Origin of the sequence: Streptomyces sp. NPDC088097, from assembly GCF_044741845.1 — a bacterium.
Classification (GTDB): Bacteria; Actinomycetota; Actinomycetes; order Streptomycetales; family Streptomycetaceae; genus Streptomyces.
The window spans coordinates 781,892-837,498 of the sequence record NZ_JBIUTJ010000003.1 but is presented as its reverse complement, the minus strand read 5'-3'; the positions used below and the strand labels follow the sequence as shown (position 1 = coordinate 837,498).

General features: G+C 72.7%; 52 protein-coding genes and 2 pseudogenes (2 of these 54 running past the window's edge). 14 read left to right on the top strand and 40 right to left on the bottom strand.

Annotation, left to right across the window (positions count from 1 at the left end):
- The 5 genes from ACIOD1_RS13940 to ACIOD1_RS13920 form a co-directional block, all read right to left on the bottom strand.
- Nucleotides 1-129: the 5' portion of a hypothetical protein gene (locus ACIOD1_RS13940; RefSeq protein WP_365625096.1), read on the bottom strand. It extends 30 nt beyond the left edge of the window; 129 of the gene's 159 nt are visible here — the first part of the coding sequence; its start codon is at nt 127-129; its stop codon lies off the left edge, out of view.
- A gap of 32 nt (nt 130-161) precedes the next feature.
- The gene (locus ACIOD1_RS13935) at nt 162-1,124 is read right to left on the bottom strand and encodes a cytochrome c oxidase assembly protein (RefSeq protein ID WP_365625093.1); all 963 of its coding nucleotides are present in this window, start codon (nt 1,122-1,124) and stop codon (nt 162-164) included.
- A gap of 104 nt (nt 1,125-1,228) precedes the next feature.
- Complete coding sequence (locus ACIOD1_RS13930; protein WP_365625090.1) at nt 1,229-2,254, bottom strand: 6-phosphofructokinase; 1,026 nt, start codon at nt 2,252-2,254, stop codon at nt 1,229-1,231.
- 211 nt (nt 2,255-2,465) lie between these two features.
- The gene (locus tag ACIOD1_RS13925) at nt 2,466-3,194 is read right to left on the bottom strand and encodes a glutamine amidotransferase (RefSeq protein ID WP_365625087.1); all 729 of its coding nucleotides are present in this window, start codon (nt 3,192-3,194) and stop codon (nt 2,466-2,468) included.
- 20 nt (nt 3,195-3,214) lie between these two features.
- On the bottom strand, nt 3,215-4,453 hold the full coding sequence (locus ACIOD1_RS13920; RefSeq protein WP_365625085.1) for a MurT ligase domain-containing protein: 1,239 nt from the start codon (nt 4,451-4,453) through the stop codon (nt 3,215-3,217).
- A gap of 122 nt (nt 4,454-4,575) precedes the next feature.
- Here ACIOD1_RS13920 and def point away from each other — a divergent pair, with 122 nt between their 5' ends.
- Nucleotides 4,576-5,142, top strand: a complete 567-nt coding sequence (gene def / locus ACIOD1_RS13915) for a peptide deformylase (RefSeq protein ID WP_365625082.1) — start codon at nt 4,576-4,578, stop codon at nt 5,140-5,142.
- Between the two features lie 22 nt (nt 5,143-5,164).
- Here def and ACIOD1_RS13910 read toward each other — a convergent pair whose 3' ends face one another.
- Nucleotides 5,165-5,809 (bottom strand): TetR family transcriptional regulator, encoded by a 645-nt coding sequence (locus ACIOD1_RS13910; protein WP_365625079.1) that lies wholly within the window; start codon nt 5,807-5,809, stop codon nt 5,165-5,167.
- Nucleotides 5,810-6,003: 194 nt separating this feature from the next.
- On the opposite strand from ACIOD1_RS13910, the gene ACIOD1_RS13905 reads away from it, so the two are divergent.
- A complete protein-coding gene (locus ACIOD1_RS13905) occupies nt 6,004-7,233 on the top strand; it encodes an acyl-CoA dehydrogenase family protein (RefSeq protein ID WP_365625076.1) in 1,230 nt (409 codons plus the stop codon).
- A 31-nt stretch (nt 7,234-7,264) separates the two neighbouring features.
- Here ACIOD1_RS13905 and ACIOD1_RS13900 read toward each other — a convergent pair whose 3' ends face one another.
- On the bottom strand, nt 7,265-7,687 hold the full coding sequence (locus ACIOD1_RS13900) for an SRPBCC family protein (protein WP_401902286.1): 423 nt from the start codon (nt 7,685-7,687) through the stop codon (nt 7,265-7,267).
- 155 nt (nt 7,688-7,842) lie between these two features.
- On the opposite strand from ACIOD1_RS13900, the gene ACIOD1_RS13895 reads away from it, so the two are divergent.
- Nucleotides 7,843-8,028: a DUF5999 family protein gene (locus ACIOD1_RS13895; RefSeq protein ID WP_365625070.1), complete on the top strand. Its 186-nt coding sequence runs from the start codon at nt 7,843-7,845 to the stop codon at nt 8,026-8,028.
- Nucleotides 8,029-8,183: 155 nt separating this feature from the next.
- On the opposite strand, the gene ACIOD1_RS13890 is transcribed toward ACIOD1_RS13895, so the two are convergent.
- Together ACIOD1_RS13890 and ACIOD1_RS13885 are read right to left on the bottom strand one after the other, a co-directional pair.
- A complete protein-coding gene (locus ACIOD1_RS13890; RefSeq protein ID WP_401902285.1) occupies nt 8,184-10,208 on the bottom strand; it encodes an ATP-binding protein in 2,025 nt (674 codons plus the stop codon).
- A 150-nt stretch (nt 10,209-10,358) separates the two neighbouring features.
- A complete protein-coding gene (locus ACIOD1_RS13885; RefSeq protein ID WP_401902283.1) occupies nt 10,359-11,324 on the bottom strand; it encodes a fibronectin type III domain-containing protein in 966 nt (321 codons plus the stop codon).
- 274 nt (nt 11,325-11,598) lie between these two features.
- On the opposite strand from ACIOD1_RS13885, the pseudogene ACIOD1_RS13880 reads away from it, so the two are divergent.
- The 3 genes and pseudogenes from ACIOD1_RS13880 to ACIOD1_RS13870 all read left to right on the top strand — a co-directional run.
- Nucleotides 11,599-12,321, top strand: a pseudogene (locus ACIOD1_RS13880) (ABC transporter substrate-binding protein); the annotation flags it as partial.
- Nucleotides 12,321-12,607, top strand: a pseudogene (locus tag ACIOD1_RS13875) (ATP-binding cassette domain-containing protein); the annotation flags it as partial. The pseudogenes ACIOD1_RS13880 and ACIOD1_RS13875, both read left to right, overlap by 1 nt.
- A 129-nt stretch (nt 12,608-12,736) precedes the next feature.
- On the top strand, nt 12,737-14,308 hold the full coding sequence (locus ACIOD1_RS13870) for a hypothetical protein (RefSeq protein WP_365625061.1): 1,572 nt from the start codon (nt 12,737-12,739) through the stop codon (nt 14,306-14,308).
- 40 nt (nt 14,309-14,348) lie between these two features.
- On the opposite strand, the gene ACIOD1_RS13865 is transcribed toward ACIOD1_RS13870, so the two are convergent.
- The 3 genes from ACIOD1_RS13865 to ACIOD1_RS13855 form a co-directional block, all read right to left on the bottom strand.
- Nucleotides 14,349-14,960, bottom strand: a complete 612-nt coding sequence (locus ACIOD1_RS13865) for a cytochrome b/b6 domain-containing protein (protein WP_365625059.1) — start codon at nt 14,958-14,960, stop codon at nt 14,349-14,351.
- Complete coding sequence (locus ACIOD1_RS13860) at nt 14,944-15,690, bottom strand: molybdopterin-dependent oxidoreductase (RefSeq protein ID WP_365625056.1); 747 nt, start codon at nt 15,688-15,690, stop codon at nt 14,944-14,946. Before ACIOD1_RS13860 ends, ACIOD1_RS13865 begins: the two co-directional genes overlap by 17 nt.
- Before the next feature lie 104 nt (nt 15,691-15,794).
- Nucleotides 15,795-16,757 carry an ion transporter gene (locus tag ACIOD1_RS13855; protein ID WP_365625053.1) on the bottom strand — a complete coding sequence of 321 codons (963 nt, stop codon included), beginning with the start codon at nt 16,755-16,757 and terminating at the stop codon, nt 15,795-15,797.
- Between the two features lie 311 nt (nt 16,758-17,068).
- Between ACIOD1_RS13855 and ACIOD1_RS13850 the strand changes: the two genes are divergently transcribed.
- Entirely contained in the window at nt 17,069-18,298 is a 1,230-nt protein-coding gene (locus ACIOD1_RS13850) for a sensor histidine kinase (RefSeq protein WP_401902280.1), read from the top strand.
- Nucleotides 18,295-18,972 (top strand): response regulator, encoded by a 678-nt coding sequence (locus tag ACIOD1_RS13845; protein ID WP_401902277.1) that lies wholly within the window; start codon nt 18,295-18,297, stop codon nt 18,970-18,972. The genes ACIOD1_RS13850 and ACIOD1_RS13845 overlap by 4 nt, the downstream gene beginning before the upstream one ends.
- On the opposite strand, the gene ACIOD1_RS13840 is transcribed toward ACIOD1_RS13845, so the two are convergent.
- Both ACIOD1_RS13840 and ACIOD1_RS13835 read right to left on the bottom strand, forming a co-directional pair.
- Nucleotides 18,939-19,556: a DinB family protein gene (locus ACIOD1_RS13840; RefSeq protein WP_365625044.1), complete on the bottom strand. Its 618-nt coding sequence runs from the start codon at nt 19,554-19,556 to the stop codon at nt 18,939-18,941. The genes ACIOD1_RS13845 and ACIOD1_RS13840 overlap by 34 nt on opposite strands.
- 178 nt (nt 19,557-19,734) lie before the next feature.
- On the bottom strand, nt 19,735-20,142 hold the full coding sequence (locus tag ACIOD1_RS13835) for a DUF5997 family protein (RefSeq protein WP_365625041.1): 408 nt from the start codon (nt 20,140-20,142) through the stop codon (nt 19,735-19,737).
- Nucleotides 20,143-20,200: 58 nt separating this feature from the next.
- Between ACIOD1_RS13835 and ACIOD1_RS13830 the strand changes: the two genes are divergently transcribed.
- Nucleotides 20,201-20,992, top strand: coding sequence for a LysR family substrate-binding domain-containing protein (locus ACIOD1_RS13830; protein WP_401902273.1), 792 nt, complete (start codon nt 20,201-20,203; stop codon nt 20,990-20,992).
- A gap of 73 nt (nt 20,993-21,065) precedes the next feature.
- Here ACIOD1_RS13830 and ACIOD1_RS13825 read toward each other — a convergent pair whose 3' ends face one another.
- The gene (locus tag ACIOD1_RS13825) at nt 21,066-21,677 is read right to left on the bottom strand and encodes a hypothetical protein (RefSeq protein WP_365625035.1); all 612 of its coding nucleotides are present in this window, start codon (nt 21,675-21,677) and stop codon (nt 21,066-21,068) included.
- Nucleotides 21,678-21,890: 213 nt separating this feature from the next.
- Here ACIOD1_RS13825 and ACIOD1_RS13820 point away from each other — a divergent pair, with 213 nt between their 5' ends.
- Entirely contained in the window at nt 21,891-23,291 is a 1,401-nt protein-coding gene (locus tag ACIOD1_RS13820) for an NADP-dependent succinic semialdehyde dehydrogenase (RefSeq protein ID WP_401902271.1), read from the top strand.
- A 12-nt stretch (nt 23,292-23,303) separates the two neighbouring features.
- On the opposite strand, the gene ACIOD1_RS13815 is transcribed toward ACIOD1_RS13820, so the two are convergent.
- Nucleotides 23,304-23,897, bottom strand: a complete 594-nt coding sequence (locus ACIOD1_RS13815) for a TetR family transcriptional regulator C-terminal domain-containing protein (RefSeq protein ID WP_365625029.1) — start codon at nt 23,895-23,897, stop codon at nt 23,304-23,306.
- Nucleotides 23,898-23,994: 97 nt separating this feature from the next.
- On the bottom strand, nt 23,995-25,992 hold the full coding sequence (locus tag ACIOD1_RS13810) for a discoidin domain-containing protein (protein WP_401902355.1): 1,998 nt from the start codon (nt 25,990-25,992) through the stop codon (nt 23,995-23,997).
- Nucleotides 25,993-26,327: 335 nt separating this feature from the next.
- Between ACIOD1_RS13810 and ACIOD1_RS13805 the strand changes: the two genes are divergently transcribed.
- Entirely contained in the window at nt 26,328-27,599 is a 1,272-nt protein-coding gene (locus tag ACIOD1_RS13805; RefSeq protein WP_401902269.1) for an MFS transporter, read from the top strand.
- Here ACIOD1_RS13805 and ACIOD1_RS13800 read toward each other — a convergent pair.
- From ACIOD1_RS13800 to ACIOD1_RS13720, 17 genes are all read right to left on the bottom strand, one after another.
- Nucleotides 27,575-28,030 (bottom strand): GNAT family N-acetyltransferase, encoded by a 456-nt coding sequence (locus ACIOD1_RS13800; protein ID WP_365625020.1) that lies wholly within the window; start codon nt 28,028-28,030, stop codon nt 27,575-27,577. The genes ACIOD1_RS13805 and ACIOD1_RS13800 overlap by 25 nt on opposite strands.
- Before the next feature lie 163 nt (nt 28,031-28,193).
- Nucleotides 28,194-29,183 (bottom strand): hydrogenase expression/formation protein HypE, encoded by a 990-nt coding sequence (gene hypE / locus ACIOD1_RS13795; protein ID WP_401902353.1) that lies wholly within the window; start codon nt 29,181-29,183, stop codon nt 28,194-28,196.
- Between the two features lie 79 nt (nt 29,184-29,262).
- The gene (gene hypD, locus ACIOD1_RS13790) at nt 29,263-30,399 is read right to left on the bottom strand and encodes a hydrogenase formation protein HypD (RefSeq protein ID WP_365625014.1); all 1,137 of its coding nucleotides are present in this window, start codon (nt 30,397-30,399) and stop codon (nt 29,263-29,265) included.
- Entirely contained in the window at nt 30,396-30,737 is a 342-nt protein-coding gene (locus tag ACIOD1_RS13785; protein WP_365625011.1) for a HypC/HybG/HupF family hydrogenase formation chaperone, read from the bottom strand. The genes hypD and ACIOD1_RS13785 overlap by 4 nt, the downstream gene beginning before the upstream one ends.
- On the bottom strand, nt 30,706-33,096 hold the full coding sequence (gene hypF, locus ACIOD1_RS13780; RefSeq protein WP_401902265.1) for a carbamoyltransferase HypF: 2,391 nt from the start codon (nt 33,094-33,096) through the stop codon (nt 30,706-30,708). Before hypF ends, ACIOD1_RS13785 begins: the two co-directional genes overlap by 32 nt.
- Nucleotides 33,096-33,932 (bottom strand): hydrogenase nickel incorporation protein HypB, encoded by an 837-nt coding sequence (gene hypB, locus ACIOD1_RS13775; RefSeq protein WP_365625005.1) that lies wholly within the window; start codon nt 33,930-33,932, stop codon nt 33,096-33,098. Before hypB ends, hypF begins: the two co-directional genes overlap by 1 nt.
- Nucleotides 33,933-33,936: 4 nt before the next feature.
- Nucleotides 33,937-34,329 (bottom strand): hydrogenase maturation nickel metallochaperone HypA, encoded by a 393-nt coding sequence (locus ACIOD1_RS13770; protein WP_365625002.1) that lies wholly within the window; start codon nt 34,327-34,329, stop codon nt 33,937-33,939.
- Between the two features lie 146 nt (nt 34,330-34,475).
- Nucleotides 34,476-34,580, bottom strand: coding sequence for a DUF6893 family small protein (locus ACIOD1_RS13765; protein ID WP_401902262.1), 105 nt, complete (start codon nt 34,578-34,580; stop codon nt 34,476-34,478).
- Nucleotides 34,577-35,110 carry a hydrogenase maturation protease gene (locus ACIOD1_RS13760; protein ID WP_365624999.1) on the bottom strand — a complete coding sequence of 178 codons (534 nt, stop codon included), beginning with the start codon at nt 35,108-35,110 and terminating at the stop codon, nt 34,577-34,579. The genes ACIOD1_RS13765 and ACIOD1_RS13760 overlap by 4 nt, the downstream gene beginning before the upstream one ends.
- Nucleotides 35,107-36,579: a hypothetical protein gene (locus tag ACIOD1_RS13755; protein ID WP_365624996.1), complete on the bottom strand. Its 1,473-nt coding sequence runs from the start codon at nt 36,577-36,579 to the stop codon at nt 35,107-35,109. The genes ACIOD1_RS13760 and ACIOD1_RS13755 overlap by 4 nt, the downstream gene beginning before the upstream one ends.
- Nucleotides 36,576-37,310: a DUF6084 family protein gene (locus tag ACIOD1_RS13750; RefSeq protein WP_365624993.1), complete on the bottom strand. Its 735-nt coding sequence runs from the start codon at nt 37,308-37,310 to the stop codon at nt 36,576-36,578. The genes ACIOD1_RS13755 and ACIOD1_RS13750 overlap by 4 nt, the downstream gene beginning before the upstream one ends.
- Nucleotides 37,307-37,999: a DUF5947 family protein gene (locus ACIOD1_RS13745; RefSeq protein WP_401902260.1), complete on the bottom strand. Its 693-nt coding sequence runs from the start codon at nt 37,997-37,999 to the stop codon at nt 37,307-37,309. The genes ACIOD1_RS13750 and ACIOD1_RS13745 overlap by 4 nt, the downstream gene beginning before the upstream one ends.
- Nucleotides 37,996-38,532 carry a hypothetical protein gene (locus ACIOD1_RS13740; RefSeq protein ID WP_365624987.1) on the bottom strand — a complete coding sequence of 179 codons (537 nt, stop codon included), beginning with the start codon at nt 38,530-38,532 and terminating at the stop codon, nt 37,996-37,998. The genes ACIOD1_RS13745 and ACIOD1_RS13740 overlap by 4 nt, the downstream gene beginning before the upstream one ends.
- Nucleotides 38,529-40,313: a nickel-dependent hydrogenase large subunit gene (locus tag ACIOD1_RS13735; RefSeq protein WP_365624985.1), complete on the bottom strand. Its 1,785-nt coding sequence runs from the start codon at nt 40,311-40,313 to the stop codon at nt 38,529-38,531. Before ACIOD1_RS13735 ends, ACIOD1_RS13740 begins: the two co-directional genes overlap by 4 nt.
- A gap of 90 nt (nt 40,314-40,403) precedes the next feature.
- Nucleotides 40,404-41,465, bottom strand: coding sequence for a hydrogenase expression protein HypE (locus tag ACIOD1_RS13730; protein WP_365624982.1), 1,062 nt, complete (start codon nt 41,463-41,465; stop codon nt 40,404-40,406).
- Between the two features lie 102 nt (nt 41,466-41,567).
- Complete coding sequence (locus ACIOD1_RS13725; protein ID WP_401902257.1) at nt 41,568-43,325, bottom strand: enoyl-CoA hydratase-related protein; 1,758 nt, start codon at nt 43,323-43,325, stop codon at nt 41,568-41,570.
- 621 nt (nt 43,326-43,946) lie between these two features.
- Entirely contained in the window at nt 43,947-44,183 is a 237-nt protein-coding gene (locus ACIOD1_RS13720; protein ID WP_365624976.1) for a chaplin, read from the bottom strand.
- Nucleotides 44,184-44,298: 115 nt separating this feature from the next.
- On the opposite strand from ACIOD1_RS13720, the gene ACIOD1_RS13715 reads away from it, so the two are divergent.
- Complete coding sequence (locus ACIOD1_RS13715) at nt 44,299-45,483, top strand: Gfo/Idh/MocA family oxidoreductase (RefSeq protein ID WP_365624973.1); 1,185 nt, start codon at nt 44,299-44,301, stop codon at nt 45,481-45,483.
- Nucleotides 45,484-45,574: 91 nt separating this feature from the next.
- On the opposite strand, the gene ACIOD1_RS13710 is transcribed toward ACIOD1_RS13715, so the two are convergent.
- The 6 genes from ACIOD1_RS13710 to ACIOD1_RS13685 all read right to left on the bottom strand — a co-directional run bounded on the left by ACIOD1_RS13710 (nt 45,575) and on the right by ACIOD1_RS13685 (nt 53,410).
- Nucleotides 45,575-46,207, bottom strand: a complete 633-nt coding sequence (locus tag ACIOD1_RS13710; protein WP_401902255.1) for a class I SAM-dependent methyltransferase — start codon at nt 46,205-46,207, stop codon at nt 45,575-45,577.
- Nucleotides 46,208-46,235: 28 nt separating this feature from the next.
- A complete protein-coding gene (locus tag ACIOD1_RS13705) occupies nt 46,236-47,597 on the bottom strand; it encodes a DUF2252 domain-containing protein (protein WP_401902253.1) in 1,362 nt (453 codons plus the stop codon).
- 76 nt (nt 47,598-47,673) lie between these two features.
- Entirely contained in the window at nt 47,674-48,843 is a 1,170-nt protein-coding gene (gene argJ, locus ACIOD1_RS13700; protein ID WP_365624964.1) for a bifunctional glutamate N-acetyltransferase/amino-acid acetyltransferase ArgJ, read from the bottom strand.
- A 127-nt stretch (nt 48,844-48,970) separates the two neighbouring features.
- Nucleotides 48,971-50,608: an ABC transporter substrate-binding protein gene (locus ACIOD1_RS13695; RefSeq protein WP_401902251.1), complete on the bottom strand. Its 1,638-nt coding sequence runs from the start codon at nt 50,606-50,608 to the stop codon at nt 48,971-48,973.
- A 70-nt stretch (nt 50,609-50,678) separates the two neighbouring features.
- On the bottom strand, nt 50,679-52,328 hold the full coding sequence (locus tag ACIOD1_RS13690) for an ABC transporter substrate-binding protein (protein ID WP_365624958.1): 1,650 nt from the start codon (nt 52,326-52,328) through the stop codon (nt 50,679-50,681).
- Entirely contained in the window at nt 52,328-53,410 is a 1,083-nt protein-coding gene (locus ACIOD1_RS13685; RefSeq protein ID WP_401902249.1) for a GNAT family N-acetyltransferase, read from the bottom strand. Before ACIOD1_RS13685 ends, ACIOD1_RS13690 begins: the two co-directional genes overlap by 1 nt.
- A 148-nt stretch (nt 53,411-53,558) precedes the next feature.
- Between ACIOD1_RS13685 and ACIOD1_RS13680 the strand changes: the two genes are divergently transcribed.
- Nucleotides 53,559-55,280: a thiamine pyrophosphate-binding protein gene (locus ACIOD1_RS13680; RefSeq protein ID WP_401902247.1), complete on the top strand. Its 1,722-nt coding sequence runs from the start codon at nt 53,559-53,561 to the stop codon at nt 55,278-55,280.
- 10 nt (nt 55,281-55,290) lie between these two features.
- Nucleotides 55,291-55,607, top strand: partial view of an asparagine synthase-related protein gene (locus tag ACIOD1_RS13675; protein ID WP_401902245.1) — the 5' end (the start) only. The gene runs 1,207 nt beyond the window's last position; the window shows 317 of its 1,524 coding nt (coding positions 1-317); its start codon is at nt 55,291-55,293; the stop codon falls past the right edge of the window.

Genomic DNA, 55,607 nt, shown 5'->3' with positions numbered 1-55,607 from the left:
GGTCAGCAGCCCCAGCACCACCCAGCCGAACCACAGCCAGCCGTTGCTGCCGAGTGCCACGGAGTACGTGGAAACGGCCACCAGAGCGGCGAAGGTCGTGACGGCCATCGCCTTAACGGATCCGGTCATGCCCCATGGTGGCGCGCGAGGCGGGCCCCGCGCTACTGGCCGCGCCCTTGGAGGGAGGCGAGATACGCGTTGTACGCCGCCAGCTCCTGGTCGCCGTTGCGGTCCTCGGCCCGGTCCGAGCGCTTCGCCGCCCGCTGTTCGGAGTGGTACCACTGGTAGACCAGCGCGATCAGCACCAGCACCGAGGGGATCTCGCTGAAGGCCCAGGCGATGCCGCCGCCCCACTGCTGGTCGAGCAGCGGATCGATGCCGAGGGAGGCCGGCGGGTTCTGGTACGTCTTGATCATCGGCTGGGTCGCCATCATCAGCGCGATGCCGAAGAAGGCGTGGAAGGGCATGCCGGCGAACAGCTCCAGCATCCGCATCACGTACCCCGGCCGGTGCGGGCCCGGGTCGACGCCCATGATCGGCCAGAAGAAGATCACGCCGACGGCGAGGAAGTGGAGCATCATCGCGATGTGCCCGGTCCGGCTCTCCATCAGGAAGTCGAAGATCGGGGTGAAGTACAGCCCGTAGAGGCTGGCGATGAACATCGGGATGGTGAAGGCCGGGTGCGTGATGATCCGCATGTACCGGCTGTGCAGCAGCATCAGGAGCAGCTCGCGCGGTCCCTTGGTGCCGCGGGCCGCCGGTGGCAGCGCGCGCAGGGCCAGCGTCATCGGCGCCCCGAGCAGCAACAGGATCGGGGTGATCATGCTGATCACCATGTGCTGGACCATGTGCACGCTGAACATGACCATGCCGTAGTCGTTCAGCTTGGTGCACATCACCAGGATCACCGTCAGCACGCCGAGGGTGAAGGCGACGGTGCGGCCGGGGGACCAGGAGTCCCCGCGTCGTCGCAGCCGCAGCACGCCCCAGCCGTACAGGGCGAGCGCCAGCAGCGAACCGAAGAGGAAGACCCCGTCGAAGGAGAACTCCAACCCGCGCCCGAGGGTGAACGGCGGCAGGTCCATGTCCATGTTCATGTCCATGCCGTGACCGCTGTGATCCATCTGTTCACTCCCTTGACTGTGGCGCCCCACCACAGTAGTGCCGCCCCCGGGCGCTCTCGCGTCCGGGGGCGGCCCCCAGAAGGGGGGAAACATCACAGAAGGGATCAGAGGACGGTCTGCGCCTCGGCGTAGCGCTCGGCGGGCACCGTCTTGAGCGTGGAGGTGGCCTCTTCCAGCGGGACCATCACGATGTCCGTCCCGCGCAGGGCGGTCAGCATGCCGAACTCGCCCCGGTGCGCCGCCTCGACCGCGTGCCAGCCGAACCGGGTGGCGAGCACCCGGTCGTACGCGGTGGGTGTGCCGCCGCGCTGGACGTGGCCCAGGATCACCGGGCGCGACTCCTTGCCGAGCCGCGCCTCCAGCTCGACGGCGAGCCGGTTGCCGATGCCGGCGAACCGCTCGTGGCCGTACATGTCCGTGCCGCCCTGCTCGAAGGCCATCGAGCCCTCGGCCGGCTTGGCGCCCTCGGCGACCACGACGATCGCGAACCGCTTGCCCGCGGCGAAGCGCTCGCCGACGATCGCGGTCAGCTCGTCGATGTCGAACGGCCGCTCCGGCACCACGATCGCGTGCGCGCCCGCCGCCATGCCCGAGTGCAGGGCGATCCAACCGGTGTGGCGGCCCATGACCTCCACGACCATCACGCGCTGGTGGGACTCGGCGGTGGTCTTCAGCCGGTCCAGGGCCTCGGTGGCCACGCCCACGGCCGTGTCGAAGCCGAAGGTCACGTCGGTGGAGGCGATGTCGTTGTCGATGGTCTTCGGCACGCCCACGATCGGCAGCCCGCCCTGCGACAGCAGGTTGGCGGCCTTCAGGGTCCCCTCGCCACCGATCGGGATGATCGCGTCCAGACCGAGGTCGGCGACGTGCCCGCGGGCCCGCTCCACGCCGTCGCGCAGGTGCGCGGGCTGGACGCGGGAGGATCCGAGAATGGTGCCGCCGAGGGCCAGGATGCCGCTGACGGCGTCCAGGTCGAGCTTGCGGTAGTCGCACTCCAGGAGGCCGCGCCAGCCGTCGTGGAAACCGATCACCTCGTCGCCGTGGTCGACCACCGCACGGTGCACGACCGAACGGATGACGGCATTGAGGCCGGGGCAGTCGCCTCCGGAAGTGAGCACACCAATGCGCATGGCAGGAAGAACCTTTGCAACGTGGGCCGACGACCGGACCACGTCGTCCGGTTGGAACTGACCGTCAGCCTACAAGCGGATCCCCACTGGACTGAACCATCCTCCACATGCTGGTCTGATCAATCGTATGAACGGACGTCGGCCCGGACCCCGTGGTGGGGGGTCCGGGCCGACGTCGTGCGGTCGGGTGCGGCGCGGGCGCCGGTGTCCGCTAGGCGGGCTGCGTGGCCGCCGCGATGCGCTCGTTGCGCAGCGCCTCGTACCAGCGGTCGTCTATGGCCGGCAGCGCGTTCACGTCGAGAGCCAGCTTCAGCAGCAGGTCCGCGATCAACGGGTTGCGGGCCATCACGGGGCCGTGCATGTACGTACCGAAGACGGTGTCCTGGTACGCGCCCTCGGTGCCGTCGCCCGTGCCGTTGCCGCGGCCCAGACGGGTGCGGGCGAAGGGCTTGGCGCGCGGCCCCAGGTGCGTGACGCCCTGGTGGTTCTCGAAGCCCGTCAGCGGGGGCAGGTTCAGGCGGGGGTCGATGTCGCCGAGGACGTCGCCGACGCACCGCTCGCCCTCACCGCGCAGGGTGACGACGTCCAGCAGGCCCAGCCCCTCCTGGCGCTGGCCCATGTCGTTGACGAACTCGTTGCCGAGGATCTGGTACCCGGCGCACACCGAGAAGACGATCGCCCCGTTCGACACCGCGCGCTGCAGGCCGCCGTCGCGCACCAGCCGCTCGGCGGCCAGCCGCTGCGGACGGTCCTCGCCGCCGCCGATCAGGTAGATGTCGCCCGAGGTCGGGATGGGCTGGTCGCTGCGCACGTCCACGCGCTGCACGTCCAGGCCGCGCTGGCGCGCCCGGCGTTCCACCACGAGGGCGTTTCCCTGGTCTCCGTAGGTGCTCAGCAGGTCGGGGTAGACCCACACCAGACGCAGGCTGTTGTCGCTCATGCTCTTGTGTCCTCTGGGTACTAGTTGCCGACGCGGCGGCGCACGTCCTGGAAGGCGGTGTAGTTGGCGATCAGCTCGATCTGCCCGGGCGGCGCCAGCTGCACGGCCTCGTCGAGGGTCTCGCAGACCCGGAAGTCCAGTCCGGCCACTTCCAGGCGGACCGCCAGGTCCAGCTTGCGGTCGCCGATCACGAAGATCGGGTGACCGGCCAGACGCGGGTAGTCCACGTCCCACAGCCAGGAGGTGTCCGTGCCGTCCGCGCCGCGCGCGTTCACCGAAAGGATCACCGGCGAGGGGGGCGGGTCGATCAGGGAAAACGTTTCGAGCCAGCCCGCCGGGTTCTTCGCGAGCAGCAGCCGGACCTCGCGGCCCATGAAGTTGATCACGTCGTAGCGGCCCGCGACGGCCTGCACCTGGTACATGCGCTCCAGCGCCACCTGAGGCGGGACGCCGAACACGGCGGCCACGGCGGCCGAGGCGGCGGCGTTGGACTTGTTCGCGCGGCCGGGCAGCTGGAGGTGGATCGGCCAGGCGCTGCCGTGCGGGTCGAGCACGTGGTCGCCGGAGAGCACCCAACTCGGGGTGGGGCGGCGGAAACCGCACTCGCCGCAGAACCAGTCGTCGCCCGGACGCTGCATGACGCCACCGCAGGAGGGGCACGACCAGGCGTCGTCCTTCCACTCCTGGCCGGCGGCCACCCACACCACGTTCTGCGAGGAGGAGGCCGACCAGACGATCAGCGGGTCGTCGCAGTTGGCGACGATGACGGCCTTGGAGCCCTGGAGCCCCTCGCGCCACTTCTCCGCGAGCATGCGGGTCTCGGCGGCGCGGTCCAGCTGGTCGCGCGAGAGGTTCAGCAGGGCGATCACCTTGGGGGTGACGTCCCGGGCCACTCCGGCCAGGTACTTCTCGTCGACCTCGATGACGCCGTACTTCGCGTCCGAGCCGCCGGCGAGGGCCGAGGTGATGCCGGCCGGCATGTTCGCGCCCAGCGCGTTCGAGACGACCGGACCGCTGGCCCCGAGGGCCTCAGCGATCAGTCGGGTCGTCGTGGTCTTGCCGTTCGTCGCGGAGACGAGGACGACATCGAGATGCTGCGCCAGCGCGCCGAGGAGATCGGGGTCGAGTCTGAGTGCGACCTTGCCACCGATCACCGATCCGCTTCCGCGTCCCGCGGCCCGCGACACCGCCGCCGCGGCCTTGCCCGCCGTCACGGCCAGCTTGGCCCGCGGCGAAAGCGGCTCCGTGTTGCCTGCCATCGTCCCTTGTCCTCCTTGCGTCGGTCGGCCCCAGCCTATCCAGTACCGGCCGCGGCCTTGACCGCGGCGCCCCCGGGCGCCGCGGATCTCCTCATATATTCGCCCGTCGTACGCTTACCGCCATGCGACAGCGCCCCATCCCCGGTACCACCGGACTCGTCCGCACCATGAGCCTCCTGGGTGATCCGGTGCTCCACTCCGTTTGTGCGGAGGTCACGGCCTTCGGACCCGAACTCGACCGGCTCGTCGAGGACATGTTCGCGACCATGTACGCCGCCCAGGGCGTCGGCCTGGCGGCGAACCAGATCGGGGTCGGGCAGCGGGTCTTCGTCTACGACTGCCCCGACGACGAGGACGTCCGTCATGTGGGACACGTCGTCAACCCCCGCCTGGTGGCGGCGGACGGCGACGAGTTCCGCGGTCCCGAGGGCTGCCTGTCCCTGCCGGGGTTGGAGGCGGGCACCGTGCGCTTCGACCGGGCGGTCGTGGAGGGGGTGACCTCGGACGGGTCCCCGGTGCGGATCGAGGGGACCGGCTTCTTCGCCCGGTGCCTCCAGCACGAGTGCGACCACCTCGACGGCACCGTCTACGCGGACCGGGTCACCGGCCTGCGGGCCCGCAGGCTGCGCCGGGCCGTCCGCAAGGCTCCGTGGAGCAAGCCCGGCGACGGGGCGGCTCCGCGCGGCTGAACGGCCCCGGCCGGGGCCCGGGTCAGAAGCCCGGGCCGTCCGCGCGGTTGCCCGCGGTGGCCAGTCGGCCCCAGAGCAGGTCGGTGAGACCGGCCACCAGCTCGGCGCGGTCGCAGGGCCGCTCGCCGAGCCACCAGTCCCCGGCGGCGTGCATCATGCCGACGATGCCGTGGCCCCAGATCCGGGCCAGGCGGTCGCCGTCGGGCCCGAGGTCCACGCGTTCGCCGACCACCTGGGCCAGTTCCTCGCCGAGCCGGCGCAGCAACGGGGCGGAGTGCAGGCCGACGTCGAAGCCGCGCTCGGGGCTCTGCGAGTCCTCGGCCGGGTGCATCAGGAACCGGTACACCTGGGGGCGGGCCTCGATGGCGGAGAGGTAGGTGTCGAGGGTGGCCTCCACCCGCTGCCGGCGCTGGGCCGGGGCGTCCAGCGCGGCCCGCAGGGAGTCGAGCAGGGCGTCGGTGTGTCGTACGGCGAGGGCCTGGTAGAGCCCGGCCTTGTCGCCGAAGTGCCGGTAGAGGATGGGCTTGGTGATGCCGGCCTCGGCCGCGATGGCGTTCATGGAGGCCTTGGGGCCGTCCCGGAGCACGACGCGGTCCGCCGCCTCCAGCAGCTCCCGCCGGCGGCGTTCGGCCGCTCCCGGTTCGCCGGCCTGCTGAGTGGTCTGCATGACGTGTTTCTCTCCCCGCCCTTGCGATGTGCGTGACGCCCACGCAACGTAACACCCCGGACACCCCCGCGTTCGAACCAGCGGAGCTTGACAGTGCTTACCGGCCGGTAACAGACTGTGTCCACGATGAGGGTTACCGGCAGTAACCTCCGGCAGCGACTCTGCCTGGGGCACGTGGAGAGGGTGGAGGGGACATGGCGGAGTTCACCATGGAGCTGAACGACGACCAGAAGCAGGTCCGGGACTGGATCCACGGCTTCGCCGCCGACGTGATCAGGCCCGCCGCCGCGGAATGGGACGAGCGCGAGGAGACTCCCTGGCCCGTCATCCAGGAGGCCGCCAAGGTCGGCATCTACTCCCTGGACTTCTACGCCCAGCAGTTCTTCGACCCCACCGGCCTCGGCATCCCGATGGCGATGGAGGAGCTGTTCTGGGGGGACGCGGGCATCGCCCTGTCCATCGTCGGCACCGGTCTGGCCGCCATCGGCGTCGTCGCCAACGGCACCGAGGAGCAGATCGGCACCTGGATCCCGCAGATGTACGGCACCCCGGACGACGTGAAGGTCGCCGCCTTCTGCTCCTCCGAGCCGGACGCGGGTTCCGACGTCGGCGCGATGCGCACGCGGGCCGTGTACGACCAGGCCAAGGACGAGTGGGTGCTCAACGGCACCAAGACCTGGGCGACCAACGGCGGCATCGCCAACGTCCACATCGTCGTCGCCGTGGTCGACGCCGAACTGGGCACCAAGGGCCACGCCTCCTTCATCGTGCCGCCGAACACCCCCGGCCTGTCCCAGGGGCAGAAGTTCAAGAAGCACGGCATCCGCGCCTCGCACACCGCCGAGGTGGTCCTGGAGGACTGCCGGATCCCCGGCTCCTGCCTGCTGGGCGGCAAGGAGAAGCTCGACGAGCGCCTCGCCCGGGCCCGCGAGCGGGCGGCGGCCGGTGGTGGCGAGCGCGTGAAGAACGCCGCGATGGCCACCTTCGAGGCCTCGCGACCGGCGGTCGGGGCGATGGCCGTGGGCACGGCGCGCGCCGCCTACGAGGTCGCCCTCGACTACGCGAAGACCCGTACCCAGTTCGGGCGCCCCATCATCGACAACCAGGGCGTGGCCTTCCAGCTCGCGGACATGCGGACGTCGATCGACGCGGCCCGGCTGCTGGTGTGGCGGGCGTCCTGGATGGCCGTCGCGGGAAAGCCCTTCACCTCGGCGGAGGGCTCGATGTCGAAGCTCTTCGCCAGCGAAACGGCGAAGAAGGTCACGGCGCAGGCCGTCCAGATCCTCGGTGGCAACGGCTTCACCCGCGAGTACCCGGTGGAGCGGATGCACCGTGACAGCGCGATCTACACCATCTTCGAGGGCACGAGCGAGATTCAGCGCCTGGTGATCGCGCGCACCCTTTCGGGCATGCCGATCCGCTAGTTCGACGGGGCCCGGGGCCGTGCCCGGGCCCTCAGGGGCGCAGGAGGCGGGTGAGGGCGCGGCCGAACAGGACGCGGCCCGCCACCACCGTCAGGGGGTCCAGGAAGCGGGGGAGGGCGCGCAGGCGCAGCTCCTCGCGCCAGTGGACCTCCGTGCCGCCGGTGGGGGCGGGGAGCAGCTCGATCTCGGCCCATCCCGTCACGACGTGGCCGCGCTTCTCCAGCCGGACCAGCCTCGGGGGCTCCCAGCGCACGACTTCCATCGGGTCGTCGAACGTGATCCGGCCCACTCCCGTCCGGGCGGTGAACCGCGTTCCGGCACGCGTCGGCGGCGGCGTCTCGACGACCGTCCGGGTCAGCGGAACCTGGGCGCCGTGGCGTTCCCAGTCCGTCAGCCGCCGCCAGGCCTCCGCCGGCGTGAGGGTCGTGTCGCGAATGATCCGGATAGCGGGCATGAGCGCATGGTAAGCGGGCATACACACCCTGAACTGGACCTCGAATATGGGTTCCGTCCGGGGGTGGAGATCAGCAATACTCACCGCCACCGTGGATCGCGGATTCGACCGGGTGACCACCGGCCCTCCCGCCCCACTCTGCGAGGAGGTGCGCCATGTGCTCCCACCAACCCCCCTGCCCGTCCGCCGACAGCGCCGATCACGACGCCGCCCGCACCGTGGTGTCCCGCCCCGAACAGGGGTGGAGCCGCCTCTGCAACGGCGTGGTCGTGTTCGACGACACCGGTGAACTGCTCCCCGAAGGCCGGACGGTGGAACCCCGTCGACCGGCCCTGGTCTGAGCGAGGAGGCAGCATGCGCCAGCAGCTGATCCGCAAGCCCGTCCCCAAGCCCGCCCCCCGAGACCTGGACCTGCGCACACCGTCGGGCAGACCCCTCCCGTACTGACGGGAGCCCCGGAGTCACAGGAGTCACACCGGCGTCCGCCGGCTGAGCCTCAGCCGGTGGGCGCTGCCGCGCCGCCCCGGAAGGCGCTCTCGAACGCCGCGTCGCCGATCGCGGCCCGGGCCTGGCGTTCGCCCTGGTCGCGCAGGGCCGTCAGCGAGGGCGAACCGCCCATCTGGGGCCGCCCCACCGTGCGCCACCAGGCGTGCCCGGTGCCGAGCAGCCGCGCCGCCAGTTCCCCGTCGCCCAAGGCCGCCACCGCCGCCGCGAGCACGTCCAGGCCGAGCGCGATGCCCAGGCGGTCGCCGAGCAGCCGTTTGCCCGAGAGCATGGCCCGTACGTGCCGCGCCGCCTCCCCGTGCTGCCCGAGTCCGAGCGCGGCGACGGCCAGGATGTAGTCCGCGTACGCCCGCAGCCAGCGCTCGCCCAGCTCCGCGCACGCCTCCCGCAGCCCCCGCGCCTCCTCGGCGGCCTCCTCGAAGCGTCCCAGGGCGCACAGCGCGTACCCGGTGGCCAGGCGGCACAGCAGCCAGCCCACCCCGCTGGTCCGGCCCCCGTGGCCGCCCCGCGCCCGGGGCCCCGCCAGCGCGAGTGCCTCCCGGGGGTCGCCCGGCATCAGGACCGACACCGCCCGCAGGTAGGCGGCGCGCAGCTCGCGCTCCGGGTCGGCGAGGCGTGCGGCGGCCCGGGTGCACTCGGCGCCCGTGGCCTGGGCGGACTCCATGTCCCCGTGGAGCAGCATGGTCAGCCCCAGGGCCCACAGCGCCTGGGTGTGGGCGGGTCCGGTGGGCGGGGCCGCGTCGAGGGCCCGTTGCAGGAAGCGCCGGCCCTCGTGGACGTGGCCGCAGGAGAACCAGAAGAACCACAGGGCCCCGGCCATCTCCAGGGCCACCACCGGGTCGGTGCCGATCAGGTGTTCCAAGGCGGTGCGCACCTGGGCGTGCTCGGCGGTGATCCGGCGGTACCAGTCGACCTGGCCGGGCCCCATCCACCCCTCGTCGGCGGCGGCCGAGAGCGCGGCGTACCAGTGCGCGTGGCGGTCGGCGACGGAGCGCACCTCGCCCAGCTCGGCGAGCCAGTCGTGGCCGAACTCGCGGATGGTGTCCAGCATCTGGTAGCGGGCCCCGGCCCCCCGCTCCTCGGAGCGGCGGACGACGGATTTCGAGACCAGGCCCTCCAGGACCCGTTCGACCCGGCCGGCGGTCAGCGGCCCGCCCGCGCACACCGCCCGGGCGGCGGCCACGTCGAAGTCCCCGCTGAACACCGAGAGTCGGGCCCACAGCAGCCGTTCCACGGGCTCGCACAGCTCGTGACTCCACCCGATCGTCGTACGCATCGTCTGGTGGCGGGGCAGCAGCGTGGCGCGGGTGTCGGAGAGCACCTCGAAGCGCGTGCCCAGTCGGTGGGCCATCTGCTCAAGGCTCCACAACCGCATTCGCGCGCCCGCGAGTTCCAGGGCGAGCGGGATGCCGTCCAGGCGGCGGCAGACCTCGGCGGCGACCCCGGCGCGGACCGGGTCGGCGAAGACCGCCGCCGACTGGGGGGCGACGGCCACGGCGCGGGCGCGGAAGAGGGCCAGGGCGTCGCTGTCGGGGCCCTCGAAGGGCAGCGGGCGGACGTCGAGCACGGTCTCGCCGGATGAGCCGAGCCGTTCGCGGGAGGTGGTCAGCACCGTCAGCCCCGGTGCGGACTGCAGGAGTTCGCCCACGAGGTGGCGGACGTCGGCGACGAGGTGCTCGCAGGTGTCGAGGACGAGCAGGAGGTCCTTGTCGGCCATCCACGCGCACAGTTCCTCGTCGGGGGAGTGCACCGAATGGTCGGCGAGACCCAGGGCGTGGGCCACGGTGGTGGTGAGCAGGCGGGGGTCGCGCAGTGGCGAGAGCTCCACCCACCACGCTCCGTCCGCGCGGGCGCGTCCGTGCGCGGCGGCGGCCCGCAGCGCGAGCCGGGACTTGCCGACGCCGCCCACCCCGCTCAGCGTGATCAGCCGTCGCTCGCGCAAAAGGCTTTCGAGGGAGCCGAGTTCACCCCTCCGGCCGACGAAGCTCGCCGTCTCCGGCGGCAGGTTTCCCACCACGGCGACCGAGTCTGGCGCAGGGTCCCCGGGTACGGAGCCTGCCTGATTGTCGTTGACCGAGTACTCACCGAACACGGATGTATTGTGCGCGATCTTCTTTCGCGGCAGTGTCGTAAGGGCCGGATCGGTGCCGGAACGCCTCCGGTCGTCTCAGTCGGTGAGGACGATCCGCCGCTCCTGGCAGAACGCCCCCCAGTTGCCGTCGGGCAGTCGGGCGCGGAGTTTCAAGGTCCAGGAGGTGCCCGCGGGTTCGGTCGTGGTGAGCCGGTAGGAGGCGCGGTCGCGGGGTACGGCCCCCTTGCCGAACTGGATGAGGGTGACGGGCCGGTCGTTGACGTACAGCTCGTAGTCGGTCGTGGCCCGGCCGGTGTCCGGAGGGGTCCAGGTGAGGTCGACCGCCCCGGCGGAGGTGTTCGCGGTGAAGGCGCCGGGAGCGGTGTCGGGGCCCCGGGCCGGGTCGGGCGGGGTGGTCACGGAGACCGCCGGGCCGTCGGGGGAGGAGTTGTCGGCGCCGTCCCGGGCCCGGACGGTGAAGGTGTAGGCCGTGCCGGGCTGGAGCCCGGTGAGGTCGGTGCCCCGCTCGCCGGCGCCGGCGGTGTGGATCCGGACGCCCGCCTGGTAGACGTCGTACGCGGTGACCCCGGTGTCGTCGCCCGCCGCGGCCCAGTCGAGCCGGACCGCCCTGGGGCCCTGCGCGCGGCCGGTGGTGGTGGGTGGGGCGGTGGGCGGCCGGGTGTCCTCGACCCGGGCGACGGGGGTGGTGGCCCCGACCGGGGCGGAGGCGGGGGAGCGGTTCCCGGCGGCGTCCCGGGCCCGGACGGTGAAGCGGTAGGCGGTGCGGGGGGCGAGGCCGGTGACGTCCACCATCGTCTTGTCGGAAGGGAGTTCGCGGACGAGCCGGTCCCCCTGGAAGACCTGGTAGCCGGTGACCCCGTCGGCGGGCGCGGCCGACTCCCACATCACGTGGACCGAGGTCGCGCTGCCCGCCTGCGCACTGAGCCCGGACGGGGCGTGCGGCGGGTCGGTGTCACCGCCGGCGCAGCCGGACAGCACGACGAGCGCCAGGCAGCCGAGGGCCAACCCGGCCAGGGGGGACGGGGGTGGGGTGCTTCGCACGGGGGCCCTTCCTGCGCAGCCTCGTAAAGGTCTAGACCTACCTCGATATGTATGGCACGGCGAGCGGCGGCCCGACAAGCCCCCTGCGGGCCCGCCGTGGCGTCGATCGTATTCACGGGTCGGCGATCTGGGCGGGTTCGTCTTCTTCTGTTCCTGTCTGGCATTATTGCGATTTCTTTGCAATTACAGATGATTTTGAACAGGGATGTGCAGAGCATGACGGCCCGGACGGCACGGGGAGCGGTCGTGGCCGGCCGCCGCACTCGTCACGGGCGTGGCAACGCCGGCCGCCGCACTCGTCACGGGCGTGGCGGCCTGCTCGAACCCCTCGGGAGCGGCCGGCGCCGGATCCCCGGCCGCCGACTCCGCCGTGGTCGGCATCGCCACGGAGCCGGAGAGCCTCAGCCCGCTCCTCGGCTACGGCAAGGACGGCAACTCCAAGATCTTCGACGGTCTGCTCACCCACGACGCGGACATGGCCCTGAGGCCCGCGCCGGCCGAGGCCCTGCCCGAGGTGTCCGCCGACGGTCGTACCTACACCTACGCGCTGCGCCGGGGCGTGACGTTCTCCGACGGTGAGCCCCTCACCGCCGGGGACGTCGAGTTCACCTACCGCACCATCCTCGACCCGAAGACCGACAACGCCTCCAAGGCCGAACTGGACGCGATCGAGAGCGTCACCGCGCAGGGCGCCGACCGGGTCGTCTTCACCCTCAAGTACCCTTACGCGCCCTTCGCGGAGCGCACCGTCCTGCCCATCGCCCCCGAGCACGTGGCGGGCCGACGGGACGTCAACTGCGGCGACTTCAACACCCGGCCCGTCGGCACCGGGCCCTACCTGCTCACCGGCTGGTCCAAGGGCGAGAAGCTCAACTTCAAGGCCAACCCGGCCTACTGGGGCGGCGAGCCCGCCGTGAAGAAGTTCACCATGGCCGTCATCAAGGACGACGACGTCCGCGCCACCCGCCTGCGCACGGGCGAGCTGGACGCCGCCATCGGGTCGGCCTCGGCGCGGACCTCCTCGCCCGACGCCCCGTGAGGTCAGCGACGGCCAACTGCAACGCGCCTGCCTCGCGCGGGCGTTGGTGTTGCGTCCACGGCTGCTGGTGTGCGACGAGATGACCGCCATGCTCGACGTCTCCACCACGGCCGCCCTCGTCGGAGTCGTCGAGGACTACCGCGCCGAGACGGGGGCGAGCCTGCTCGCCGTGGGCCACGATCCGGTGCTCCTACGGCGCTGGTGCGACCGCACGACGCACTGGGAGGACGTCGCGCGCGGTTGATCGACTGTTGCGCCTTCGTGAATCATCCGGTTCCTCCATGGACTCCTCGTGCCGTGCGATCTAGCGTCTGGCGGCGGCGCGATGTCAGACACGGTGTCAACAGAACCGAAGACGAAGGAGGACGTCCGGATGTTCCGAAGAGCGCTGAACTGCGCTGTGGTCCCAGCCCTCGCCGCCCTGACGGTGGTGTACGGGATCGTCCCGGCCGCCCAGGCCGAGGAGATCCCCAAGGCCCCCGGCCACCGCCTGGTCAGCCAGTACGACGGCGCTCCCGCCGCCGCCGCGCCACTGCCGGGGCAGGCCCCGCCGCAGCACCCCTTCCTCGCCCCCAACGGCCGCAGCGGCATGCACTCCGACGCGGCGGGCAGCGCCACGTCCCCCTGGTCCGGCCCCCTCGGCAGGAACCCCCAGGTCACCAGCGAGAAGATCGCGGCCCTCGGCGGAGAGTGCGCCACCGCCACCTTCGACGCCGGCGGCCGCCTCGTCACCGTGTGCGGCACCTTCTCCGGCTTCAAGGTCAAGCTCCTGGAGCCCCGTACGCTCGCCACGCTCGCGGAGTACCAACTCCCGCAGCGCTCCTCGACGGTCGAGGCGATCACCTCGCTCGACTTCTCGAAGATCTTCAAGGACACCTCGGGCGGGGCCTACTTCTACCTCGACGACCAGGACCGCGCGGTCTTGGCCGACTCCCGACAGCACGTCCTGCGCCTGTCGCACGGCCAGAACCCGGACGGCAGCTGGAAGTTCACGGTCGACGACGACTGGGACCTCACCGGCCAGGTCCCGCACGACTGCGTCGGCTGGACCAACCTGTGGCCCACCGGCACCTGCGACCCCGTCACCTCCGTGATGCCCGACTGGAACGGCCGCATCTGGTGGGTCACCCGCCAGGGCCGCGTCGGCACCATCGACCCGGCCACCGGGACGATCCGTTCGATCCGGCTGGCCGGAGAGGAGATCCAGAACTCCTTCTCGGTCGCCGAGGACGGGGTCTCGATCGTCTCCGACCACGCCCTGTACAGCTTCCGTGCCACCGCCGACGGCACCCCCGAGGTGCAGTGGCGCCAGACGTACGACCGCGGCACCGGAACCAAACCCGGCTCCGTGAACCAGGGTTCGGGCACCACCCCGGACCTCTTCGGCAACGGGTACGTCGCCATCACCGACAACTCCGACGACCGGATGAACGTCCTGGTCTACAAGCGCGGCCTCGACGTCCCCGAGGGACAGCGGCTGGTCTGCCGGGTACCCGTCTTCGGATCGGGCGCCTCGACCACCGACAACTCCCTGATCACCTGGGGCAACAGCATCGTCGTCGAGAACAACTACGGCTACGAGAACGTCACCTCGCTGCTGCTCGGCAAGTCCGTCGTCGGCGGAGTCAGCCGCATCGACGTCCGGGCCGACGGCAGCGGCTGCGACACGGTGTGGCAGAGCGCGATCCGCTCGCCCTCCGTCGTCCCCAAGCTCTCCACGGCCAACGGGCTGCTCTACTTCTACGAGAAGGAGCCCAACTCCTGGGGCATCGACGCCTGGTACCTCACCGCGGTGGACTTCCGCACCGGTGAGCGCCGCTGGCGCAGGCTGACCGGAACCGGCCCGCTGTACGACAACAACTGGGCGCCGATCACCCTCGGCCCCGACGGAACCGCCTACGTCGGCGTGTTCAACGGCATCGTCGCCGTGCGTGACGGCGGCTGACCCGCCGCTCCGGCCGAGCCCCCGCCCGACCGGCGGGGGCTCAGTCGCGCGGACGCCACAGCGGATGCTCGCTCTCGGCCCACCACCGTCCCACCGACCCGGTGCGCATCCCGCGCCGGGCCTCCGGATCGCCGAGGGCCTTGCCGATGTGCCCGGCCAGTACGACGCCCAGCGTCAGGGCCAGCCAGTCGTGCACGAAGGTGGCCCCGGTGCGCCACGCCAGGGGCGCGAGCCCGGTGAACCACATCAGCAGCCCGGTGCCCAGCATCACCAGCACCGCCCCGGCCAGCCAGGCCGCGTACACCTTCTGCCCGGCGTTGAACTTCCCGGCGGGGCGCGGGCCGCGCCGGCGCAGGGCCGAACGTAGCCAGGTCCGGTCGTGCGGGCCGAAGCGGTTCAGCACGCGCAGGTCACGGCGGAAGGCGCGGGAGGCCAGCCCCGCCAGCACGGGCACGGGCAGCGCCAGACCGGCCCACTCGTGGACGGTGACCACCAGGTGCCGGCGCCCCACCAACTCGGCGAGCGGGGGCAGGTACAGACAGCCCGCGGTCGCCACGCACACCCCCATGAGGAAGGCCGTGGTCCGGTGGATCCACCGCTCGGCGGGGCTGAAGCGGCTCACCCGCGCGGGCAGGTCAGACGGTCGGGACATCGTCGCGTCCGTTCGACTTGCCGACCCAGGCGTCCACGTCATAACCGAGTTCCTCCCAGTAGCCGGGTTCGACGTCCCGGGTCACGGTGATCCCCGAGAGCCACTTCGCCGACTTGTAGAAGTACATGGGCGCCACGTACAGCCGGACCGGTCCGCCGTGGCTGTGGCTCAGCGGCTCGTCCTGCATGCGCAGGGCCACCATGACGTCGTCGCGGCGGGCCTGCGCGAGGGTCAGGCTCTCGGTGTAGGTCCCGTCGAAGCAGGTGAAGCGGATGGCCCGCCCCTCGGGCCGGACCCCGGCGGCGTCGAGCAGGTGCGCCACGGGCACCCCCTCGAAGGGAGTGCCCGGCACCCGCCAACCGGTGACGCACTGCACGTCGCGGACCACCCGGGTCTGCGGGAGCCCGCGCAGGGCAGCCAGGTCGTAGCCGGTGGGGCGGTCGACGAGCCCGTCCACGGTGAGCCGGTAGTCGGCCGCCCCGCGCCGGGGCACGGACGAGGCCACCGAGTAGTAGCGGAAGCCCCCGCCGTTGGGCAGCAGGCCCGTGACCCCGGTCGGGTCCTTGCGCGCGGCCGCCCCGAGCCCGGCCTCCAGACCCCGCCGCAGGTAAGGGGAGGCCAGCAGGGCGGCGGCGCCGAGCGCGGCCGTCCCCAGGACCAGGCGCCGGCCGACGGGTGCGCCGTGCCCGTCGGGGTCCACCGACGGTGGGGTGTCTTCCTCTGTGCTCACCCGCCGATTCGACCACCGCCGGACGCCCGGCACCAGCCCCGACGCCCACACGTCAGACTTCCGTCACATCCACCGGCGGGGCCGGCCCGGGCGTCCCGGGCGGATCAGAGCGCCGATTCGAGCTGCCGCTCGGGCTCGGGCTCGGCGTCGGGCTTCGAGCCCGGGGCCGGGGCCGGGGTCGGGTCCGCCGGGGAGGCGGTGGGGCGGACGTGGGCGAGGCTGGCCTCCAGGTCGTCCAGCGCGATCCGGGCCGCGACGATCCGGTCCCTGACCTCGTCGGCCGGATCGGTGTCCGTGGCCGCGCGCTCCCGCGCCCTGGTCTCGGCGTCCTCCATCGCCCGGGCCTCGTCGAGGGAGTTGAGGACCACCCCGATCAGGACGTTGACCAGCACGAAGGAGGCGAGCAACGCGTAGGAGGCGTAGTAGACGATGCTGAAGCGGGAGATCTGCAGCCCGGCCCGGACGGCATCGGTCAGGCCGTCGAGGGTGGTCAGCAGGAACAGCGTGAGCATGGCCCGCCCGATCGAGCCGAAGTGCCCGGGGTCGGACTCCGCGAAGCAGACCCAGCCGACCATCGCGTACACGTACAGCACCAGAGCGCCCACGAACAGGAAGCTGGCCGTGCCCGGCAGGCTGCGACCGACCGCGAGCAGCAGGATGCGCAGGTGCGGCAGGAAGCGGGCGGTGCGCAGGACGCGGGCCAGCCGCAGCAGTCGCAGCAGAGTGGTGTTCTCGCGGAGGAACGGCAGGAAGGCCGAGGCCACGATCAACAGGTCGAAGATGTTCCACGGGTCCCGGAAGAATGCTTTCGGCCGGTCGGCGAAGGCGCCCAGGCGCAGCAGCATCTCCAGGGTGAAGAGGGTCAGACAACCCTCTTCGGCGATCTGCAACGCCTGGCGGTAGGTCTGTGCGAGCCCGCTGTAGGTCTCCGCCCCCATCAGCCCCGCGTTGATCAGGATGACGATGAAGACGCCCATCCCGAAGGAGGGGTCCTCGGTGATCCTCCGGCAGCGGGCCGCCAGTCTCCCGCGACCGGTTCCGGTCGTGATCAGGTCCGTGTCCGTCATCTCGCTCCTCGTACTGGTCTTCGCTGGTGCCGGCGCGAGCCGGGGGCGCACGGGGCCGAGGGCCCGCGCGCGTCCGACCTTCTAACGCCGCGCCACCGAACGGGTTTCCGTGCAGACCGGTACGGATCGGAACGGTCGGCGGATCCCGGACGCGGTCGTCCCACTCGGAGCCGTCTCCAACCGGGGCCGATGGGTGCCGAGTTCGAGGAGCGGTGCGCGGCGGTGGCCGCCGAACCTCCCGCCACCCCCTCCCGGGGGCGTAGGCCCCCGGGCCGACGACCGGGCGGGCGGTCGCCGGCTACTGTCGCGGCATGGACAAAGCGACACAGGCGACGATCCCCACGGCCCGGGCCACGACGGCCCCGGAGCCGACCACTTCGACGGCGAGAACCGGAGGCCACCGGGCCCTCCTCGACTGGGGCGGGCTGGTCCTCTACCTCCTCGTCCAGGTCCTGCTCGGCGGCATAGGCCCGTACGCGGCCGGACCCACGGTGGCGGTCGTGCTGCTGTTGGCACTGGCCCTGATCAAGGGCCTGGCGGTGCGTCACCCCGTCCCGATCCTGACCCTGGCCCTCCTCGCGGCCCTGCTCCAGGCGTTCTCGATCCAGGACCAAGGCCCCTACCGCTTCCTGGTCATGCTCCCGGTGGACCTGCTCCTCGGCTTCGTCGTGGCCACCCGCCCGCGCCGCGTGGCCCTCCCGGCGGGCGCCCTCGTCCTCGCCGCGCAACTGCCGACCGTCGCGGCCCTGGTGCACGGACCCACCGACATGATCACCTCCGTCCTGGTGACCGCCCTGACCTTCGCCGCCGCCTGCATGGCCGGCCTGCTGGCGCGCCAGCGCCGCGAGCACGCCGTGGCCCTGCGGACGACCGAGGTCTCCGAGGCCGTCACCGCCGAACGCCTGCGCATCGCCCGGGAACTGCACGACATGGTCGCCCACAGCATCGGCGTGATCGCGATCCAGGCCGGAGTCGGCAGCCGGGTCATCGCCACCCAGCCCGAGGAGGCGCGCAACGCCCTCGTCGCCATCGAGGACACCAGCCGCGAGGCCCTCTCCGGGCTGCGCCGCACCCTGGTGGCCCTGCGCCGCGCACAACCCGACGGCGCGGACAGCCGGGCCCCGACCGGACCCGCGCCCGGCCTCGCCGACCTCGACGCCCTCGCGGAATCCGTCACCGCCTCCGGGGTCCCGGTCGAGGTCCGCCGCACGGGCGGACCGCTCACCCTCCCGCCGGACATCGACCTGTCGGCCTACCGCATCGTGCAGGAGGCGCTGACCAATGTGGTCCGGCACGCGGGTGACGGCGTACGGGCCGTGGTGAGCGTGGAGTTCGGGCCGGAGCAGCTCACGGTGGAGGTGCTCGACGACGGCAGGGGCACGACCGCGCGGGCCGGACGGACCGGCTTCGGGCTGACCGGCATGTACGAGCGTGTCAGCCTGCTGCACGGCCGCTTCAGCGCGGGCCCCTGCCCCGGCGGAGGCTTCCGCGTCGCCGCCGAACTCCCGCTGCCCGAGGCCGGGGCGGAGGCCGGCCGGTGACCGCCGACCCCGTACGGATCCTGCTCGTCGACGACCAGCCGCTCGTCCGCTCCGGCTTGCGCGTGCTCATCGCCGACACCCCCGACCTGGAGGTGGTGGCCGAGGCGGGCAACGGCGCCGAGGCGGTCCGGCTCGCGGCCGAACACGCCCCCGACGTGGTGGTGATGGACATCCGGATGCCGGGCATGGACGGCATCGAGGCGACCGGACACATCACGGCCGGCCCGGGGGCGCCCCGGGTCCTGGTCCTGACCACCTTCGACGAGGACGAGCACGTCTACGGGGCGCTGCGCGCGGGCGCCGGCGGGTTCGCGGTCAAGGACATGCCCCTGGACGACATCCTGGCGGCCATCCGCGTGGTGGCCGCCGGTGACGCCCTGATCGCGCCGGGCGTCACCCGCCGCCTGATCGCGGACTTCGTCGGCGGGACGGGCCCGCACGTGCGGGCGGAACGCGCCCCGAAGCCGGTCGCGGGGATCACCGGACGGGAGCGGGAGGTGCTCGTCCTGGTGGGGCGGGGCCGCTCGAACGGGGAGATCGCCGAGGAACTGTTCATCTCGATCGCCACCGCCAAGGCGCATGTGGCCCGACTCTTCACCAAGCTGGGCGCCCGCGACCGGGTCCACCTGGTGATCATGGCCTACGAACTGGGCCTGGTCTCCGCGGAGCCCTGATCCCCGCCGCCCGCCTGCCGGGCCGCGCGTTCGACCCGCTCGCGGTGCTCCGCCCACCACGTCGCGTCGCCGGGGGCCACGGCCTCGCCGCCGGGGCGCAACCCCGTGGTCCCGTCGAGGAGTTCGCGTACGACATCGGCGTGCCCGGCGTGCCGGCTGGTCTCCGCGATCATGTGCACCAGGCTGCGGTGCAGGGTCACCTCGCCACCGTCGCCCCAGGCCACACGGCCCACGGCGTCCAGGTCCAGGGCCGCGATGGTCTCGTCGGAGTGGGCCCACGCCCGGCGGTACAGGCCGGTGATCTGCTCGCGGGTCTCGTCGGGGGTGGCCCAGAGGTCGGCGTTGGGCTCGGCGTGGCCCGCTATCCACAGGCCCGGAGCCTCGAAGGGGCGTCCGAAGCCGGCCCCGAAGTACATGGCCTCGGCCCCGCTCACGTGCTTGACGAGCCCCAGGAGGTTGGTACCCGTCGGCGTGATCGGCCGACGGACGTCGTACTCCGACAGCCCTTCGAGCTTCCACAGCAGGGCTTCGCGGGCGTCCTGGAGGTAGACGTGCAGATCGGCCTTGGGATCGGTCGTGGTCATGGGGCCAGTCTGGTGGCGCCGTGATCTTTGTCCATCGGGTTACGGGAACCCGGAAGGCGACGCGAGAGTCGACGGTGAGAGCCCGCCGGGCGACCGGCGGGGGCCCCGCGTCACGGGGAAACGGAGAACGGCCGGGCCGGAGTGATCCGGTCCGGCCGTCGGTGGCACGGGTGAGGGGTCAGGAAGCCTGACCGGGCTCCTGCTTCTCGGCGCGCTGCGCGTTCTTCTCCTTGATCCGCACGGTCTCCTTGCGGACCTCGGCCTGGGTGGTGCGCTCCTTCTGCAGCCACTCCGGGTTCTCCTGCTTGATCGCCTCGATCTGCTCGGTGGTGAGCGCCTCGGTGACGCCACCGCGGGCGAGACCGGCGATGGAGACGCCGAGCTTCGCCGCGACCACCGGGCGGGGGTGCGGGCCGGTGCTCCGCAGCTCCACCAGCCACGCGGGCGGGTCGGTCTGGAGGGCGTTCAGCTCGGAACGCGAGACCACACCCTCTTGGAATTCTGCGGGGGTGGCTTCGAGGTACACACCCAGCTTCTTCGCCGCGGTCGCGGGCTTCATCGTCTGGGTGCTCTGGTGCGACGTCATGGAGTCAAGAGTATCGAGCGTGTGCGCTACTGCTGACCACGACCGGTAACCTGGCGGAGTGACAGGCTCGGATGCAACCCCTTCGTTCCGGCTCGCCTACGTCCCGGGAATGACGCCCACGAAGTGGGTGCGGATCTGGAACGAGCGGCTGCCCGGTGTACCGCTGACCCTGGTGGGAGTGGCGCCCGACGAGGCCTTCGGCCTGCTCAGAGGCGGTGGAGCCGACGCCGGATTCGTCCGGCTGCCGGTGGACGGCGATGACCTCAGCGCGATCCCGCTCTACACCGAGACCAGCGTCGTGGTGGTCCCCAAGGACCACCTGATCGCGTCAACGGAAGAAATCTCGACCGGGGACCTCGGCGACGAGATCGTGCTGCACCCCTTGGACGACGTCCTGGGCTGGGAGGCCCTGCCCGGCAAGCCCGCCTTCGAGCGCCCCGCGACCACCGAGGACGCGATCGAGCTGGTGGCGGCGGGGATCGGCGTCCTGATCGTTCCGCAGTCGCTGGCCCGCCTGCACCACCGCAAGGACCTCACCTACCGCACGGTCGTGGACGCGCCCGCCTCGCGGGTCGCGCTGTCCTGGCCGGAGGAGAAGACCACCGAGCTGGTCGAGGAGTTCATCGGCATCGTCCGCGGCCGGACCGTGAACAGCACGCGGGGCCGTCCGCCGACACCGCCCCAGCCCAAGCAGCGCAAGGCCGCCACCGGCAAGACGGGCGGCAAGCCCGGAGCCAAGGCAGGCGGCAAGACGGGCTCGAAGACCGGCGGCAAGCCGGCGGCCGGCAAGAACCCGCGCGGCGCCTCCTCGGCGGCGGCCAAGCGGGGCAAGCCCCGCCGTCGGCCGTAGGTCGCCCGTAAGTCGTCCGTAGGTCCCTGGGCCGCCGGCGCGAGCCCGAACCCCGCACGCGGTAAGGGACGGTCTATGTCGTCTCCTCCGGAGCCGGGTCGGGAGCCGGGGCCGGGGCCGGGTCGGGTTCCCCCACCGTGACCAGGCGGTAGGCGGGTGCCCGCTTCGGCTTCCGTTCGCTGCCGCGCAGGCCCCGGGCCTGCTGGACCGCAGCTTCGACCAAGGCGCCCACCTGCGGGTTCGTCCGCCGCAGCCGGAGGAGCTGGTCCGGGCGCAGTCCCACCACCGAGGCGGCGACCCCGGCGTGCATGCCCCGTCCGACGGCGCGCAGCAGCACCCCCAGACCGAACCCGCTCACCTTGCCCTGCCCGGCCACCGCGTGGGACTCGGCCAGGGCCCGGGCCGAGGCCAGAGCCGTTTCGAAGGCGGGGTCCCGGTCGCGCCAGTGCGTCAGCAACGTCTCGGAGATGCCGGCCGCCGCCGCGCAGCCCGCCGGGCCCATGCCCATCGCCGCCGCGTGCACGGCGTAGGCGCGGCGGACGCTGTTCTCGGCCTGGAGGCCCGGATGAGGTCCGAGGGCGACCGTGAGGGCCCGCTCGGCCGCCTCGGCGCTGCCGAGGTCCGAGACCACGGTCCTGGCCCACTCCCTGCCGCGGCCGGCCTCGTCCTGTGCCTGTTCGTTCACCTGTGCGCGCCTTTCGCCGCCTGGGTCGAACTGCTCCTCCCATTGTGCGACCCCCTCGTGTCCGGCGGCAGGGCGATCTCGGCAGGTGACCGCCCCAAGGGGGCCCGACCGGGTCCGCCGGCGCCGGCGCCCGACGGGTTACGCGTTGCGGGCGCGGGTAGCGGCGGGCAGGGTCGACAGGGACGGCCCACGTAGCCCCAGGAAGGTCGGAACATGCCCATCGCCACCGTCAACCCCACCACAGGCCGGACGCTGCGCACCTTCGACGCCCTCGACGCCGAGGGAGTCGAGCGCGCCCTCGCCGAGGCCGCCGCGACGGCCGCCACCTACCGGCGGACCTCCTTCGCGGAGCGCGCCGCGCTGCTGAACCGCGCGGCCGAGCTCCTGGAGGCGGAGACGGAGGAGATCGCCGTCACGATGACCACCGAGATGGGCAAGCCCCTCGCGGCGGCCCGCGCGGAGGCAGCCAAGTGCGTCAAGGCGATGCGCTGGTACGCGGCCCGCGCCGAATCCCTGCTCGCGGACGAGCACCCGGACCCCGCCGACGTCCGCGACTCCGGAGCCTCGGCGGTCCGGGTGATCTACCGCCCCCTCGGGGTGGTGCTCGCCGTCATGCCGTGGAACTTCCCGCTCTGGCAGGTGGTCCGCTTCGCCGCGCCCGCCCTGATGGCGGGCAACGTGGGCCTGCTCAAGCACTCCTCGAACGTCCCCCAGACCGCCCTGTACCTCGGTGACCTCTTCCACCGGGCCGGCTTCCCGCGCGGCTGCTTCCAGACCCTGCTCGTCGGCTCCGACGCCGTGGACGCGGTGCTGCGCGATCCCCGGGTGGCCGCCGCCACCCTGACCGGCAGCGAGCCCGCCGGCCGCGCGGTGGCCGCGACCGCCGGGGACGAGGTCAAGAAGACCGTCCTGGAACTCGGCGGCAGCGACCCGTACGTCGTCATGCCCTCCGCCGACGTCGCCCGCGCGGCCCGCACCGCGGTCACCGCCCGCGTGCAGAACAACGGCCAGTCCTGCATCGCCGCCAAGCGCTTCATCGTCCACACCGAGGTCTACGACGAGTTCGCACGCCTCTTCACGGAGGCCATGGCGGCGCTCACGGTGGGCGACCCGATGCTGGACACCACCGACGTGGGACCGCTGGCCACCGAGGCCGGTCGCACCGACCTGGAGGAACTGGTCGTGGACGCTGTACGAGGGGGCGCCCGGGTCCTGTGCGGCGGTCGGCGCCCGGCCGGGCTGACCGACGGCTGGTTCTACGAGCCGACCGTGCTCGCCGGGATCACCTCCGACATGCGCGTCGACCAGGAGGAGACCTTCGGGCCGGTCGCCACCCTCTATCGGGTCGACAGCCTGGACGAGGCGGTGGAGCGCGCCAACCACACGCCCTTCGGGCTCAGTTCCAACGTCTGGACCCGTGACGAGGCCGAGGTGGAGCGCTTCGCCCGGGACCTGGAGGCCGGCGGTGTCTTCGTCAACGGGATGACCGCCTCCCACCCCGCGCTGCCCTTCGGCGGAGCCAAGCGATCCGGGTACGGACGGGAGTTGTCGGCGCACGGCATCCGCGAGTTCTGCAACATCACCACGCTCTGGCGGGCCGCCGACCCGGCCTGAGCGCGCCCCGCCTCAGGGCTCGGTCAGCGACGCCACGTGGTCGGTGACCAGGTCCAGGATGTCCGCCGCCCCGCGCTCGTCCCCGAGGACGAGCGCGCTGAGCGTCAGGCCGTCCGTCATCGCCGCCAGATAGCAGGCCAACACGTGCGCCGGCACCTTCAGTTCGAGGTCCATGTCCACCCGCAGCTGCTCGATCAGCTCCCCGTACGTCTCGCGGTACAGCGTGTACTGGCGCCGCGCGAGGTGCTCGAAGCCGGGCTGGCGCAGGGCGTACTGGGTGAGCTCGTAGGTCAGCATGTGCTCGCCGGGCTGGGCGCGGACGTGGTCCCAGTACGCCTGGAATCCGGCCCGGATCGTCTCGTGGAGGGTGGGCTTCGGCCGGATCGCCTCGCGCACCACCGCCACGTAGTGGGCGGTGATCGCCTCGATCACCGACTCCAGCAGCGCCTGCTTCGACTCGAAGCAGTAGTGGAACACGCTCAGCGACACCCCCGCCTCGGCGGAGATGGAGCGGGTCGTCGTCCGGGCGACCCCGTCGCGGGTCATCGCGCGGATCGCCGCCTCCGTCAGCTGCCGACGTCGCTCCGCCGACGGCATGCGGCCCATGGGGATCCCTTCGTGGTGCGGTGGGGGAGGAGCGCCGTGGCCGGCCGGACCGGAAGCCCGGTCCAGCCGGCCACGGAGGATGGCACGGGGGCGGAACTCAACTGCTGTAGACGCCCACCTCGTAGAGGGAGTATCCCCACTGGGTGCCGCGTCCGGTCCCGTGGACTCGCACGTAACGGGCCGTGGTCCCGGCGAACTGCGCCGTGTCCAGGCCGCCGTCCGCGGTGGTCGTGGACCAGGCCGTCTGCCAGTTCGCCCCGTCGGTGGACAGCTCGATCCGGTACGCCTTGCCGTAAGCCCGCTCCCAGTCCAGCGTGACCCGCTTGACCAGGGCCGGCGAGCCGAGGTCGACCGTGAGGGACTGGTCGTCGCTCCAGTCGCTGGCCCAGCGGCTGTCCCTGCTGCCGTCCACGGCCCGGCCCGGGGCGTAGCTGACGAAGGGGTTCCACTCGGCGGAGCTCGCGGACGCCGAGGCGCCGGAGGCCAGGTTCACCCCGGCCTTGTGCCGCTCGGAGGCGCCCCAGGTGGTGAGGTAGGACTCGGCGCCCCGGAACAGGTCGTCCACCACGTCCTGGCCGCCGACCTGGCGGATGTCCTCGATCCAGTCCGGGACCAGCCCGTAGTGCGCGGCTCCGTCGGTGTTCAGGTCCCAGGTGCGCTGACCGGTGGTCTGCCGGTCGATGACGGAACCCCCGTCGGTGCTGCGGAAGGGGTACTTCACCGGATTCGGGGTGTCCGCGCCCCGGGGACCCGGCCAGCCGCCGACGCCGTTCATGTCGGTGCCGTAGCCGTACCCGACGCCGTACTTGTCGCGCAGGGCCTCCGTGCGGCGGGCCTCGGAGCTGAAGCCCTCGGCGCCGTTCATGTACTGGGCGGCGAACCCGCCCAGCTTGTAGAGCCGCTCGGTCCAGCCCAGGTCCATCCAGCTGTGCGAGGAGATGACGCCCGGGTAGGAATCGGACTCCAGGATGTCGAAGGCCCGGCCCGCGGCCTTGACGCTCATGTGGTCGACTTCGAGCATCATCTTGCGCTTCATCATGCCGCGCACGGCGTACTCGCCGAGATCGGTGAGCCCGCGGGTGTTGCACTGGGCGTCGGCCGCGTACGAGGGGACGGACACGCCGGCCGGCAGTTCCTTCTGCGCCGTGGGCGCGGCCGCCAGCCCGATGGGGTGGTCCTTCTGGGGGCCGGTGCACTTCTCCGTCTGCCAGAAGGTGCCGGTGGACAGGAACTGGCCGACGTTGATGGCCGTTCCGAGGGCGCCCTCGTCGAAGCGGACCCCGCACAGGGCGTTGTCGAACTTGTGACACAGGAACATGCTGCGCACGCCGAGCTTGTGCAGTTCGTCCAGGCCGCGATCGATGTCGGCCTTGCTGCACTGGGCGATGTCGAGGACCTGCTTGCAGCCGAACGGCTCGGAGGTCTCCACCCCCAGGACGACGGCCAACTTGCCCTGGGCGACGACGTCGCGCGCCTGGGCGGAGTCGGTGACGATCCGGAACCAGCCCTTTCCGGGGCCGCCGTACATCTTGTCGACGAAGGCCTGCATGTCGTAGGTCTTCTGCGCCTCCAGGCGGATGGCGGTCATCTCGTCGCAGCCGCGGTCCTTGAAGAAGTAGACCGAGCAGATGACGCCGTTGGTGACGAGGTCGTTGACGAGCACCCGCTGCCCGCCGCGCCAGGCGCGCTCCACCCACGCGTAGTAGTTCTGCTGGTGGGTCAGCGAATCGTGGGCGGGCCAGTCCTTGAAGGTGGGCCAGCCGTTGGGGTCGTGCTTGCCGTCCCCGCCCTTGGTGATGAAGTCGAAGATCGCCAGGGTCCCGTCGGGATAGTGCTCGGGACAGTCCTTGAGCGCGTCGGCCACACCCAGGTCGGAGAACGGCTTGCCGCAGATGAGTCGCCCGCCGAAGCCCTCGTTGGACATCAGGTGGTCGTGCGCGTCGACGAACCCGCGGACGCGGCCCTGGGCGTCGGTGCCCTTGAAGGGCTCACCGGTGACGTTGATCTCGGAGTCGGGTGCGGGACGGGCGGTGGGGTTCCACCAGCCGGGATCGGCGGCGGAGGAGCTGGGAACGGGCCCGAGGACCATGGCCATGACGGCGAGGACGAGGGGCAGGAGGGTGAGGAGACTGCGTTTGCGGTGGGGGGTCAAGGTCATCACTCATGTCTTCGTCGGCGGACGGCGCGGTCGAATCCGGGCATGAATTGTCATGCCCCGCACAAGTAGTCCGACGAGAATCCCGAGTGGCGCGATCGGAGTCAAGGGTCCGGGACAGATGACCTGACGGGTCGTCGGGTCCGATGGTTCGCGGCGATCGGTGGCGAGCGGGCTAATCTCATGATCAACACATGGGCCCACCGGCAGCCTTGGTGTGTTCACCCGATCGAACGTCCGTCCGTTCCTCTGTGGAAAGGTGGTGACCGGCCGTCATGCCCAAGGCCGTGCACGTTCTCGCCTTCGGCATCTTCGCCATGGTCACCAGTGAGTTCGCGGTGGCGGGACTGATGCCCCTCATGGCCGAGGGGCTGGACGCGACCATCCCCGAAACCGGCTACCTGATCACCGTGTTCGCCGGCGCCATGGCCCTGGGCGGGCCGTTCCTGGCCGCTGCCGTCCTCAGGCTCCCGTACAAGACGGCGCTGATGGTCCTCTTCGCCGTCTTCCTGGTCGGCAACCTCCTGGCCGCCGTGGCCGACGGCTACGCGGGGATGGTGCTCGCGCGCGTCGTCACCGGGGTGGCCGCGGCGGCCTTCTTCGGCGTCTCGCTCTCCCTCGCGGCCGAGATCGCTCCGCCCGAGACCCGAGGCAAGGCCATCGGGGCCGTCATGAACGGCCTGATGCTGGGCACGCTCCTCGGCCTCCCGCTGTCCACGTTCGTCGGGAACCAGTTCGGCTGGCGGGCCGCCTTCTGGGCGGTCTCCGCCCTCGCCGCGCTGGCCGCGGTGGCAGCCGGCTTCGGAGTGCCGGACGTCCCCCGCGCGGCGCGGGCGGGCGGGGCCCCGACCCTGCGCCAGGAGCTGCGGGTCTTCCGCGACCCACGGCTGTGGCTGGTGTTCGCCACTTCGACCCTGCTCATCGGCGCCACCTTCGCGGCCTTCAGCTACTTCTCGCCGATCCTCACCGGACTGACCGGCTTCACCGAGGGCGCCGTGCCCTGGCTGCTCGCCGGGTACGGGGCCGCCACCGTCCTCGGCAACGCCGTCGTCGCCCGCCTCGTCGACCGGCACGCCCTCGCCCTGCAGTTCGTCGGCCTCGGCCTCAACGCCCTCTTCCTGACGGCCTTCGCCCTCCTCGCCGAGTCCGTCGCGGCCGCCGTGATCTGCCTGGTGGGCATCGGCCTCGTCGGTGTGACCCTCAACCCGTGCATGGTGACCCGGGTCCAGCGCACGGCCAACGCCCGACCGCTGGTCAACACCGTGCACTCCTCCTTCATCACCCTCGGCATCGTGATCGGCTCCTGGCTGGGGGGTCTCGGCGTCGATGCCCACGGTCTGCGCGCCCCGCTCGTGCTCGGCGCGGTGATGGCACTCCTCGGCATCCTCACCCTGCTTCCCGAGCTGTCACGCACCAGGGCCCGACCGTCCGGCGACCGGACTCCGGCCGGACGGGACACGGTTCCGGCCGGGGTCGCCCCATCGGTCGGTCAGGGCCCGCGCCGGGGGGCGCGCACCGGCGGTCAGCGGCCGGGGGCCATGTCGTAGGTGATCCACATGGTCCGGGTGGCGACCTGGTCGTACTTGGAGCGGGCGCGGTGGTTGTCGTCCGCCGTGATCCACCGGACCACGCTCCACCCGTGGTCCGCCGCCAACTCGCTGAGGGCGGCCAGGAGCAGGTCGGCGGCTCCCGAACCGCGGTGCTCCGGGGCCACGAACAGGTCGTCGAGGTGGCAGCCGACGGTGGCCGACAGGGGCCGGGCGAAGGGGCGGTAGTGGGCCAGTCCCAGGAGTTGCCCCCGCGCGTCCTCGGCGACCAGGGCGCTGACCTCCTGCTCCGGGTCGTGGATCCAGGACCAGACGGTGGAGGCCGCCTCCTCGGTCTGCTCGACCCGGTAGAACTCGGCGTAGCCCCGGTAGAGGACTCGCCACTGGTCGAAGTCCCCGGGGCGGGCGGGACGGACCTGGATCTCGGACATGAAGGGCCTCCGGCGGGTCGGTGATCGGATCGACGCGACGATCATGCTGCACCGGGAGCCGGGGACACCGCGCCGTCTTGTCGAATCCCCGACCGCCGGCCCGCCACCGTGGACGGGTGGGGCGGACCGGCGGGTGCGCGGGCGGGGATCGCGGGGCGCCCGGTCAGCAGATGCGGGGGAGCTGCTCGCCGATCGGCAGGTCGACGACCCGGGTGCCGCCCAGCCCCGTACGGGCCACCACCATCCCCGGGTGGGCCTCGACGGCCTCGCCGATCACCGCCGCGCGCCGACCCAGCGGGTGGGCGCGCATGGCCTCCAGGACGGCCTCGGCGTGCTCGCGCGGGACGAAGGCGACCAGCTTGCCCTCGTTCGCCACGTACAGCGGGTCCAGACCGAGGATGGCGCAGGCGTTCGCGACGGCCTCCGGCACCGGGACCCGCCCCTCGTGGAGCACCACCCCGGTGCCCGAGGCGGCGGCGATCTCGTTCAGGGAGGCCGCCAGCCCGCCCCGCGTGGGGTCGCGCAGCACGTGCAGGTCCGGGGTGACGGCGAGCATGCTCCGCACGAGGCCGCCGAGGCCGGCGCAGTCGCTCTCGATGTCCACCCCGAACTCCAGGCCCTCGCGCACGCTCATGATCGCCACCCCGTGGAGCCCGATCTCCCCGCTGACGATGACCACGTCGCCCGGGACCACCCGCTGCGGGCGAAGGTCCACGCCCTCGGGGATCAGGCCGATGCCGGAGGTGTTGATGTACACCCCGTCCCCGTGACCCGACTCCACGACCTTGGTGTCGCCGGTCGCCACCTCGACGCCGGCGGCCCGCGCCGCGGCGCCCATCGCCTCCGCGATCCGCGCGACCACCGAGACCTCCACCCCCTCCTCCAGGATGAACCCGCAGGACAGGTAGGCCGGGACGGCCCCGCTCATCGCCAGGTCGTTGACCGTGCCGTTGACCGCGAGGTCGCCGATGCAGCCGCCGGGGAAGAACAGCGGCCGCACCACGTAGGAGTCCGTGGAGAAGGCCAGCCGCGCGCCGCCCAGCGACACGGCCGCCGAGTCCCCGAGCTGTGCGAGGACCTCGCCGCCGAAGGCCGGGGCGAAGAGGTGCTCGACCAGCTCGGCGGAGAGCGCGCCCCCACCGCCGTGGCCCATCACCACCCGGGGGTGGTCGCGCAGCGGGGCGGGGCAGGTCCAGCCGGTGACGTCCAGGACGGTCCGGGGCGGTGCGATGTCAGGCAACGGGGCTCGCCTCCAGCGAAGGGGTCTTCGGTGCGGGCTGGAGGTCCAGCCGCCGGTAGAGGTAGTACGCGGCGCACGCGCCCTCGCTGGAGACCATCGTGGCGCCGAGCGGGGTGCGCGGGGTGCACAGGGTGCCGAAGGCCTCGCACTCGTGCGGCTTGAGCAGCCCCTGGAGCACCTCGCCCGCGCGACAGGCCTCCGGTTCGCGGGTGGTGATCCCGGTGACGGAGAAGCGGTGCTCGGCGTCGAACTCCCGGTAGCGCTCCGACAGTCGCCAGCCGCTGTCGGGGATCACCCCGATGCCGCGCCAGGCCCGGTCGGTCACCTCGAACACGTCCTCCAGCATGGCGAGGGCGGCCGGATTGCCCTCCGGGCGGACGGCGCGCGGATAGGCGTTGTCCACGGTGTGCTCGCCCCGCTCCAACTGGAGCACGGTCCGGCGCACGCCCTCCAGGATGTCCAACGGCTCGAAGCCCGTCACCACGATCGGGACCCGGTAGCGGGCCGCGAGTTCCGGGTACTCGCTCGTCCCCATCACGCTGCACACGTGCCCGGCGGCCAGGAAGCCCTGGACCCGGCAGCTCGGCGACTGCATGATCGCCTCGATCGCCGGGGGGACGCGCACGTGGGACACCAGCAGGCTGAAGTTGGCGATGCCCAGCTTCTTGGCCTGGTGGACGGTCATCGCGTTCGGCGGGGCCGTGGTCTCGAAGCCGATGCCGAAGAACACCACCTGGCGCTTCGGGTTCTGCCGGGCGATCTTCAGGGCGTCCAGCGGCGAGTACACCACCCGTACGTCGCCGCCCTCGGAGCGGACCTGGAACAGGTCGCGACCGGTGCCGGGGACGCGCAGCATGTCCCCGAAGGAACAGAAGATCACATCGGGCCGGGAGGCGATCTCCAGGGCCTTGTCGATGACTTCGAGGGGGGTCACGCAGACGGGACATCCGGGACCGTGGATCAACTCGACCAGATCGGGCAGTAGTTGATCGATCCCGTGTCGGATGATGGTGTGCGTCTGGCCGCCGCAGACCTCCATCAGTGCCCAGGGGCGGGTCACCGCGGAGTGGATGTCGTCCAGGAGCCGACGGGCCAGCTCCGGGTCCTGGAACTCCTCGATGTACCTCACCGCGTCACCTCTTCTTCCGGTCGGGTCTCGTCCTGCGCGGAGGCGTCGGCGAACGGCCAGTCGCCACCCGCTGCCTGGGCGGCCTGCTCCCACGGGTCGCCGAACTCCTCCTGGAGCACGCCGAGCTGGGCGAAGAGTTCGAGGGTCTGCCGCGCCGACTCCTCGTCCAGGCGCTGGAGGGCGAAGCCCACGTGGACCACGGCGTACTCGCCGACCTGGAGGTCGGGGAGGTACTCCAGGCACACCTCCTTCTGGACGCCGCCGAAGTCGACGGTGGCCATCCTGGTGCCGTCCTTCTCCGCGATCTCAAGCACTCTGCCGGGTACCGCCAGACACATGGGCTTCTCCTCGCTGTGGGTGTTCGGTCTGGCGTGCGGCCGTCGCGGCCGCCACCATGAGCTGGCCCAGCGCCAGTCCGCCGTCGTTGGGCGGGATCCGGTTCTGGCGCAGGACGGTGAAGCCCCGCTCGCGCAGGAGGCGGGCGCAGGCGCGCGACAGGAGGGTGTTGGCGAAGACCCCGCCGGTCAGCGCCACCGTGTCGGTCCGCGGGCCGTACCGCTCGCGGGCGAGGACGCACAGCGCGGCCACCAGCTCCGCGAGGCCGGTGTGGAAGCGGGCCGCGATCAGCTCGGGGTCGGTGCCCGCCCGTACGTCGGCCACCACCGCGGCCACGACGGGCGCCGGGTCGGCGACCACCGGCCCGCCGACGCCCGCCCGGGGCTCGCGCAGCGCGAAGGCGTAGCCGGGACCCGCGTCGGCGCCGGTCACCCGCAGCGCGGCGGCCTCCAGCTCGATCGCGGCCTGCGCCTCGTACCCGGCGTGCTGGCAGATCCCCGCCAGGGAGGAGACGGCGTCGAAGAGCCGGCCCGCGCTGGAGGTCGGCGCGCAGTTCAGGTCCCGCGCCAACTGCGTTTCCAGAATCCGGAGTTCGTCGGGCGGGCAGGCCGCCACGCAGGGCAGGTCCGGGGTCCAGGGCAGCCCGGCGGCGCGCAGGTGGGACAGGGCCATGCGGTAGGGGCGCCGCACGGCCGCGTCGCCGCCCGGCAGCGGGACGTAGCCGAGGTGGGCGAAGCGGGTGTGACCGGCGTAGTCCGCGAGGAGGAACTCCCCGCCCCACACCGCGCCGTCGTCCCCGTACCCGGTGCCGTCGAAGGCGACGCCGATCACGGGCCGCGAGCCGTCCAGCCCGTGTTCGGCCATGGCGGAGGCGATGTGCGCGTGGTGGTGCTGTACGCCGAACCGCGGGCGGCCGTCCGCGTGCGCGCGGGCCCACCGGCCGGAGCGGTAGCCCGGGTGGCGGTCGGCGGCGAGCAGTACGGGGGTGACGCCGGTGACGGACTCCAGCTGTCGTTCGGCCCGGCCGAAGGCCTCCTGCGTGGCCAGGTCGTCCATGTCGCCGATGTGCGCGGAAAGCCAGGCCTTGCGGCCCTCGCCCAGGCAGAAGGCGTTCTTGAGGTCGCCGCCCACGGCCAGGATGGCGGGCACCTCGAAGGGCAGGTCCAGGGGCAGCGGCGCGTACCCGCGCGAGCGGCGCAGGGTCAGCCGCTCGCCGTCGCAGATCCGTACCACCGAGTCGTCGCAGGGCACGTGGATCGGACGGTCGTGGGTGAGCCAGGCGTCCGCGAGGCCCGCGAGGCGTTCCAGGGCCTCGGCGTCGTCGGTGACGATGGGCTCGCCCGAGAGGTTCCCGCTGGTCATCACCAGCAGGCGGGGGCCCTCCGGGTCGCCGGGCAGGCCGAGCAGCAGATGGTGCACGGGGGTGTACGGGAGCATCACGCCGAGGTCGGGAGCGCCCGGGGCGACCCCGGGCAGGGCGGCGCCCCCGGCGCGCCGGCGCAGCAACACGACGGGGCGGACCGCACCGGTGAGCAGCTGCCGTTCCTCGGGGCCGATCTCGGCCAGGGCCTCGACGTCGGCGAGGTCGCGGGCCATCAGGGCGAACGGCTTGTTCCCGCGGTCCTTGCGGCGGCGCAACAGGGCCACGGCGGCGGGGTTCTCGGCGTCGCAGGCCAGGTGGTAGCCGCCGAGCCCCTTCACGGCGAGCACCGCCCCGTCGGCCAGCAGCCGGCGGGCCCGCGCCACCGGGTCCCCGCCCGGCTCCTCCCGGGGCGGGCTCCCGGCCAGGAGGCGAAGGCGGGGGCCGCAGGCCGGGCAGGCGACGGGCTGGGCGTGGAAGCGCCGGTCGGCGGGGTCGGCGTACTCGCGGGCGCAGTCGGGGCACATCGGGAACCGGGCCATGGTGGTGTGGGCCCGGTCGTAGGGGAGCCCGGTGACGATGGTGAAGCGCGGTCCGCAGTGGGTGCAGGTGATGAAGGGGTGGCGGTGGCGCCGGTCGGCCGGGTCCGCCAGCTCGGCGAGGCAGTCGGCGCAGGTGGCCGTGTCCGGGGAGATCAGGGTGCGGGCGGGACCGCCGGCCCGCGAGGCGATGATGGTGAAGCCGCTGCCGCCGGCGAGGGGCACCTCGCAGTGGTCCACGGTGTCCACCACCGCCAGCGGGGGAGCGTCCGCCGCGAGCCGTTCGCAGAACTCCGAGACCGCCGCCGGGGCGCCCTCCACCTCCGCGACCACGCCCTCGGAGGTGTTGGTGACGTGCCCGGCCAGACCGAGCCCGGTGGCGCGGGTGTAGACGTAGGGGCGGAAGCCGACCCCCTGCACCACTCCCCGGACGACGACCCGGCGGCGTTGCACGGCCTCCATCAGAGGCTCTGCGCGCCGGCGGGCCTCGGCTGCGGGTGGGTGTGGTCGGGGGTGTCGGTGTGGTCGTGGGTGTGGTCGTGCCCGGGACCGTGCGGGTGGTCGTGGTCGTCGTCGTGCGCGTGATGGTGGGGGTGCGTCGGGCCGGCGACCTGCCGGGCCATGACCGGGGAGTGGACCGCGCCGCCGGCTCCGACGGCGAGGGCGCGGTCGAGCAGGACGCCCACGCCCGCGCCGCTCCGCGCCGAGGTGAGCACCACCTCCACGCCCGGGTTCACCCGCTGGACGTTCGCCCGGAAGGTGGCCTCGTCGAACTCGACGGCGTCGGCGATGTCGGTCTTGGTGACCACCACCAGGTGGGCCAGGCCGAAGGCCGTCGGGTACTTGAGCGGCTTGTCCTCGCCCTCCGTCACCGAGGCGAGCGCCACCCGCAGGCTCTCGCCGAGGTCGTACGAGGCCGGGCAGACCAGGTTCCCCACGTTCTCCACGAACAGCAGCCGGGCGTCCTCGGGCAGCCACCCCTCCAGGTGCCGGCCCAGCATCCCGGCCTCCAGGTGGCAGAGCCCGTCGGTCAGCACCTGCTTGACGGGGACCCCCGAACGGGCCAGCCGCACCGCGTCGTTCTCGGTGGCGAGGTCCGCCGTGAGGGCGGCCACGGACACCCCGCGCTCCCGGGCGAGCAGCAGCTCGCGCTCCAGCAGGGCGGTCTTGCCGCTGCCGGGGCTGGACAGCAGGTTGACCACCGTCGTTCCGCGGGCGGTCAGTTCGGCGCGCAGCACCTGTGCGGCGACGTCGTTCTTGGCGAGCACCGCCTGTTGCAGGTCGACCACTCGGCACATGGGTTCAGGCCTCCTCGGGGATCGGTTCGCGGCACGGGGCCCCGGCCGGGGCGTCCTCCCAGGTCACGCTGAGGATCCGCAGCTCGCGTCCCGAGAGCAGTTCCACCTCCGTGGCCAGTCCGCAGTCGGGGCAACACAGTTCGGGGGGCATGCCGACGTCCCACTGGTGCCCGCACCCGCAGCGGGCGCGCGCCGTCACGGACTCGGTGGTCAGTTCGGCGCCTTCGAGGACCGTCCCGGCACAGGCCAGTTCGAAACAGAAGGCGAGGGCGTCCGGGACCACCCCCGCCAACTCCCCGACCTGGAGCCGTACCCGGCTCACGGTGCTCGCGCCACCGGCGTCGGCGGCCTCTTCCACCTGGCCCACGACGGCCATGGCGATCGACATCTCGTGCATCGGACTCCGTCCTGCCGGGGCTCATTACACCGGCAGCGCCCGCCCCCGGCGGGCGGGCACGCCGACGCGCCGCACGCCCCGTACGCCATTCGGGCGTCGGGGCGTGCGGACGGTTCAGGGCGTTCGGGGGCGGGGCGCCCGCCCGCTCACATGCGGCTCATGCGCAGGTAGCGCCGGATGTCGGGGAGGATCTGTTGGAGCAGGGCGGCCAGGACGAGGGCGGCGGCTGTGCCGACGACTGCCTTCTTCACGGTGTTCTCCTCAGTTCATCGCGGCGGGCCGGCCCGGCCGCGTCGACGTCCTCGTCCCGGAGCAGTTCCAGGACCATCCGCACGGCCTCCGGCACCGCGGCGGCCACCGGAGCGCTGAGCCCGATGCCCTCCTCGACGCAGGCGGGTTCGCAACCGACGACATGGACGCGCCGGGGCGGGATGGAGTCCGTACCGGCGCACAGGGTGCCCAGCAGGGCGAGGACCGCGTCGGGGGACATGTGGTGGCCGTCGAGGACGGCCCCGCCCGGCGGGGCGGAGCCGGGATCGCCGGCGTCGATCAGGTACAGGGTGCCGGGAGGCCCGCCGCGGGCGGCGGCGTCGACCAGCACGAGGGAGTCGTAGCCGTCCAGGAGCTGGTAGGCGAGGTGGACCCCGCGCACACCGAAGTCGACCACCTCGACGTGTCCGGGCAGTTCGCGCCCGGACAGGACGCGCACCACCTCGACGCCGAAGCCGTCGTCGCCGAGGAAGAGGTTGCCGATCCCGGCGACCAGCACGCGCCCGCTCACGTCTCCTCCAGGGGAGAGACCTCGTCAGGCTGGAAGTACAGGAAGCGGCCCTGCTCCCGACGGATGTCCGCCCCCGGGTCCCCCTCCACGGTGACGGCCAGGTGCACACCGCCGTCCACGTCGTGCAGGACGGCCTCGACCCGGGCGGCCAAGCCCTGGAGGAAGAGGTCCTGGGCGTCGGTGCGCCGCAGGCCCGGGCGCAACAGGACCCGGCTGCCGAGGCCCACCGAGACCCCGTCGACCAGGACCCGGTCGCGGGCCGGGTCCGCCGTGTCGGCCTTCGCCGGGTCCCACCAGGGCGTGTCCGGCTTGAACACGTCCTGATCGGCGCACGGTTCGACCGCGCACCGTTCGAGGAGTTCGACCGGCTCCCGCAGCTCCGGCGGGCCGTCGTCCGGGCCGGTGATCTCCCGCAGCGCCCGCACCGCTCCGTGGAGGCGCTCCAGGACCTCCGGCGGCATGGAATCGGCCAGGTCGATCACGGCCGCCGCGCGGGGATCCGTCCCGCGCGCCTCGCGCTTCTCCTGGTCGGTGAGGGTCGCCGTGCGCAGCGCGAGGATCTCGTCGATCTCCAGCGCGTCGTACATGGCGCCCGCGCTCTCCGGGGCGATCGCCGGATGGTCCTCCAGGATGATCGGGGAGGACAACACCACGTCGGCCCGGCCAGGCTCGCCCGCCAGCACCGGCCAGGTGTGCCGGTTCTCGCAGGCGGCCACCGCCGCCCGGGCCCATTCGGGCGGGTCGGTCAGCGACAGGAAGGAGCCGGAGTCCAGGCCGAGCAGGAGGTGCGCGGCGACCAGCGAGCACGGCAGGGCGTCCTCCCGGGTCGCCCCCTTTCCGGCCGGGGCCCAGGGGCTGGTGTTCTCCACCACCGCGGTGAGCCGCGACACCCGGTAGGGGCCTTCGAGTTCGCTCGTGCGGACCCGCAGCACCCCCTCGACCTCCGCGGTGCGCCGCACGAGCCGGCCCACCGTCCGCCCGGTGTCGTCGAGCACGGGCTCGGTGACCTCGCGGGCGGGCCGGGAGAAGGGGAACACCGCCCCGTCGCCGCTCAGCTCGGCCACCGGGACGGACACCTCCACCCGCTCCTCGGAGCCCTCGTCCCAGGGCACCAGCACCCGGTCCGGCAGGTGCAGTTCGGGGACGTCCTCGAAGCCGCCGCCGTCGAGCGCCCGTTGCACCGTACGGCGCTGGGCGTGCAGGAAACGCAGCTCCAGGAAGAGGGTGGCCGAGCCCCGGGGCTCCATCAGGATCTCGGTGTGCTGGAGCACCGGCTCGTCGTGTGCGGGCGCCCAGGCAGGCGGCACCAGCACGCCGAACTGCCAGCGCAGCCGGTTCTTGGCGGCGGACGCCCGGTACGGATAGAGGACGTACCCCTCGAAGAGGACGGCGTCCGCCACCTGCCGGGCGGTGGCGAACCGGGTGTCCCGGTCGGTGGTCGCGCCGGTGGTCGCGGCGGTGGTCGTCACGGGGCGGTCCTCTCGGTGACGCGCGGCGGGGGAGCCCCCAGCCGGACGGACGGGGACGCCGGGCGCGCCCCGTCGGCCGAGTCCAGCAACAGGCGTACGGTCGCCTCCCACGAGGCGAGCGCGTGCCGCGAGCGGAAGGCGAGCAGCTCCGCCATCGTGTCGCGGGGCAGCCTCAGCCATCCGCAGCCGGGAAAGTGCTGCTCGACCATCTCCCGCCACACGGCGACGGGCATCCGGTACGAGGCCTCGCGGTCCCAGGGCACCGGCTCGACCCGGAAGCCGCCGTCCCCGACGAAGGCCGTGCCGGAGAACAGCATCAGCAGGGGCGCCTCGCCGTCCCGCAGGGCGTCGAAGTAGCGGCTCGCCGCGATGTCCATGTCGTAGGTGCACGGGACGACCAGGTCGGTCTCGGTCTCCCCGGTGAAGCTGGGCACCATCACCGAGACGTGGGCGAACTGCACCGGCTGGAGGGTGGTGCCCCAGCGCGAGCGCTCGCCGAACAGATCGCCCAGCCCCTCGGCCTCCTCGGGGCCGTAGCCGCGCCGGGCCGGTTCCAGCCGGATCTGGCAGCGCAGGGCGAGGGCGTGGACCCGGACGGGCTCCGGGACGCCGTCGGCGTCGTCCGCACCGCTGGCCGTGACGCGCAGGCGGAAGACCAGGGTGGGGCCGGCCGCGTAGGCGTCGGCCCGCACTCCGGTGCAGGTGAAGGTGAAGCGCGTGGGACCGGTCATGGGCGACGTGCCTCCACCGGTTCCTCGGCCAGCACCCTGGCACGCCGTTCCACATGGGCGAAGAACGCGTCGAGGGCGGCCCGGGCTTCGGCGCCACCGTCGAAGCCGTGCCACAGCAGGCGCATCCGCCCCACCAGCTCGTAGCAGATGTCGATCGGCACCAGGTGGCAGGTGGTGCGCCCCTGCGTACGGCGCAACAGCAGCGCCTCCACGTCGGGTTCCAGGACGGCGGCCAGTCGGCCGCCGCCCAGGACGCTTTGCCAGGTCTCCGGGTCGAGTTCGCTCTCGGTGGCCCCGGCCGGGCTCGGGTACAGCGCGACCAGGCGGTCCAAGGCGGCGTTGCGGAAGAAGAACGCGACGCCGACCGGGATCTGGAGCAGCTCCCACGCGCCCTCTTCGAGGGGGTGGGCCGGGTCGGAGAGGTACCGGTCCGGGACGGCCCGGTAGCGGCCCGTCGAGGTGCCCGGCCGGTCGAACAGGAGGGAGCAGGCGGTGCACGCGCACACCATGGCCCGCTTCTCGGTCTCCACCAGGTGGCGGTGGCCCGGGCCCTCCTCGGGCAGGAGCGCCCCGCACAGCTCGCATGTCTCGGGCCTCGGCGGGCGCGGCTGGGTGAACCGGCGCAGCCCGCGCGGGCCGGCGTCCCGCGGGCCGCCCGCCTTCAGGACGCCGGGTCCGGGCCCCGTCACGGCACCCGCACCGGGGTGGGCGGGCGGATGCCGATCTGCAGCAGCGGGGCTGCCGGCGGCGGGGCGGCCTCCAGCTCCACCCCGGTCACCTCCGGGGCGAAGGAGGCCAGGGTGTCCTCCAGGGTGCGCCGGGAGGCGTCGGCGTCGGAGCTCCCGCAGCCGCACCCGCCGCCCCCCGCCGGGGCGGCCTGCGGGCGCAGCCGCAGCACCCCGGTGGCCTCGTCGAAGCCGACCAGGTCCACCGATTCGCCCGACGCCGCCAGGGCGCGCCCGATCCGGGTCCGGACGTCTTCGGGGTGCAGTCCGTGCAGCGAGAGCAGGCTCGCGACCAACTCGTCGTCCAGCACGGGGGCCAGCGGCGCGGCGCCGACCCGCTCCACGATCCGGGCGAGCCCGGCACCGTAGAAGTCCATCAGGACGCGCACCAGTTCCTCGGCCGCGGCGCACGCCTGCCGGTCGCCGCCCGCGGCCAGTTCCTCCAGTACCTCCTCGACCCGCGCGCCCACCTGGCGGGCGTCCACCGGGGCGCTCATCCGCCCAGTCCGCTCAGGCCGGTGGGGACGTGCATCTGCTTGACCGTCTTGCCGGGGCCGACGTACATGTGGACGCCGCACGGCAGACAGGGGTCGAAGCTGCGCACGGCGCGCATGATGTCGATGCCCTTGAAGTTCTCCGGGGTGTTCTCCTCGAAGATCGGGGTGTTCTGCACCGCGTCCTCGTACGGTCCGGGGGTGCCGAAGGTGTCGCGGGTGCTCGCGTTCCACGGGGTCGGCGGGTACGGGTGGTAGTTGGCGATCTTGCCGTCGCGGATCACCATGTGGTGCGAGAGCACTCCGCGCACCGCCTCCGTGAAGCCGACTCCCAGACCCTCGTCCGGGACCTCGAACTTCTCCCAGGTCTGGGTGCGTCCGGCGCGGACCTCGGCGAGGCCCTTCTCGGCGCAGTGCAGGGCGATGGCGGCCGCGTACGCCTGGAAGTAGGTGCGCGCACGGTTGCGTTCCAGCGCGTTGCTCCACTTCGGGATCTTCCACTCGAAGCGGGTCTCGGGCTTGGTCATCGTCTTCGGCAGGGTGATCACGACGCTGTGACCGGTGGCCTGCACGTAGTCGGTGTGGACCAGCCCCGACAGGGCCGTCGACCACAGGCGGGCGATGGGGCCGCCGCCGGTGTCGAGCGCGAGGTGGTCCTTGCCGTCGAACCAGCGGGGCGACATGACCCAGCTGTACTTGTCGTCGAAGTTCCGCTTCTGCGGCGCCGGGATGGTGTGCTGGTTCCACGGGTGGCGCGGGTCGACCGGGTTGCCGAGCGGGTCGTGCGTGACGAACTGCTCCTGGCCCTGCCAGTCGTCGTAGTACGAGCTGCCCAGCAGGATGCGGATGCCGAGGTTGATCTCGGTGAGGTCGTTGGTGACCAGCTTCCCGTCCACCACCACGCCCGGGGTGACGAACATCTTCCGTCCCCAGTCGGTCATGTTGGCGTACGTGAAGTCGCAGTGCTCGGGGTCGTTGAGGGCGCCCCAGCAGCCGAGCAGGACGCGCCGTCGGCCGACCTCCTCGTAGCCGGGAAGGGCCTCGTAGAAGAAGTCGAACAGGTCGTCGTGGAGCGGGACGACCCGCTTCATGAACTCGCAGTACCGCATCAGGCGGCTCAGGTAGTCCGTGAAGAGCTGCACGGAGGCGATGGTGCCGACGCCGCCCGGGTAGAGCGTGGAGGGGTGCACGTGGCGGCCCTCCATCAGGCAGAACATCTCCCGCGTGTAGCGGGACACCTGGAGCGCCTCGCGGTAGAACTCGCCCTCGATGGGGTTGAGGGAGCGCATGATGTCGGCGATCGTCTTGAAGCCGTGCTCGCCGGCGTGCGGGGCGGGGGTGCGCTCGGCCTTCTCCAGGACGCCCGGGTTGGTCTCGCGGACCATCTTCTCGCAGTAGTCGACCCCGACCAGGTTCTCCTGGAAGATGTTGTGGTCGAACATGTACTCCGCGGCCTCGCCGAGGTTGATGATCCACTCGGCGAGGTGGGGCGGCTTCACCCCGTAGGCCATGTTCTGCGCGTACACGGAGCAGGTGGCGTGGTTGTCACCGCAGATGCCGCAGATGCGGCTCGTGATGAAGTGCGCGTCGCGGGGGTCCTTGCCGCGCATGAAGACGCTGTAGCCGCGGAAGACCGACGAGGTGCTGTAGCACTCCGCGACCTTCTTCTGCTTGAAGTCGATCTTCGTGTGGATGCCGAGGCTGCCCACGATCCGGGTGATCGGGTCCCAGGCCATCTCCACCAGGCCGCTGCCGTCCGCGGCCTGCTTCGTCTTCGGTGTCATCGTGTCTGCCGTGACCCTTCTTCGGTGCTTCGCTTGCGTGCGGCGCGGGGGATTCCGCCCGCCGGTGCGGGTTTCGGGGAGGGGCCGGGGTCACCAGGGCGGGCGGTAGCCCGTCGTGAGCTTCCTGCCGGTGTGGCGCCACTTGGGCTCCTGGTCCACGGTGTGCGCCGTGATCGCGCGGAGCTTGCGGATGACCGCCCCGTACGCACCGCTCGCGGCGCTGGAGACCTTGCCGCCGGGGGGCTCGTCCATGAACGGCATGAACTTGTCCGGGAAGCCCGGCATGGTGCAGGCGATGCAGATGCCGCCGACGTTCGGGCAGCCGCCGATGCCGTTCATCCAGCCGCGCTTGGGCACGTTGCACTTGACGACCGGGCCCCAACAGCCGAGCTTCACCAGGCACTTGGGGGAGTCGTAGGTCTGCGCGAACTGGCCCTGCTCGTAGTAGCCGGCCCGGTCGCACCCCTCGTGGACGGTGGCGCCGAACAACCACGTCGGGCGCAGCTTGTCGTCCAGCGGGATCATCGGCGCCGAACCGGCCGCCTGGTACAGCAGGTAGGTCAGCGTCTCCGAGAAGTTGTCCGGCTGGATCGGACAGCCCGGAACGCACACGATCGGGATGCCGGCCTTCGACTTCCAGTCCCAGCCGAGGTAGTCCGGAACGCCCATGGCGCCCGTCGGATTGCCCTCCATCGCGTGGATGCCGCCGTACGTGGCGCAGGTGCCGATGGCCACCACGGCCAGGGCCTTCGGCGCGAGCCGGTCCAGCCACTCGCTGGTGGTGATGGGCTGGCCGGTCTCCGGGTCGTCGCCGAATCCGCACCAGTAGCCCTCGGGCTTGATCGACTCGTTGGGGATCGAGCCCTCGACCACCAGGACGAACGGGTCGATCTCGCCGCGCTCACCCTTGAAGAACCACTCGATGAAGGTGTCCGCGCCCCCGACGGGGCCGCACTCGAAGTCGATCAGGGGCCAGTGGACGGCGATCTTGGGGAGTCCGGGAAGGACGCCCATCACGATCTCCTCGATGCTGGGCTGCATCGCGGCCGTCAGCGAGACGGAGTCGCCGTCGCAGCTCAGCCCCGCGTTGATCCAGAGGATGTGGATCGGGGGGTCCTCGGCCGGAGCCGGGGCGGACGGTGCTGCGTTCATCGGGGTGCCTCCTTGGGGAGGAGCGGGAGGAGCGGGAGGGGAACGGGGGACGAGGTCGTGGGACAGGCGGCGGGACGGTCCGTCCGCGCCCCACCTTTCTTGCTAACAGCAGCCGCCCCCGCGTGCTCCGTCATGTGCGGCCATTGAGGTGACGCCGGCGCTCGCGCGCCCCGCCGCGGGCCGGGTCAGGTGGACCGGGGTGAAAGCCGGCGCCTCCTTGCGCACGAAGGCCCGGCGCAGGGCGTGGTACGGGGCCTCGGGGTCGAAGAACGTCCGGTGCATCTGGGCCAGCTCCGCCTCCCGGTGGGCGGCCAGCGGCAGGGCCGCCTCGTCGCGCTCCCGCAGGGCCTTCTTCGCGGAGATCCGGGCCTGTGTGGCGGGCAACGCGGCCAACCGCGCCGCGAGGCGGGCCGTCTCGTCGGCGAACCCGGCGGGCGGGCAGGGCACCGTGCGGTCGGACAGCCCGAGCCGCAGGGCGGCCTCCGCGCTCAGCGGGAGCGCCTCGGCGCAGAGCCGCTCGGCGGCGGCCGGGCCGACGCGGCGCGGCAGGGTGTACGTCCAGTACTCGGACCCGTACAGGCCCATCAGGCGGTAGTGCGGGTTGAGCACCACGCCCGAGCGGCACCAGACCTCGTCGGCGGCGAGCGCGAGGACGGCCCCGCCGGCGGCCGCGTTGCCGCCGAGGGCGGCGACGACCAGCCGGTCGGTGGTGGTCAGGACGGCCTCGACCAGGTCGTCCATGGCGTTGATGTTGGCCCAGGACTCCGCGGCCGGGTCCGGCGCGGCCTCGATGAGCCCCAGGTGGATGCCGTTGGAGAAGAAGTCCCGCCCGCCGCCGAGCACCAGGACGGAGGTCGGGCGGGTCAGGGCCGCCCGGTAGGCCTCCAGGAGGCGCCGGCACTGGCCGGTGCCCATGGCGCCGCCGGGGAACGCGAAGGAGAGGAACCCGCACGGCCCCTCCTCCCGGTAGCGGATGTCCGACCAGGCCGCGTCGGCTCCGGGCTCCGTCCAGGCCGGGGCCGGGTGCTCCGGCAGCGCCGGGAGCCGGTCGCCCAGCGCGAGGACGGCGGGCAGCTTCACCGGGGCGGGCCCCCCGGGCACCCGGCGGGCCCGCAGCTCCGGGATCCACACGGCCCCGTCGGTCGTGGCCCGGCAGATCGCGCCCGTCCGGGTGGCCAGCAGCTCCCCGGGCCGGCCGCGCAGCACCGGCTCCGGGTGGCCGCCGTGCAGGAACCAGGAGGAGCCCAGCAGCTCGTCCGGGACGCCCGGCCGGGAGTCGGCGGCGCGCAGGGTGCGCAGCACCTGCTCGGTGGGGTCGGCCGCCCAGTCGATCCGGCGCTCGCGCTGGTGCAGGAAGGGCCGGGTGCGGACGGCGCCGGGGTCCTGGGGGCGGGGCACGTACGTACCGGACGCGAAGCGCTCGACGGCCAGCAGGACGGCCTCCAGGGCGGCGTCGGCGATCTCGCCCCGGTAGAGGTCGCTCTTGCCCACGGGGGGCAGCGCGCACTCCGCCGATGCCCACACGTCCCCCGCGTCCATCTCCGCGTCCGCCCGGAGCACGGTGACGCCCCAGCGGGGCTCCCGGTCCAGGACGGCCCGGTCGAGGGAGGAGGGGCCCCGGTCGCCGACCGGCCCGGGGTGGACGATCAGGCAGGTCCGCGTGGCCCACACCGCCTCGGGGAGGGCCGTCGTCAGCATCGGCGCCACGATCAGGTCGGGATCGTGGCGGGCCACGGCGTCGGCCGGGCACATCCCGGGCAGGGCCAGCTCGACGGAGACCCGGTGGCCGTGGTCGCGCAGTTCGGCGTGGACCCGCTGGGTGAGGCTGTTGAACGCGCTGGCGACGAGCAGGACGTGCACGTGGTCTCCCGGGGTGGCCGCGGCCCACGGAGGCGTGGGCCCGGCCTGGTCGGCGCTCGTGACCGGAGCATGACCGGCCGCCTGAGATGGTCGGCCACCCCGGAGCGGGCACGCCCGAGGCGGTGCGGCGGTGTCACTCGAAAGCGGGCCCCCACGCGCCCGCTCGGCCGCATCCGTCAGCGTGCCCGGGGTGCGCGGTGGGCAACGGGGACCGCCCCGGACGGGCCGCGTACGAGGGCACGGGGTGGGTCTCGGGGTGGGTCTCGGGGCGGGGAGGGGCGCGCGGGTGCTCGGCGCGTGAGGAACGGGGGCGGACGACGGGGTTCGGCGCGGGGGCCCCTGCGCTACGGGCCCCTGCGCTACGGGCCGTGCGGCCGTGCGGGGTGTTCGCGCCGGGAGGGACACCGGCCACCGGGCCCGCTCGGCGCCGCACCGGCGCGGGCGTTCGCGCGGGCGGGTGCGGGGGCGGGTGACGGGGCGGGGGCGCAGGGACCGGTCCCGGGGGCGTGCCGCCTAGCGGGGCGGTGAGCGCGTGCGGGGGCGGGTCGCGCGGGGGTGGCGCCCGGAAGGCGGCCACCCGGGGGTGGTCCGGGGCGGGACGGGCCCGCCCCGGACCAGGGGTCAGGCGTTGACGCAGGTGTTGCCGGCCGCCGGGTTGAGCGCGCCGATCACGTTGATCGAGTTGCCACACAGGTTGATCGGCACGTGGATCGGGATCTGGACCACGTTTCCGGACAGGACGCCCGGGGAGCCGGCCGCGACGCCCGAGGCGTTGGCGTCGGCGAGGGCGGCGCCCGCGCCGCCGAGGATCAGACCGGCGGTGAGGCAGGCCGCGGTGGCCAAGTTGCGGATCTTCATGCTGAACTCCCGAGAGTCGTGCGGTCGGAGGGACCCGCACATCCGACCGCACACTTCCGGACCCGCCCGCCCATTGAGCCACCCGTGGGCGGTGCGGTGGCGCTACCGTCGGACCATGACCGACCTCCGGATCGGCGTGCTCGGCTTCGGCCTGCGCGGCAGCCTCGCCCGGCACGCGCACCGCCCCGGCCGGGGGGCCGTCGTCACCGCCGTCGCCGATCCGGACCCGCGCGCCCGCGCCGCGGCCGCCGCCGCGTTCCCCGGCGCCCGCACGAGCGCCGAACACCGCTCGGTCCTCGGGGATCCCGAGGTCGACGCCGTCCTCGTCCTCACCCCCGACCACACCCACGCCGACCTCGCCTGCCGGGCCCTGCGCGCCCGCAAGCCCGTACTCGTCGAGAAGCCCCTCGACATCACCGTCGAGGGCTGCGACGAGATCCTCCGCACCGCCCGCGCGACCGGCACCCGGCTGTACGTCGGCCACAACATGCGGCACATGCCGGTCGTGCGGACCATGCGCGAGCTGATCGGCCGGGGGGCCGTGGGCGCCGTCAAGACGGTGTGGATCCGGCACTTCGTGGGCTACGGCGGGGACTGGTACTTCAAGGACTGGCACGCCGAACGCCGTTGCACCGGCGGCCTGTTGCTCCAGAAGGCCGCCCATGACCTCGACGTGCTGCACTGGCTGGCCGGCGGCTACACCCGCGAGGTCCAGGCCATGGGCGACCTCCTCGTCTACGGGGACAACCCACACCGCCGCGCGCCCGGCGAGCCCAAGGCGGACGACTGGTTCACCGTCGAGGGCCACTGGCCGCCGCACACCCAGCGCGACCTCAACCCGGTCATCGACGTTGAGGACGTCTCCCTCCTCAACGCCCGCCTGGACAACGGGGTCCTCGCCGCCTACCAGCAGTGCCACTTCTCGCCCGACTACTGGCGCAACTACACCGTCATCGGGGACGCCGGACGGCTGGAGAACTTCGGCGACGGCCCCGGCGCCCGGGTGCGCGTGTGGAACACCCGCCGCTCCGGCTACCGGCCCGAGCCCGACGAGACGTACGAGGTCCCCGACGCCGACGGCCCCCGGGACCACGGCGGCGCCGATCCGCTGCTGATGGACGAGTTCCTCCGGTTCGCCCGCGACGGAGGATCCACCGACACCTCCCCGGTCGCCGCCCGGATGGCCGTCGCGGCGGGCTGCGGGGCGACGGAGTCCCTGCGCGACGGCGGCACGCCCCGCCGGGTGCCCCCGCTCGACCCCGGGCTCGTCGCCTACTTCGAAGGCGGCCAGTGCTCCTAAGGGCTGTCCCGTAATCCCTGGTGGGCGCGCGACAGCCCTTAGGCCGTCTCTTTCGGATCTTGGCGGGCGCGGCAAGACCGATGGAGACGGCCTAGACCGGGCGGCGCGCCAGCAGGTGGGCGTCGAGGAAGCCCCGCGGGGTGGAGGGGTCGTGGATCAGTCGGGCGAACGGGACGAGGCCGGCTCCGGCCGGCATCTCGGCGAAGCGGTCCACGGGCCAGCTGTACGCGGGAGTGACCTTGTGGTCGAAGCGGACCGGCTCCGGCCCGTCGGTCGCGAAGAACGAGACCAGGAGCAGGCCCCCGGGGGCCAACACGCGCCCCAACTCGGCCATCAGTGCGGGCAGTTCCGCGGGCGGGGTGTGGATCGTCGAGTAGTGCGCCAGAACCCCGCCCAACGCCCCGTCCGCGAGGGGGAGGGCCTCCATCCGGCCCTGGTCGAACCGGAGCGTCGGATGTGCCCGCCGGGCGTGCTCGACCATGGCGGGGGAGAGGTCCATCCCGAAGGCGTCGAGACCCAGTTCGTCCAGCATGGCCGTCAGGTGGCCGGGCCCGCACCCGACGTCGGCCGCCCTGAGGTTTCCCGTCCCGCGCACCAGTTCGGCGAAGGTGCCGATCATGGTTCGCGAGAACGGGTGCGTCTCCAGCCGGCCGGCGAACAGGGACGCGTACAGCTCGACGACCCCGTCGTAGGCCGCCCCGGTGCGGTCCTGGTGTGCCCTCACGCGGAAGAAGCTACCTGAAGGGAGCGGTTCAGCCCAGCCGACCCGAACGGGGCGTGCGGGAGGGGGTGTTCGTGTCGGTCAGGGCCGCCGTCAGCGCGGCGTGGTCGGTGAGGGTCACGTCGGCGTAGGCGAGGGCGAAGCGGGCCACGGCCCGGTCGAAGGGGTCCCCGGCGCCGAGGTAGCCGGCGATGGCGAACCGGTCGCCGGTCCGGGCGTGGGCGCGGGCCAGGGTCCGGCCGCACAGCCGCGCGTACCCCTCCAGCAGGAGCGGGTCCATGGTCTCGACCGCGGCCGAGCCCTTCATGTCGCGCAGTTGGCGCCAGTAGAACTGTCGGCCCGCGGGCCCGCTTGCCCAGCCCAGGAAGATGTCGGTGGCGGACTGGAGCAGCCGTTGCCCGGTCACCACCCGCTGCCCGGCGTGCGGAGGGGGGCAGGCGTCGGTGTGGGCCTCCAGGACGGACGGACCGGCCTCCTTGACCTGGAGGAACAGCGGGTCGCCGATGTCCCGACCGGTCAGCAGGACCACGAAGCACCGGGTGCCGACGCTGCCGACGCCGACGACCTTCCGGGCCACGTCCACCACCCGGAACCGGTCCAGCAGCAGCCGCCGCTCCTCCGGGAGGGTGGCCCGGTAGTCGGTGAACACCCTCTGCACCGTCGCGCCATCGGATTCCGCGACCCGCTCCAGCAGCGGCGGCTCGTGGCGGATCCGGCGCCGCCCGTCCACCACCTCGGTCAACTTCTCCAGTGCCTGGAGGCTGGTGCGCCGCCTGGCCTTCGCCAGCCCGGACTCCACGCGCTCGCGGTCGCGCCGCCGCACCAGCGGCAGCACCTCCGCGCTGTCCACCCGCTCGTACCAGACGGCGAGTTCACCGAGCCCGGCCAGCCGGCGCATGGTCCGCCGGTAGGAGCCCGCGGCCGTGCCGGCTGCCCGCCGGGCGGCCTTGTCCCCGTGCCCGTTCGCCCGGGCGGCCACCGCCACGCTGGCCGCCAGCCGTTTGACGTCCCACTCGAAGGGGCCGGGCAGGGTCTCGTCGAAGTCGTTCAGGTCAAACAGCAACGTCCGCTCCGGGGAGGCGAACAGCCCGAAGTTGAGCAGGTGCGCGTCCCCGCACAACTGGACCTCCAGCCCGGTGTGCGGCAGCGACCCCAGATCGGCCGCCATCACGGCGGCGGCCCCGCGCAGGAAGGGGAACGGTCCGGCGGCCATCCGCTCGTAGCGCAGCGGCAGCAGTTCCGGAACCCGATCGAGGCCCTGCGCCGCCAGCACCGCCACCGGATCCGCCCGTGCCTGCGCCCCGGGCACCTCCGCGTGCGTGCTGCGGGGCAGCCGGCGCCGCAGGGCCCGGCCGTTCCGGGCCCGCTCGTCGGGGGAGGCCGGCGGCGTCATCCTCCAGTCATACCACCGGGACCGGGCCCCCGCCGTCCGGAGCGGAGCGGGGGTCCGGGGGGCCGACCGCGGCCGATCAGGTCGTGTACTGGGAGTTCAGCCGCACGTAGCCCTCGGTCAGGTCGCAGCCGTACACCGTGAAGCTGCCCTCCCCGATGCCCAGGCCGATGCCGATCACGACCTCGTCGTGGGCCTTGAGGTAGGCGGCCACCGCCGCGCGACGCTCGTCCTCGTCGGCTCCGGGCGGGTAGACGCCGATGTCTCCGAAGCGCACGGTGACGTTCTCCGGGAGGATGTCCGTCTCGTCGTGGCACTTCCCGATGGCCATGACGACCCGGCCCCAGTTCGGGTCGGCCCCGTGGACGGCGGTTTTGACCAGCGGGGAGTTCACCACGGCCTTGCCGACGCGCTTGGCCTGCGCGGCGTCGCGGGCGCCCTCGACCTCGACCTGGATCAGGGTGGAGGCGCCCTCGCCGTCCGAGGCGATCATCTTCACCAGCCCCAGCGCGACCGTGTGCAGGGCCTGCTCGAAGGCGTCGGGGTCGACCGGTCCGGCGAGGCCGTTGGCGAAGAGGACGGCGGAGTCGGAGGTGGAGGTGTCGGTGTCGATCGACACGGCGTTGAAGGTGGTGTCCATGACCCGCTTGAACAGGGCCGTCAGCGTCTCCGGCTCCAGCTCGGCGTCGGTGACGAAGAAGGTCAGCAGCGTCGCCATGTCGGGCTCCAGCATGCCGACGCCCTTGGCGATGCCGGTCAGGACGGCGTCGCCGACCTTCACGGTCAGGCACTTCGGCCGGGTGTCCGTGGTCATGATGGCCCGCGAGGCCGAGCCCATGTCCCGGGCCTCTCCGGCCGGCGGCCAGGCCAGGCCGTCCAGGTGGCCGGAGATCCGGTCCATCGGGTACTGCCGCCCGATGACACCGGTGGAGGCGATCAGCAGCTCCTCCGGGTCGATGCCGAGGGCGCGCGCGGCGGAGTCCCGTACGGCGACCGCGTTCCGCGACCCCTCGGGGCCGGTGGCGACGTTGGCGTTGCGGGCGACGACGACCACGCCGCGCGCGCTGCCGTCGGCCGCGGCGGCCCGCGAGAGGGTGACGGAGGGACCGGCGAACCGGGACCGGGTGAAGACCGCCGCCGTCCGGGCCGGAACGTCCGAGGCGATGATGCACAGATCGTCGCGCCCGTCGTCCTCGATGCCGATGGGAGCGGTGTGGACGGTGAATCCGCGGGGGACAAGACCGTGCATGTGAATACGCCTTTCAGAATATGTATGCGTCTTGGTCGAGCGAGGGCCGGGGGGTCCACGACCCACCGGCCCACGTCCTTGGTATCAGACGGGGCGCCCGCCACGTGCGCGAACGCCCCCCGGCACGTCAGCCGTTCGGCCCCTCGCCCTCATCATCGGACACCGACAGTACGGCGTAGTCGTACATGCCGTACGCCGGTGACATCGTGACGTTCGCGGCTTGAGCGCCCCTCAACACCACCGATTTGACGTACATGTAGGGGCACATGACCGCCTCGTCCATCGCGGCCCGGTCCACGGCGGCCCAGATCGCCGCGCGCTCCTTCTCGTCGCGCGTCGCCGCGCCCGTGTCGAGCAGCGCGTCGATGTGCGGCGAGGCCAGCTCCCCGAGGTTCTGGTTGCCGCTCTCCTTGATCGCCCGCGAGTCGGTGATCTGTTGGAGGAACCCGTACCCGTCCGGGAAGTCGGCCGCCCAACCGAACATCACGATCCCGATGCCGTGCGCGCGCGCGTACGCCGGCACGCCCGCCGCCTTGGTGAAGTAGTCGCCCGAGGTGAAGGGGATGACCTCCGCCAGGATCCCGACGCGTTCGAGCCCCTTGGACAGGGCGATCGCGGCGTTCCACTCCTTGCGCCGGTCCTCCCGGGCGGCGATCTTCGTACGGAACCCGTCCGGAAGGCCGGCGAGCGCCAGTTCGCGCCGGGCCGCGTCCAGGTCCCCCGCGCCCTCGGGACCGACGGGATAGCGGTCGAAGGGTTCGTGGCCGACCACGGACGCGGGCAGCAGGGTGGTGGCGATCTCCCCGGCCGCGTCGCCGCCGTAGGCCGCGAGCATCGCCGTCTTGTCGGTGGCGTACTGCACGGCGCGCCGGGCGTGCACGTCCGTCAGCGCGCCGATGTTCCGGTTGAGGCAGTACAGCCACACGAAGCCCGTACGCGGATTGTCCACCCGCGGCCTCAGCAGCGGGTCGGCCAGGATCCGCTCCTGCGTCTCGGGTTGCACCCCGACTCCGGCGAGGTCGATGTCCGCCTCCCCGGCCAGCAGGATCCGGTCGACCTCCGGCCCGCTCACCCCGAGCCGGACGGTGATCCGGTCCGGCCGGGCGGTGCGGACCGGGTCCGTCGATGCCTCCCAGTGCGGGTTGCGCGCCAGGAGCAGCTCCGTGCCCGGCGCGTACGTCTCGATCCGGTAGGGGCCCGAGGACACCGGGCCCAGCCGGTAGTCGGGGAAGGAGTCCCGCTCGCGGGGCACCGGGATGGTCGCGGGCAGCGCCGCCAGGTAGTCGAAGGCGGCCATGGCCTCGCGCAACCGGAATACGAGGGTGTGCGCGTCCGGGGTCTCGATGCCGTCCGGACCCGTCAGGTACTGCCGGAAGTAGGCGGGACCGCCCCGGGTGACGGGCCGCCCGTAGACGTGCTCGGGGAAGGCGGAGCGCAGCACCGCGTACCTCACGTCCCGCGAGGTGATGGGGGAGCCGTCCTCGAAGCGGATCCCCTCGCGCAGCCGGTAGGTCCAGGTGAGGGCGTCGTCGGAGGCCTCGCCGAGGGAGCGCGCCAGATCGGGCACCAGGCGGGGGCCGCCCTCCGCGTCGGTCGTGTAGCCGACGAGCGGCCGGCCGAGCAGCCGGATGAAGTTCCAGGTGTAGGCGTAGTACGTGTCGGCGGGGTCGAGCGAGTCGAAGTCGTCGGTGCGGACGTACCGGAGGGTTCCGCCCCGGTGCTCGGACGGGTTCACGATGCCGCGTGCTACCGCATTGAATGCCACGGTTGTTCCCAGCGCCTCTCTCGTCGTGCCGGTGGTGCGGGTGTGGGGCGGGGGCCCGGCCGGCGGGACCTCAGCGGGCGAGCCCGACGGCCTGGAGGTCGTACAGCCCGAAGGCGGGGTGGACGTAGACGCCGGTCAGGTCGGGATGGCGGTAGTGCAGGGTGCGGTCATGGGCCATCGGGAGCATCACGGCGCGGTCCATGACGGTCTCCTCGACGCGCTGCCACAGCCGCCGTCGGTCCGCCGGTTCGCCCGAGGACCGGGCCTCGTCGATCAGCCGCCGCACGAGCGGGTCGTCGAGTTCGGCGAAGTTGAAGTTGCCGCCGCCGTACTTGATCTGCCGTCCGTCGACCAGGGGCGCGAGGAACCCGTACTCGGTCGGGTAGTCGGCGCCCCAGTCGGTGATGCCCAGGCCCAGGCCGAGCGCGCGCACCGTGTCCGGGTGCCCCAGCCCGGAGCGGTAGTACGAGGCGGTGTCCAGGACCCGGACGCGGGCCCGGATCCCCACCCGGGTCAGGGAGGCGGAGAGGGTCCGGGCGACCAACTCGAACTTGCCGGGCTGGGTCGCGATGACCGTCTCGAAGCCGTCGGGCAGCCCGGCGGCGACCAGTTCGGCGCGGGCGGCGTCCGGATCGCCGGTGTGGTCGGCGCCGGAGGGGTAGCGGTCGCTCCCCGTGTGGGAGGGCAGGGTGGGCGGGATCAGGCTGGTGGCGAGCGAGCCGCCCACCCCGTCCCCGCCGCGCGCTTCGAGGAGGGCGGCCTTGTCGGCCGCGAAGAACACCGCGCGCCGGGCGTGGACGTTGTCGAAGGGCGGCACGCAGGTCTGCACGCTGACGTACTGGAGGAAGCCGGTGGCCGGATTGTCGGCCCTGGCCCGCAGCACCGGATCGGCCAGGATCGCGTCGCGCGCGGAGTGCTGGATGCCGCGCCCCTCGACGTCGAGGTGGAACTCCCCGGCGATGAGGCGGGCGTCCAGCTCGTCGACGTCCACCCCGAAGGTCACGTCCATCCCGTCCGGCAGGGCGCGGCGGAAGGGATCCGTGGCCCGGTCCCACATCGGGTTCCGTTCGAGGTGGAGGGAGCGCCCGGGGCGGTGGCGCCGTACGCGGTAGGGCCCGGAGCAGACCGGCGCCTCGCCGTACCGCTCGCGGGTGTCGCGGTCGGCCGGGACCGGCGCCGTGTTGGGCTGCGCCATCAGGTAGTCGAAGTCCGCGAAGGGCCGTACGAGGCGGAAGCGCAGGGTGTGCTCGTCGGGGGTCTCGACGGCCTTGCAGCGCCCGCCGGCGTAGGGGCCCCGGTAGCCGCCGTGGTCGAGCAGGTCGAGGAGGTAGGTGGGGCCGCCCGGGAGCACGTCCTGGGCGAAGACCCGTTCCACGGCGTACGCCAAATCCCGGGCGCCGATCACCTCGCCCGTCTCGTAGCGGACGCCCTCGCGGATCCGGTAGGTCCAGGTCAGCCCGGAGTCCGAGACCTGGCCCGGCCCGGTCGCCAGGTCCGGCACGACGGTGGGGGCGACCGGGTCGGTGCCGAAGGCCATCAGGGTGCGCTGGAGGGTCCGTTGCAGCAGCCAGGACCACACGTAGTAGGTGCGGGCGGGGTCCAGGGAGTCGACGTCGGCGGAAGCCACCAGGGCCAACCGGCCGCCCGAACGGCCGCCTTCGGGCAGGCTCGGATCGTCCGCGCCGGCGATCGCGCCGACGGCGGCGTTCCAACCGGACATCAGCCCAGTTCCTTCACGTACAGGTACTGGGTCGACAGCGAACACCCTCGGGACACCTTGGCCTCCGTGGAACCGATGCCGTACTGGACGGTCTTGACCCCGTGGCGGGGGGCATGGTCGGCGGGCGTGTAGTACGTCAGCTCGTAGTACAGCGGCAGCTTGCCGACGGCCGCGTAGTCGAAGCCGGCGCGGTGGGCGAACCACACGTCCCCGTGGGAGAGGATCAACGTGAAGCCGATCACCCGCCCGTCCAGCTCGGCCCGGGATACCAACGCCCGGTCGCCGAGCCGCGCGGCGGCGGCCCGCAGGACGGCCTCGGAGCGCAGCGGGTCCCAGCCGGTCATCCCGTACTTGGCGAACAGCTCGGTCTCCAGCGCCGCCAGCCGGGGGATGTCGGCCGGATCCAGCGGGGCCAGGGTGATCCGTACGCCCGCCGCCCCGACCCGCCGCCGCTCGGCCCGCACCCGGCGCGAACGGTGGGGCGGGAAGGCCAGCGCGTAGTCCGTGAACCCGGCGCCGGGCAGCGTGAGGGTGGCGAACTGCCCCGACACGTGCGAGGTGTAGCCGCGCTCGCGCAGCACCTCGCGCTGGACGCGGTCGTCGGCGTCCACGTACGGCAGGCACAGCGACCGGCACCCCTCACGGACGGCCGTGGCCTCGGCCTCGTCCAGGACGCGGTGCGCCGTCGAAGGGTCGGCGTGGGGGTGCAACAGCAGGCGGGTGCGGCCGAGGTGGCGACCGCCGCCCATCATCGACGGCATCAGGCGGTCCACGTCCCCGAAGGCGGCCAGCACCTCCCGGGCCCCGGCCATCCCCTCCTCGGCGCAGTGCCGCACCAGCAGGTCGGTACGGCCCAACGACCACGGGGACTCCCGGGTGGCCCGCACCAGCGCCATGGCGGCGAGCGGTCGCTCTCCGTCCCGCGCGGTGAGGTAGCCCATCCACGCCCCGGCGGAGTCCTGGAGGACACGCATCCAGTCGGTGCCGAGGAAGAAGTCCTCCGCGCCGACGAGCGTGTTCCAGCCGGCCTCACGCGCTTCCTCGGGCGTCTGCCATCGGTCGATCACCACTCCACTGGTCACACACCCGATGTTCGACGGACACGGTCTCCGTCCGCTCTCCAAGCGCTCCCTGATACCGGGCTGAGAGAACGGCGAGAGAGGACCGACGCAGGGTGTGTCCCGAACCCCCCACCGTGTGAGTCACCGTGTGAACGAGGAGAGCCGATCCATGTCCCGTGTATCCACCGGCCCCAGTGAGCAGCCGACCACCGCGCACGCTCTGCTCAGACGCCTGCGCGAGCACGGAGTGGACAAGATCTTCGGTGTCGTGGGCCGCGAGGCGGCCTCCATCCTCTTCGACGAGCAGGAGGGCATCGAGTTCGTCCTGACCCGTCACGAGTTCACCGCCGGAGTCGCCGCCGACGTCCTGGCCCGCATCACCGGCCGTCCCCAGGCCTGCTGGGCCACCCTGGGCCCCGGCATGACCAACCTGGCCACCGGCATGGCGACGAGCGTCCTCGACCGTTCCCCGGTCATCGCGATGGCCGCGCAGTCGGAATCGCACGACATCTTCCCGAACGACACCCACCAGTGCCTCGACCTGGTCAAGATCGCCGAGCCGATCTCCAAGTACGCCGTCGAACTCCGGCGGCCCCACGAGATCACCGACCTGGTCGACTCGGCCGTCACGGCCGCGATGACCGAGCCGGTGGGACCCGCCTTCATCAGCCTTCCCGTGGACCTCCTGGGCTCCTCCGAGGGCATCGACCTCGACGCCGACCACGGCCCCGCCCTCACCCCCGCCCGGCCGATCAACACCGTCCAGCCCGGCTGGGAGGACGCGGCGGACCGGGCCGTGGACCTCGTCCGCGAGGCCACGAACCCGGTGTTCGTCGTCGGCGCCGCCGCGATCCGCGCCGGCGCCGTCCCCGGCATCCGCGCCCTCGCCGAGCGGCTGAACATCCCCGTGATCACCACGTACATCGCCAAGGGCGTCCTGCCGCACGCGCACGAGCTGAACTACGGCGCCGTCACCGGCTACATGGACGGCATCCTGTCCTTCCCCGCCCTGGAGGCCCTCTTCGGTCCCGCCGACGTCATCCTCACCCTGGGCTACGACTACGCCGAGGACCTGCGCCCCTCGATGTGGGAGCGGGGCCGCGAGAAGCTGACCGTACGCGTCTCCCCGACCGGGAACCCGGTACCGCGCATCTACCGGCCCACCGTCGACGTGGTCACCGACGTGTTCGCCTTCGTCGAGCGGCTGGACGCCGGCACCGCCGACGTCGCGCCCAAGGACCGCCACGAGATCACGGCCGTCCGGGAGCGCGTCGCCGAACTGCTCGCCGACCCCGCGCAGTACGACGACGGCATGCGCGTCCACCAGGTCATGGACTCGATGAACACCGTCATGGCCGAGACCGCCCGCCCCGGCGAGGGCACGATCGTCTCCGACATCGGCTTCTTCCGGCACTACGGCGTCCTCTTCGCCCGCGCCGACCAGCCCTACGGGTTCCTCACCTCGGCGGGCTGCTCCAGCTTCGGCTACGGCATCCCCGCCGCCATCGGCGCCCAACTGGCCCGCCCCGGCCAGCCCACCTTCCTGATCGCCGGCGACGGAGGCTTCCACTCCAACAGCGCGGACCTGGAGACCATCGCCCGGCTCGGCCTGCCGATCATCACGGTCGTCGTCAACAACGACACCAACGGCCTCATCGAGCTCTACCAGAACATCGGCCACCATCGCAGCCACGGCCCCGCGATCAAGTTCACCGGCGTCGACTTCGTCCAGCTCGCCCAGGCCAACGGGGTCGACGGCACCCGGGCCACGACCCGGGCCGACCTGCTCGCCGCCCTGCGCAAGGCCGTGGAACTGGGCCGCCCCTACCTGATCGAGGTCCCGGTGAACTACGAGTTCACCGCCGGTGGTTTCGGGGCGCTGAAGATCTGATATGACACCGATGCCCGAGCTTCCCCCCGCCTTCGGGTTCCTCGCCTCCGCCCACACGGGCGGGGGCGGGCTCCCCGCGCCCGTCTTCGCCACGCGCGGCCGACACACCCGGCTGGACGCACGGCTCGGCGGCTCCCCGGTCGAGGTGGACGCCGTCCTGGTCCACCCCGGCGCGGACGCCGCCGGCGCGCACGCCTGCGACGGGACCACCCTGGTGCTCTTCGCCGGGGAGATCCACAACCGCGACGAGATCCGCGCCGCCGCCGACCTGCCCGCGAGCGCCTCGGACGCGGAGCTGGTGGCCGGCCTCTTCGAGAAGTACGCCGT

Bases quoted from the DNA above. Each gene is read 5' to 3' on its own strand.
- ACIOD1_RS13805 (WP_401902269.1), top strand. From the start codon at position 26,328: ATGCCCAAGGCCGTGCACGTTCTCGCCTTCGGCATCTTCGCCATGGTC.
- ACIOD1_RS13920 (WP_365625085.1), bottom strand. From the start codon at position 4,453: ATGGCAGGCAACACGGAGCCGCTTTCGCCGCGGGCCAAGCTGGCCGTG.
- ACIOD1_RS13720 (WP_365624976.1), bottom strand. From the start codon at position 44,183: ATGAAGATCCGCAACTTGGCCACCGCGGCCTGCCTCACCGCCGGTCTG.
- ACIOD1_RS13800 (WP_365625020.1), bottom strand. From the start codon at position 28,030: ATGTCCGAGATCCAGGTCCGTCCCGCCCGCCCCGGGGACTTCGACCAG.
- ACIOD1_RS13835 (WP_365625041.1), bottom strand. From the start codon at position 20,142: ATGACGTCGCACCAGAGCACCCAGACGATGAAGCCCGCGACCGCGGCG.
- hypF (WP_401902265.1), bottom strand. From the start codon at position 33,096: ATGGAGGCCGTGCAACGCCGCCGGGTCGTCGTCCGGGGAGTGGTGCAG.
- ACIOD1_RS13870 (WP_365625061.1), top strand. From the start codon at position 12,737: ATGTTCCGAAGAGCGCTGAACTGCGCTGTGGTCCCAGCCCTCGCCGCC.
- ACIOD1_RS13810 (WP_401902355.1), bottom strand. From the start codon at position 25,992: ATGGCCATGGTCCTCGGGCCCGTTCCCAGCTCCTCCGCCGCCGATCCC.
- ACIOD1_RS13935 (WP_365625093.1), bottom strand. From the start codon at position 1,124: ATGGATCACAGCGGTCACGGCATGGACATGAACATGGACATGGACCTG.
- ACIOD1_RS13865 (WP_365625059.1), bottom strand. From the start codon at position 14,960: ATGTCCCGACCGTCTGACCTGCCCGCGCGGGTGAGCCGCTTCAGCCCC.
- ACIOD1_RS13740 (WP_365624987.1), bottom strand. From the start codon at position 38,532: ATGAGCGCCCCGGTGGACGCCCGCCAGGTGGGCGCGCGGGTCGAGGAG.
- ACIOD1_RS13770 (WP_365625002.1), bottom strand. From the start codon at position 34,329: ATGCACGAGATGTCGATCGCCATGGCCGTCGTGGGCCAGGTGGAAGAG.
- ACIOD1_RS13855 (WP_365625053.1), bottom strand. From the start codon at position 16,757: ATGACGGACACGGACCTGATCACGACCGGAACCGGTCGCGGGAGACTG.
- ACIOD1_RS13895 (WP_365625070.1), top strand. From the start codon at position 7,843: ATGTGCTCCCACCAACCCCCCTGCCCGTCCGCCGACAGCGCCGATCAC.
- ACIOD1_RS13905 (WP_365625076.1), top strand. From the start codon at position 6,004: ATGGCGGAGTTCACCATGGAGCTGAACGACGACCAGAAGCAGGTCCGG.
- ACIOD1_RS13820 (WP_401902271.1), top strand. From the start codon at position 21,891: ATGCCCATCGCCACCGTCAACCCCACCACAGGCCGGACGCTGCGCACC.
- ACIOD1_RS13750 (WP_365624993.1), bottom strand. From the start codon at position 37,310: ATGACCGGTCCCACGCGCTTCACCTTCACCTGCACCGGAGTGCGGGCC.
- def (WP_365625082.1), top strand. From the start codon at position 4,576: ATGCGACAGCGCCCCATCCCCGGTACCACCGGACTCGTCCGCACCATG.
- ACIOD1_RS13930 (WP_365625090.1), bottom strand. From the start codon at position 2,254: ATGCGCATTGGTGTGCTCACTTCCGGAGGCGACTGCCCCGGCCTCAAT.
- ACIOD1_RS13730 (WP_365624982.1), bottom strand. From the start codon at position 41,465: ATGAACGCAGCACCGTCCGCCCCGGCTCCGGCCGAGGACCCCCCGATC.
- hypE (WP_401902353.1), bottom strand. From the start codon at position 29,183: ATGGGCCACGGCGGTGGGGGCGCGCTCTCCGCCGAGCTGGTCGAGCAC.
- ACIOD1_RS13705 (WP_401902253.1), bottom strand. From the start codon at position 47,597: ATGACGCCGCCGGCCTCCCCCGACGAGCGGGCCCGGAACGGCCGGGCC.
- ACIOD1_RS13925 (WP_365625087.1), bottom strand. From the start codon at position 3,194: ATGAGCGACAACAGCCTGCGTCTGGTGTGGGTCTACCCCGACCTGCTG.
- ACIOD1_RS13900 (WP_401902286.1), bottom strand. From the start codon at position 7,687: ATGCCCGCTATCCGGATCATTCGCGACACGACCCTCACGCCGGCGGAG.
- ACIOD1_RS13680 (WP_401902247.1), top strand. From the start codon at position 53,559: ATGTCCCGTGTATCCACCGGCCCCAGTGAGCAGCCGACCACCGCGCAC.
- ACIOD1_RS13715 (WP_365624973.1), top strand. From the start codon at position 44,299: ATGACCGACCTCCGGATCGGCGTGCTCGGCTTCGGCCTGCGCGGCAGC.
- ACIOD1_RS13850 (WP_401902280.1), top strand. From the start codon at position 17,069: ATGGACAAAGCGACACAGGCGACGATCCCCACGGCCCGGGCCACGACG.
- argJ (WP_365624964.1), bottom strand. From the start codon at position 48,843: ATGCACGGTCTTGTCCCCCGCGGATTCACCGTCCACACCGCTCCCATC.
- ACIOD1_RS13785 (WP_365625011.1), bottom strand. From the start codon at position 30,737: ATGTGTCTGGCGGTACCCGGCAGAGTGCTTGAGATCGCGGAGAAGGAC.
- ACIOD1_RS13815 (WP_365625029.1), bottom strand. From the start codon at position 23,897: ATGGGCCGCATGCCGTCGGCGGAGCGACGTCGGCAGCTGACGGAGGCG.
- ACIOD1_RS13910 (WP_365625079.1), bottom strand. From the start codon at position 5,809: ATGCAGACCACTCAGCAGGCCGGCGAACCGGGAGCGGCCGAACGCCGC.
- ACIOD1_RS13690 (WP_365624958.1), bottom strand. From the start codon at position 52,328: ATGTCCGGTTGGAACGCCGCCGTCGGCGCGATCGCCGGCGCGGACGAT.
- ACIOD1_RS13735 (WP_365624985.1), bottom strand. From the start codon at position 40,313: ATGACACCGAAGACGAAGCAGGCCGCGGACGGCAGCGGCCTGGTGGAG.
- hypB (WP_365625005.1), bottom strand. From the start codon at position 33,932: ATGTGCCGAGTGGTCGACCTGCAACAGGCGGTGCTCGCCAAGAACGAC.
- ACIOD1_RS13840 (WP_365625044.1), bottom strand. From the start codon at position 19,556: ATGACCACGACCGATCCCAAGGCCGATCTGCACGTCTACCTCCAGGAC.